At 56.6% G+C, this 57,329-nt stretch carries 56 protein-coding genes and 1 riboswitch (2 of these 57 running past the window's edge); of the genes, 15 read left to right on the top strand and 41 right to left on the bottom strand.

All coding sequences use genetic code 11. The features are described from left to right. The 6 genes from efeO to nagA all read left to right on the top strand — a co-directional run. On the top strand, positions 1–20 hold the final stretch of the coding sequence (gene efeO, locus FHS19_RS31695) for an iron uptake system protein EfeO (RefSeq protein ID WP_183586987.1). It extends 883 nt beyond the left edge of the window; only the last 20 of its 903 coding nucleotides appear in the window; its start codon lies off the left edge, out of view; it ends in the stop codon at positions 18–20. A 3-nt stretch (positions 21–23) separates the two neighbouring features. Then, positions 24–1,319: an iron uptake transporter deferrochelatase/peroxidase subunit gene (gene efeB / locus FHS19_RS31690; protein ID WP_183586985.1), complete on the top strand. Its 1,296-nt coding sequence runs from the start codon at positions 24–26 to the stop codon at positions 1,317–1,319. Between the two features lie 48 nt (positions 1,320–1,367). Further along, a complete protein-coding gene (locus FHS19_RS31685; protein ID WP_183586983.1) occupies positions 1,368–3,188 on the top strand; it encodes an FTR1 family iron permease in 1,821 nt (606 codons plus the stop codon). A 209-nt stretch (positions 3,189–3,397) separates the two neighbouring features. Further along, on the top strand, positions 3,398–4,282 hold the full coding sequence (locus tag FHS19_RS31680) for a MurR/RpiR family transcriptional regulator (protein ID WP_183586981.1): 885 nt from the start codon (positions 3,398–3,400) through the stop codon (positions 4,280–4,282). Then, positions 4,279–5,007 carry a glucosamine-6-phosphate deaminase gene (gene nagB / locus FHS19_RS31675; RefSeq protein WP_183586979.1) on the top strand — a complete coding sequence of 243 codons (729 nt, stop codon included), beginning with the start codon at positions 4,279–4,281 and terminating at the stop codon, positions 5,005–5,007. The genes FHS19_RS31680 and nagB overlap by 4 nt, the downstream gene beginning before the upstream one ends. Continuing rightward, a complete protein-coding gene (nagA, locus tag FHS19_RS31670) occupies positions 5,004–6,179 on the top strand; it encodes an N-acetylglucosamine-6-phosphate deacetylase (RefSeq protein WP_183586977.1) in 1,176 nt (391 codons plus the stop codon). The genes nagB and nagA overlap by 4 nt, the downstream gene beginning before the upstream one ends. A gap of 67 nt (positions 6,180–6,246) precedes the next feature. Here nagA and FHS19_RS31665 read toward each other — a convergent pair whose 3' ends face one another. After that, entirely contained in the window at positions 6,247–7,269 is a 1,023-nt protein-coding gene (locus FHS19_RS31665) for a YhcN/YlaJ family sporulation lipoprotein (protein WP_183586969.1), read from the bottom strand. Positions 7,270–7,368: 99 nt separating this feature from the next. Further along, positions 7,369–7,932, bottom strand: coding sequence for a hypothetical protein (locus FHS19_RS31660; RefSeq protein ID WP_183586967.1), 564 nt, complete (start codon positions 7,930–7,932; stop codon positions 7,369–7,371). Positions 7,933–8,129: 197 nt separating this feature from the next. Between FHS19_RS31660 and FHS19_RS31655 the strand changes: the two genes are divergently transcribed. Next, positions 8,130–9,047: an NAD-dependent epimerase/dehydratase family protein gene (locus tag FHS19_RS31655; RefSeq protein WP_183586965.1), complete on the top strand. Its 918-nt coding sequence runs from the start codon at positions 8,130–8,132 to the stop codon at positions 9,045–9,047. Between the two features lie 102 nt (positions 9,048–9,149). On the opposite strand, the gene FHS19_RS31650 is transcribed toward FHS19_RS31655, so the two are convergent. From FHS19_RS31650 to FHS19_RS31640, 3 genes are read right to left on the bottom strand one after another with little or no spacing between them, the layout of a single operon-like run. After that, positions 9,150–9,536, bottom strand: a complete 387-nt coding sequence (locus tag FHS19_RS31650) for a hypothetical protein (RefSeq protein WP_183586963.1) — start codon at positions 9,534–9,536, stop codon at positions 9,150–9,152. Positions 9,537–9,555: 19 nt separating this feature from the next. After that, on the bottom strand, positions 9,556–10,617 hold the full coding sequence (locus FHS19_RS31645; protein WP_183586961.1) for a glycosyltransferase family 4 protein: 1,062 nt from the start codon (positions 10,615–10,617) through the stop codon (positions 9,556–9,558). A 25-nt stretch (positions 10,618–10,642) separates the two neighbouring features. Then, a complete protein-coding gene (locus FHS19_RS31640; protein ID WP_183586959.1) occupies positions 10,643–10,978 on the bottom strand; it encodes a hypothetical protein in 336 nt (111 codons plus the stop codon). A gap of 197 nt (positions 10,979–11,175) precedes the next feature. Here FHS19_RS31640 and FHS19_RS31635 point away from each other — a divergent pair, with 197 nt between their 5' ends. Then, complete coding sequence (locus tag FHS19_RS31635) at positions 11,176–11,808, top strand: DUF1796 family putative cysteine peptidase (RefSeq protein WP_183586957.1); 633 nt, start codon at positions 11,176–11,178, stop codon at positions 11,806–11,808. 143 nt (positions 11,809–11,951) lie between these two features. Here the strand turns inward: FHS19_RS31635 and FHS19_RS31630 are convergent, their stop codons facing one another. The 21 genes from FHS19_RS31630 to FHS19_RS31530 form a co-directional block, all read right to left on the bottom strand. Further along, complete coding sequence (locus FHS19_RS31630) at positions 11,952–12,128, bottom strand: hypothetical protein (RefSeq protein WP_246426925.1); 177 nt, start codon at positions 12,126–12,128, stop codon at positions 11,952–11,954. A gap of 29 nt (positions 12,129–12,157) precedes the next feature. After that, positions 12,158–13,375: a glycosyltransferase family 4 protein gene (locus tag FHS19_RS31625; protein ID WP_183586953.1), complete on the bottom strand. Its 1,218-nt coding sequence runs from the start codon at positions 13,373–13,375 to the stop codon at positions 12,158–12,160. A 261-nt stretch (positions 13,376–13,636) separates the two neighbouring features. After that, positions 13,637–14,350: a glycosyltransferase family 2 protein gene (locus FHS19_RS31620; RefSeq protein ID WP_183586951.1), complete on the bottom strand. Its 714-nt coding sequence runs from the start codon at positions 14,348–14,350 to the stop codon at positions 13,637–13,639. After that, entirely contained in the window at positions 14,347–15,276 is a 930-nt protein-coding gene (locus tag FHS19_RS31615; RefSeq protein ID WP_183586949.1) for an NAD-dependent epimerase/dehydratase family protein, read from the bottom strand. Before FHS19_RS31615 ends, FHS19_RS31620 begins: the two co-directional genes overlap by 4 nt. Then, positions 15,237–16,085: a dTDP-4-dehydrorhamnose reductase family protein gene (locus FHS19_RS31610; RefSeq protein WP_183586947.1), complete on the bottom strand. Its 849-nt coding sequence runs from the start codon at positions 16,083–16,085 to the stop codon at positions 15,237–15,239. Before FHS19_RS31610 ends, FHS19_RS31615 begins: the two co-directional genes overlap by 40 nt. Continuing rightward, positions 16,085–17,068 carry a polysaccharide biosynthesis protein gene (locus FHS19_RS31605; RefSeq protein ID WP_183586945.1) on the bottom strand — a complete coding sequence of 328 codons (984 nt, stop codon included), beginning with the start codon at positions 17,066–17,068 and terminating at the stop codon, positions 16,085–16,087. The genes FHS19_RS31610 and FHS19_RS31605 overlap by 1 nt, the downstream gene beginning before the upstream one ends. After that, entirely contained in the window at positions 17,061–18,152 is a 1,092-nt protein-coding gene (gene wecB / locus FHS19_RS31600) for a non-hydrolyzing UDP-N-acetylglucosamine 2-epimerase (protein WP_183586943.1), read from the bottom strand. The genes FHS19_RS31605 and wecB overlap by 8 nt, the downstream gene beginning before the upstream one ends. Before the next feature lie 16 nt (positions 18,153–18,168). After that, positions 18,169–19,620 (bottom strand): glycosyltransferase family 4 protein, encoded by a 1,452-nt coding sequence (locus FHS19_RS31595; protein ID WP_183586941.1) that lies wholly within the window; start codon positions 19,618–19,620, stop codon positions 18,169–18,171. Between the two features lie 145 nt (positions 19,621–19,765). Next, positions 19,766–20,905, bottom strand: coding sequence for a glycosyltransferase family protein (locus FHS19_RS31590; RefSeq protein WP_183586939.1), 1,140 nt, complete (start codon positions 20,903–20,905; stop codon positions 19,766–19,768). A gap of 32 nt (positions 20,906–20,937) precedes the next feature. Further along, on the bottom strand, positions 20,938–22,023 hold the full coding sequence (locus FHS19_RS31585; protein WP_376772011.1) for a CgeB family protein: 1,086 nt from the start codon (positions 22,021–22,023) through the stop codon (positions 20,938–20,940). A 183-nt stretch (positions 22,024–22,206) separates the two neighbouring features. Then, the gene (locus FHS19_RS31580; protein ID WP_183586935.1) at positions 22,207–22,533 is read right to left on the bottom strand and encodes a hypothetical protein; all 327 of its coding nucleotides are present in this window, start codon (positions 22,531–22,533) and stop codon (positions 22,207–22,209) included. 3 nt (positions 22,534–22,536) lie between these two features. After that, positions 22,537–22,836 (bottom strand): hypothetical protein, encoded by a 300-nt coding sequence (locus tag FHS19_RS31575; protein ID WP_183586933.1) that lies wholly within the window; start codon positions 22,834–22,836, stop codon positions 22,537–22,539. Continuing rightward, the gene (locus tag FHS19_RS31570; protein ID WP_183586931.1) at positions 22,833–23,183 is read right to left on the bottom strand and encodes an alpha-helical endospore appendage domain-containing protein; all 351 of its coding nucleotides are present in this window, start codon (positions 23,181–23,183) and stop codon (positions 22,833–22,835) included. The genes FHS19_RS31575 and FHS19_RS31570 overlap by 4 nt, the downstream gene beginning before the upstream one ends. A 30-nt stretch (positions 23,184–23,213) precedes the next feature. Next, positions 23,214–23,501, bottom strand: coding sequence for a nucleoside-diphosphate sugar epimerase (locus FHS19_RS31565; RefSeq protein WP_076174121.1), 288 nt, complete (start codon positions 23,499–23,501; stop codon positions 23,214–23,216). Positions 23,502–23,651: 150 nt separating this feature from the next. After that, positions 23,652–25,031 carry a glycosyltransferase family 2 protein gene (locus FHS19_RS31560; RefSeq protein ID WP_183586928.1) on the bottom strand — a complete coding sequence of 460 codons (1,380 nt, stop codon included), beginning with the start codon at positions 25,029–25,031 and terminating at the stop codon, positions 23,652–23,654. 49 nt (positions 25,032–25,080) lie between these two features. Continuing rightward, positions 25,081–26,169 carry a GT-D fold domain-containing protein gene (locus FHS19_RS31555; RefSeq protein WP_246426924.1) on the bottom strand — a complete coding sequence of 363 codons (1,089 nt, stop codon included), beginning with the start codon at positions 26,167–26,169 and terminating at the stop codon, positions 25,081–25,083. Further along, positions 26,166–26,897: a sugar phosphate nucleotidyltransferase gene (locus FHS19_RS31550; protein WP_183586926.1), complete on the bottom strand. Its 732-nt coding sequence runs from the start codon at positions 26,895–26,897 to the stop codon at positions 26,166–26,168. The genes FHS19_RS31555 and FHS19_RS31550 overlap by 4 nt, the downstream gene beginning before the upstream one ends. Further along, positions 26,894–27,682: a glycosyltransferase family 2 protein gene (locus FHS19_RS31545; RefSeq protein ID WP_246426923.1), complete on the bottom strand. Its 789-nt coding sequence runs from the start codon at positions 27,680–27,682 to the stop codon at positions 26,894–26,896. The genes FHS19_RS31550 and FHS19_RS31545 overlap by 4 nt, the downstream gene beginning before the upstream one ends. Beyond that, entirely contained in the window at positions 27,679–28,794 is a 1,116-nt protein-coding gene (locus FHS19_RS31540; RefSeq protein ID WP_246426922.1) for a glycosyltransferase family A protein, read from the bottom strand. Before FHS19_RS31540 ends, FHS19_RS31545 begins: the two co-directional genes overlap by 4 nt. 5 nt (positions 28,795–28,799) lie before the next feature. Further along, positions 28,800–29,549, bottom strand: a complete 750-nt coding sequence (locus FHS19_RS31535) for a glycosyltransferase family 2 protein (RefSeq protein ID WP_312887391.1) — start codon at positions 29,547–29,549, stop codon at positions 28,800–28,802. A 325-nt stretch (positions 29,550–29,874) separates the two neighbouring features. Then, positions 29,875–35,316, bottom strand: coding sequence for a WIAG-tail domain (locus tag FHS19_RS31530; protein WP_183586922.1), 5,442 nt, complete (start codon positions 35,314–35,316; stop codon positions 29,875–29,877). Positions 35,317–35,685: 369 nt separating this feature from the next. Here FHS19_RS31530 and FHS19_RS31525 point away from each other — a divergent pair, with 369 nt between their 5' ends. Further along, entirely contained in the window at positions 35,686–36,789 is a 1,104-nt protein-coding gene (locus tag FHS19_RS31525; protein WP_312887390.1) for a YheC/YheD family endospore coat-associated protein, read from the top strand. A 123-nt stretch (positions 36,790–36,912) separates the two neighbouring features. On the opposite strand, the gene FHS19_RS31520 is transcribed toward FHS19_RS31525, so the two are convergent. Genes FHS19_RS31520 through FHS19_RS31510 form a run of 3 tightly spaced genes read right to left on the bottom strand, consistent with a single transcriptional unit; the run spans position 36,913 to position 39,933 of the window. Beyond that, positions 36,913–37,725 (bottom strand): energy-coupling factor transporter transmembrane component T family protein, encoded by an 813-nt coding sequence (locus FHS19_RS31520; RefSeq protein WP_183586917.1) that lies wholly within the window; start codon positions 37,723–37,725, stop codon positions 36,913–36,915. Further along, complete coding sequence (locus tag FHS19_RS31515; protein WP_246426921.1) at positions 37,722–39,329, bottom strand: ABC transporter ATP-binding protein; 1,608 nt, start codon at positions 39,327–39,329, stop codon at positions 37,722–37,724. Before FHS19_RS31515 ends, FHS19_RS31520 begins: the two co-directional genes overlap by 4 nt. After that, entirely contained in the window at positions 39,322–39,933 is a 612-nt protein-coding gene (locus tag FHS19_RS31510; protein WP_246426920.1) for an ECF transporter S component, read from the bottom strand. The genes FHS19_RS31515 and FHS19_RS31510 overlap by 8 nt, the downstream gene beginning before the upstream one ends. A 79-nt stretch (positions 39,934–40,012) precedes the next feature. Continuing rightward, a riboswitch (TPP riboswitch) is annotated at positions 40,013–40,126 on the bottom strand. A gap of 280 nt (positions 40,127–40,406) precedes the next feature. On the opposite strand from FHS19_RS31510, the gene asd reads away from it, so the two are divergent. Next, positions 40,407–41,201, top strand: coding sequence for an archaetidylserine decarboxylase (gene asd / locus FHS19_RS31505; protein ID WP_183586915.1), 795 nt, complete (start codon positions 40,407–40,409; stop codon positions 41,199–41,201). A gap of 17 nt (positions 41,202–41,218) precedes the next feature. On the opposite strand, the gene FHS19_RS31500 is transcribed toward asd, so the two are convergent. The 5 genes from FHS19_RS31500 to pdxR all read right to left on the bottom strand — a co-directional run bounded on the left by FHS19_RS31500 (position 41,219) and on the right by pdxR (position 45,987). Further along, a complete protein-coding gene (locus FHS19_RS31500) occupies positions 41,219–42,076 on the bottom strand; it encodes an SDR family oxidoreductase (RefSeq protein ID WP_183586913.1) in 858 nt (285 codons plus the stop codon). Between the two features lie 25 nt (positions 42,077–42,101). Then, positions 42,102–43,097 carry a phosphotransferase enzyme family protein gene (locus FHS19_RS31495; protein WP_183586911.1) on the bottom strand — a complete coding sequence of 332 codons (996 nt, stop codon included), beginning with the start codon at positions 43,095–43,097 and terminating at the stop codon, positions 42,102–42,104. A gap of 238 nt (positions 43,098–43,335) precedes the next feature. Continuing rightward, positions 43,336–43,458: a hypothetical protein gene (locus tag FHS19_RS35420; RefSeq protein WP_281382615.1), complete on the bottom strand. Its 123-nt coding sequence runs from the start codon at positions 43,456–43,458 to the stop codon at positions 43,336–43,338. Between the two features lie 91 nt (positions 43,459–43,549). Next, the gene (locus tag FHS19_RS31490) at positions 43,550–44,335 is read right to left on the bottom strand and encodes an AraC family transcriptional regulator (RefSeq protein ID WP_145029282.1); all 786 of its coding nucleotides are present in this window, start codon (positions 44,333–44,335) and stop codon (positions 43,550–43,552) included. 191 nt (positions 44,336–44,526) lie between these two features. Then, positions 44,527–45,987, bottom strand: coding sequence for a MocR-like pyridoxine biosynthesis transcription factor PdxR (pdxR, locus tag FHS19_RS31485; RefSeq protein WP_183586903.1), 1,461 nt, complete (start codon positions 45,985–45,987; stop codon positions 44,527–44,529). A gap of 206 nt (positions 45,988–46,193) precedes the next feature. Between pdxR and FHS19_RS31480 the strand changes: the two genes are divergently transcribed. The 3 genes from FHS19_RS31480 to FHS19_RS35140 all read left to right on the top strand — a co-directional run bounded on the left by FHS19_RS31480 (position 46,194) and on the right by FHS19_RS35140 (position 48,571). Beyond that, positions 46,194–46,847 carry a pyridoxamine 5'-phosphate oxidase family protein gene (locus FHS19_RS31480; protein ID WP_183586901.1) on the top strand — a complete coding sequence of 218 codons (654 nt, stop codon included), beginning with the start codon at positions 46,194–46,196 and terminating at the stop codon, positions 46,845–46,847. Between the two features lie 165 nt (positions 46,848–47,012). Continuing rightward, entirely contained in the window at positions 47,013–48,314 is a 1,302-nt protein-coding gene (locus FHS19_RS31475) for an aminotransferase class I/II-fold pyridoxal phosphate-dependent enzyme (protein ID WP_183586899.1), read from the top strand. Between the two features lie 131 nt (positions 48,315–48,445). Continuing rightward, complete coding sequence (locus FHS19_RS35140) at positions 48,446–48,571, top strand: YjcZ family sporulation protein (protein WP_246426919.1); 126 nt, start codon at positions 48,446–48,448, stop codon at positions 48,569–48,571. Between the two features lie 100 nt (positions 48,572–48,671). On the opposite strand, the gene FHS19_RS31470 is transcribed toward FHS19_RS35140, so the two are convergent. The 5 genes from FHS19_RS31470 to FHS19_RS31450 form a co-directional block, all read right to left on the bottom strand. Then, complete coding sequence (locus FHS19_RS31470; RefSeq protein WP_183587049.1) at positions 48,672–49,892, bottom strand: ABC transporter permease; 1,221 nt, start codon at positions 49,890–49,892, stop codon at positions 48,672–48,674. Between the two features lie 4 nt (positions 49,893–49,896). Next, positions 49,897–50,643, bottom strand: coding sequence for an ABC transporter ATP-binding protein (locus FHS19_RS31465; RefSeq protein WP_076174092.1), 747 nt, complete (start codon positions 50,641–50,643; stop codon positions 49,897–49,899). A gap of 90 nt (positions 50,644–50,733) precedes the next feature. Continuing rightward, positions 50,734–52,203, bottom strand: a complete 1,470-nt coding sequence (locus FHS19_RS31460) for a DEAD/DEAH box helicase (protein WP_183586897.1) — start codon at positions 52,201–52,203, stop codon at positions 50,734–50,736. A gap of 248 nt (positions 52,204–52,451) precedes the next feature. Continuing rightward, positions 52,452–53,225, bottom strand: coding sequence for an SDR family NAD(P)-dependent oxidoreductase (locus tag FHS19_RS31455; protein ID WP_183586895.1), 774 nt, complete (start codon positions 53,223–53,225; stop codon positions 52,452–52,454). A gap of 194 nt (positions 53,226–53,419) precedes the next feature. After that, positions 53,420–53,878 carry a chemotaxis protein CheX gene (locus tag FHS19_RS31450; RefSeq protein ID WP_183586893.1) on the bottom strand — a complete coding sequence of 153 codons (459 nt, stop codon included), beginning with the start codon at positions 53,876–53,878 and terminating at the stop codon, positions 53,420–53,422. A 385-nt stretch (positions 53,879–54,263) separates the two neighbouring features. Here FHS19_RS31450 and FHS19_RS31445 point away from each other — a divergent pair, with 385 nt between their 5' ends. Continuing rightward, entirely contained in the window at positions 54,264–55,166 is a 903-nt protein-coding gene (locus FHS19_RS31445; protein ID WP_076174084.1) for a LysR family transcriptional regulator, read from the top strand. A gap of 53 nt (positions 55,167–55,219) precedes the next feature. Next, entirely contained in the window at positions 55,220–56,029 is an 810-nt protein-coding gene (locus tag FHS19_RS31440) for a histidinol-phosphatase (protein WP_183586891.1), read from the top strand. A 151-nt stretch (positions 56,030–56,180) separates the two neighbouring features. On the opposite strand, the gene FHS19_RS31435 is transcribed toward FHS19_RS31440, so the two are convergent. Together FHS19_RS31435 and FHS19_RS31430 are read right to left on the bottom strand one after the other, a co-directional pair. Then, entirely contained in the window at positions 56,181–56,810 is a 630-nt protein-coding gene (locus tag FHS19_RS31435; protein WP_183586889.1) for a GNAT family N-acetyltransferase, read from the bottom strand. A gap of 60 nt (positions 56,811–56,870) precedes the next feature. Continuing rightward, positions 56,871–57,329, bottom strand: the 3' portion of a protein-coding gene (locus tag FHS19_RS31430) for a metallophosphoesterase (RefSeq protein WP_183586887.1). The gene runs 456 nt beyond the window's last position; 459 of the gene's 915 nt are visible here — the last part of the coding sequence; its start codon lies off the right edge, out of view — the gene reads right to left on this strand; it ends in the stop codon at positions 56,871–56,873.

Here is a 57,329-nt window from a genome sequence, read left to right as displayed (position 1 = left end):
GCACCCTGCTTGGAGTGTAAAGCATGTCAAACCGGGAGCACGAGGAAACCAAAGATTCATCGATTTTGAAAAAGCCGCTTTCCCGCCGCGACTTATTGCGGCTGGCGGGCACCGGCGGCCTGGGACTGATGATCGGGGGCGCCGGCATCGGCAGCCTCTTCGCCGCGAAAGAGCGGAAGACAGCGGCGGCCGTTGCCGGCCAGCCTGACACCGGGGACCGCATCCCGTTCTACGGGAAACATCAGGCCGGCATTATCACCCCCTCGCAAAACTTCATATATTTCGCCGCTTTCGACGTGACCACGACCGAAGCGAAGGAGCTGAAGAAGCTGTTCCAAGCCTGGACCGCGGCGGCCGCGGCCATGACCGAAGGCTCCATGCTCGGGGAAGAGAGCGCCAATCACAACCTGCCGCCGGTGGATACCGGAGAATCGGCAGGTCTTTCGCCTTCCCGGCTGACCCTGACGTTTGGCGCGGGGCCGTCCCTGTTCGATTCGCGCTTCGGGCTCGCCTCAAAGCGGCCGGCCAATTTCAGCGACCTTCCGGCCTTTAACGGGGATCAGCTGGACGCCCGCTGGTGCGGCGGCGACCTGGCCGTTCAGGCCTGCGCTGACGACCTGCAGGTGGCGTTTCACGCCATCCGCAATCTGGCGCGCATTGCCCGCGGCACGGCCGTGCTCCGCTGGACCCAGGAGGGCTTCCAGCGCACCGGCAGCGCCGACTCCGCAGGGGGAACCCCGCGGAATCTGCTCGGCTTCAAGGACGGCACGGCCAATCCGGATACGGCGAGCAGCGAGCAGATGAACCGGGTCGTCTGGGCTCCGGCCGAAGGCGGAGCAGCCTGGATGGCGGGCGGCAGCTACATGGCGGTGCGCCGGATCCGGATGCGGATCGAGGTGTGGGACCGATCCTCCCTGAAGGATCAGGAGGAGACGTTCGGAAGGTACCGGGCCAGCGGCGCACCGCTTGGCGGACAGCACGAGTTCGACAAGGTCGACCTGACCGCCAAGGGGCCTGACGGATCGCCGGCTATTCCGGCCAATTCGCATATGGCGCTTGCCCGCGGAGACGGCTCGGTGCAGATCCTCCGACGGTCCTATTCTTACTCGGGAGGAATGGACGCCAAGACCGGCCAGCTGGATGCCGGACTGCTCTTTATCTGCTTCCAGCGCGACCTGCAGAAGCAGTTCATCCCCCTGCAGCAAAAGCTTGCGAAGAGCGACCGGCTGAACGAATACATTCAGCATGTCGGGAGCGCGGTGTTCGCCTGTTTCCCCGGCGCCTCTTCGGGAGGCTATATCGGAGAGACGCTGCTGTAGCCTGTAGGCATTAAACTCTAGCAGAATTGACATAAAGGAGACTTCATCATGCTGCGAAGCAACCTTACGCCTCGTACCGGGCGATGGAATCATCGCCTGATCGGCGCCCTGCTGATCATTGCCGTGCTTCTGCTGAGCACCTTGATCCCGCGTGCCGAAGCGGAAGGGAATTCCGCCCTGGACTCCCTTCTGCCTTCCGTAGGCAGCGCCCTCGTTGAAGCGGGCCAGCAGGAATGGTCCAAAGCGGGCGAGGATCTGAACCAATTCAAACAGCTCTGGGAGCCGGTCAAAGCCGGGGACACGGATCATGCCGACTTGACCACGGCCGTCGACAATGCGCTTCAAGACGCGCAGAGCAAGCTAGCAAGCGGCGGGCCGGAGGCAAAAACGGCGCTGTCCGCGCTGGCCAAGGCGGTTAACGCTTACGTCACCGCCGCCGAGAGCCCAGGCGGATCATCCGGCGCGGCCGAAAGCGGCGTGGAGTCGGCCAAGAAGCTGCTGCCGCTGGCGCAGGACAGCCTGAAGGCCATGCAGGCTGGGGACTGGGACGCGGCCAAGCGAAGCTATCAGACGATCGTGGATGCATGGCCGACGGCGGAAACGCCGATCCGCAGCGATAACTTCACGGTCTACGGTCGGCTTGAAACCGAGATCAGCCTCGTGCGGATCGCGCTCCAGGCCGATCCGGTACGCGAAGAGCAGGCCGTGCAGGAAATGCAGAAGCTGATCACGCTGATGACCGGTTATACCGAAGGGAAAATGGATGCGGCCGATGCCGGAAGCGACGGAAATTACCGGCTGTCCGACCTGCTGGGCATCCTCGAAACCGCACGCCAGGATGCGCGGGCCGGCCGGAGCAGCGAAGCGGCGGACCAGATGACGAAGTTCATTTCCGTCTGGCCGGCGGTCGAGGGCGAGGTGCGGGTATCCGCGCCGGACCTTTATACGGATATTGAAAATAAAATGTCTGCCGTTTCCGGCGACCTGCTCTCCAGCCCGCCAAAACTGGATGAAGCCGTAAAGTTCATGGACGCGATGAAGTCATCCCTCACCCCGCTGGCGGTCGATCACAAATATACCGCGTGGGATGCCGCGTTGATTCTGCTTCGTGAAGGCCTGGAGGCCATTCTCGTGCTGTCCGCCCTGCTGTCTTATTTGAAGCGAAGCGGGAATACCCGCGGCCGGAAATGGATTTGGAGCGGAGCCGGATCAGGCCTCGTCCTCAGCCTCCTGCTCGCGGTCGTGCTCACCTTCTCCATCTCCAAAGCGGCTTCAGGCGGCGCCCGCGAGCTGATCGAGGGCATTACCGGTCTGGTGGCCGTGGTGATGATGCTCACCGTCGGGCAATGGCTGCACAGCAAGTCAAATACGGCCGCCTGGAACAAGTACGTAGGCAGTCAGATGGATCAGGCGATGGCCCGAGGAAGCCTGTGGTCTCTATTTGTGCTGGCCGGTCTGGCCGTCCTGCGCGAAGGCGCGGAAACGACCATTTTCTATGCGGGGATGGCCTCTTCCATTGACATCGGGCAGCTGATCCTCGGGATCGCCGGCGCCTTGGCCGTTCTGGCCGTGCTCGCTTACGCGATTATCGTTCTCAGCGCCCGCCTGCCTCTGCGCGGCTTCTTCCTGGCGGCGACGGTGCTGATCTACTACCTCGTATTCCGTTTCCTTGGCGACAGCATCCATTCGCTCCAGGTCTCGGGTCGCATTCCCGCCCATTCGGAAGCCGGACTGCCGTCCGTTTCCTGGCTTGGCATGTACCCGACCTGGGAAACGTTCATTCCACAGATCGTCGTGCTTGCTTTCGTTCTTTGGCAGCTGATTCGCGTGGAGCTGCGGAATATGCAGGGTTCCAAGGCAAGCGCATAAATCTCTTAATATTAACCGGACTCTAAAGAGTCCGGTTTTTTTGCGCTTCACTTTTACAGAAATTTAACAATCCTGCCCTTGTAAACGTAAGACAAATGGCCTATGATGGGGATGAAACAAAAATTATTTTCTCTAAATATGCATCATTCGTTAAAATTATTTTCAATCTCAACAGTATCCATAGTTTTCTCATCCAAGGAGGCTTGCGATTGGCACCGATATTACACGCCTTGGCGCAGGAGCAGGAACGGCTGTCCCAGCAGGAGCGCCGGATCGCCGATTTTATCCTCTCCTCCCCTTCCGAAGTTGTCCATATGGGCATCAAGGAGCTGGCCGAGCAGTGCGGGACCAGTCCCGCCACCGTGACCCGGTTCTGCAAAGCGTTCCATCTCAAGGGCTACCCGGACCTCAAAGTGAAGCTGTCCGCCGAAATCGCCCATACGGAAATGCAGGAGCGGAGCGGCATGTCGTCCTATCAGGATATTGTGGCCAACAACCCGTTATCCCAAATCGTAGAGGCCATGGAAGCGAATCATCTGGCCTCGATCCGCGACACAACGTCCCTGCTCGACATGGACCGTCTGGCCCAGGCGATACGCCTGCTCTGCGCCGCCGATCGGATTGACTTGTACGGGGTAGCCACCTCGTCTATCGTCGCCCAGGATTTCTACCAGAAGCTGATCCGGATCGGTAAGAACTGCACGGCCTTCGCCGATTCACATATGCAGATCACTTCCGCCTCGACGTTGTCGGGCCGGGATGTGGCGGTCGCCATCTCCTATTCCGGGGAAACGCTCGAAACGATCGATGCGCTGGCCTGCGCCAAAGACAGCGGGGCAGCGACCATTTCACTGACGTCGTACAGCAGCAATACGCTGGCTGGCATGGCCGATATTCCTTTGTTCGCCTCATCCCTTGAAAAAGGAATGCGCCGGGGAGACATGGCTTCGCGAATCGCCCAGCTCCATCTCGTCGACATCCTGTTTATGGGGATGAACAGCGAGCAGTTCGGACAGTATGTTCCCAAGCTGGAGCAGTCCTACCATAACGTACAGAATTACCGAAAATCCAGAGGAGGTCATTTTCAAGCATGAACATTTATACATTTAAAAACGAGGCTGACTTTAACGCCACCGGGGCAAGCCTGATCGCCAGCCTGCTGCATACCAAACCGAGAGCGGTACTCGGCCTGGCGACCGGCAGCACTCCGGTAGGAATTTACGGGCGGCTTATCGAAATGTACCAGCAGGGCCTGGTCAGCTTCGCAAAAGCATCCAGCTACAATCTGGACGAGTACGTCGGCCTGCCTGAGGGCCATTCGGAGAGCTACCGTACCTTTATGAACGAGAAGCTGTTCAACCATATCGATATTCAGCTCGAGAATACGCATGTTCCGAACGGCAATGCTGCCGATCTGGAGGAAGAATGCGTCAAGTACGACGCCATGCTGGAGCAAAACGGCCCGGTGGACCTGCAAATTCTCGGTATCGGCCACAACGGGCATATCGGGTTCAACGAACCTGATGACAGCCTGGACGGCGGAACGCACGTGGCTGAGCTTCAGGAAAAAACCCGCACGGCAAACGCGCGCTTCTTCCCATCGCTGGACGATGTGCCGAAGCAGGCGGTTACGATGGGGGTCGGCAGCATTCTAAAGGCCAAGCAAATTTTGCTGCTCGTTCGTGGCAAAGACAAGGCTGAGATCGTGAAGCGCGCGCTGAAAGGACCGATTACGACGCAGTGCCCGGCATCGCTGCTGCAATGCCATCCGAACGTCGTGGTACTGCTGGATCAAGGTGCAGGGAGGTTGTTAGGATGAGTGAAGAAAACGTACAGCTCTTGTACGGCAAGGTTGTCACGCCGTCAGGGGTATTGGAAGAAGGAGCCGTCGCCATCCAGGACGGCAAGATCGTCTATGCGGGGCTCGCCCGCGATCTGCCGCAGCGCTGGACAGACTCGGCCGCAAGCCATCACAAATCGGACGGATACATCGTTCCCGGCTTCATTGATGTCCACGTGCATGGAGGCAACGGCCAGGACTTTATGGATTCAAACAAGGAAGTGCTGGATACCATTACCGCCTTCCACTGCTCGCAGGGTACCACCTCGATTCTTCCGACGACCATGACCGCTCCAAAGGCGGCAATCGACCGCGTCCTCAAAGAGGTTAACGAGTATACGCAGCATGACATGCCTTACGCAACCGTGGAAGGCGTTCATTTGGAAGGGCCTTTTATCAGCCCGAAATGGCCGGGAGCGCAAAATCCGGAGCATATCGTCCTGCCGAATGTAGAATGGCTGGAAGAATGGGAATCTGCCTATCCGGGTCTCGTCCGCCAGGTGACGCTGGCGCCGGAACGCGAAGGCGCACTGACCGCGATCGCCTGGATGACCGAACACGGCATCAACGCCGCGCTCGGCCACACGGATGCGACCTATGACGAGGTGGAAGCAGCCGTGGACGCCGGTCTGCGCCAAGGCGTACATACCTTTAATGCGATGACGCCGCTGCACCACCGCAAGCCCGGAACCGCAGGGGCCGTGCTAAGCGATCCGCGCATCCACGCGGAAATCATCGCCGACGGCATCCATGTGCACCCGGCCTGCATCTCTATCCTGGCCCGGTTGAAGCAGGATAACAATCTGCTCCTGATTACGGATGCCATGTCCGCAGCCGGACTTGGAGACGGGGAATACATGCTTGGCGATCTTCCGGTAGAGGTTCACGACGGAATCGCTACCTTGAAGGGCCAGCGGGACAGTCTTGCGGGAAGCACCTTGACGATGATTAAAGGCTTCCGCTACCTTATCAACAACGTGGGCCTGTCGATCGAAGAGGCGTCCCTCGCCGCCAGCTTCAACCCGGCCAAACGGCTGCGGATCGAAGACCGCACCGGCACGATTGAAATCGGCAAGCAGGCAGATGTCCTGCTGCTGGATAATCATCTGGATGTTCAAGGCGTTTGGGTCAAAGGCCGTAAGGTATTTTAAACCCATGGCTATATGTATAAGGGGCTGTCCATAACAAGATTATGGCAGCCCCTTTTTATCGGCAATTTTACCGATTGGTCGTATCAAAATGGTGAACAGGGGCATTGTAATTGGTAGTGCGGTTGCCATTCCCGGCATTCATTGGGAAGATGCGTTCCACCATCGTCGACAGGTCGGACATGAGTCCTTTGATCGGATGTCCTCCTTGCGTTTGTGCCGATAAGTTAGCCAAGCCTTGGATAAAGCCCGGATTTGCAGATACATACACGTTCTTAATCGTGTTATCGGTGCTCTTGATCGTATTGGCAATCCGGTCTTTGATATCGGACGTGATCGTGTCATTGCGGTAATCGCTGTATCCGCCGGCACCCATCAGACCGGTCTGGTTACCGGTGGAACCCATGGCATTGCCGGTACCCATCCCGTTGTTGGTGCCGACCCCGTTATCCGTCGTGCCTGCCGTACCGTACGTCGTCATATTATAGCCGTTGTTCCCCGTAATGCTGGCCCCTTTAGACGAATAGTTGCGGATGTTATGATGCGCTGCAGCGGCATTCGGAGCGGTTCCGCGTACGCCGTTACGCACCGTTCCCGATTTCGAACGGTTGTTGAAGCTGCTTCCATTGGCCGTGCCGGCATTGTTAAAGCTGCTTCCGTTCATCATGTTGTGGGTGCCGCCGAAGCCTTTTGCTCCCATATTTCCGCCCGTGTTGCTTGCGGTATCACGAAGGGAAACGGCAACGTAGGCGGTATCGCCGGCCACGAGAACGTTGGCGGATTTAACTTCCTTCATGGCTGCCACTTTATCGGACAGCTTTTGCGACAATTGGGCATTCGTCAAGTTATGGGTGGTCGCTGCGCTGCCGTTATTCGTGCTGTTTGTATTGTATGTGTAGCCTTTCGGACTGATCAAGCCGTTTTCCCTTAGGGAATTCACGCCGATACGGCCCGTTCTGCCGTTGCCGTCAATGACGTTTTTGGTGCGGATGTTCGTATTTGCGGGCTCCTTCGTAGTACAACCGGCAACGCCGGCTATGCTCACGAGCAGGGCTGCCGATACCGACAGACTAATCGCTTTGGATCGTAGCATGAGTTCATCCTCCATCTCTAATAAGTGTATTAATAACACCATTAGGATGACCACCCGCATGAACCGGTATGCTGAAAGGTTTTGGCATGACGGGACCTGCTACTGCAGCTGCTCAAGCTCCAAATAATCGGACCTGCGGACAGCATAGGCGTCAGGATCTTGCTGAATTAGTATCCACAGGACCTCTGGCTCATCCGGCTCTGAGGCGATTTGCATCACCTGCGTTTCCCCTGATTTCAGCGTGACGGTAATCGTCCCTACAATGACTTCATTTTGCAAATCGGACGCCTTGCGTACTTCCCCTTCCTCTTGCCGCAGTCCGTGCAGCCCAGTTAGTCTATCCTCCGCCTCCGCAGCTGTTATTTCGGCGCCGTTTAGCAGCCAACGACCGGATGGGTGGCCCTCGTCGGCAGGCTCTCTTTGGAGAATCCAGGACTTGGTTCGCCCCTCCCATTCCACCGAACTTATGTTCCCGTACTCCCAGGCAAAAGGGCTATTATTTCCCGCTCCTGACCCGCTGTTCGATGTAGAGTTGTGCTGCGGGGATGGGCCTGCCTGCTGCGAATGATGATTGCTATCTCCCAGCCTCCATGCTAACAGTGCTGCGCAAACCATCAGCAACCCCGCTGCGACTCCCAAAATCCATTTGCCGCGGCGTTTCATGGCTTATCCCTCCCTGGTTCGTCACTCGACCCTCATTTAATGCGAATACATTACCTTCATAATTTTATGTTACCCGTTTCCGGCCTGCCCCATATCAAAAGCTCCGCAAATGGACGGGTGCCTAATGCCGATACCTCTCGATTCTCATACGATAGAGCATGCATGACACTCACACATTTTAAGGGAGGTAGATATGCATGAGCACAGTAGTCGTGACTGGAGGCGCCGGTTTTATCGGTTCGCATCTCGTCCGCAAACTGATCGGTCTCGGCCATAAGGTGCATGTTATTGATAATTTATCGACCGGGAAAGCGGAGCGTGTCCCTTCCGGCGCCGTCCTCCATATTCACGATATCCGCAGTCCAGGTGCCCATGATCTGATCGGCTTGCTGAGTCCTTCCGCCGTCATCCATTTGGCTGCCCAGGCCGATGTGCAGCAGTCGATACGCGAGCCGTTTGACGATATGGACGTCAATATCGGAGGAACGCTCAATATGTTGAATGCCTGCCGCAAAGGATCGGTTGAAAAGATCATTTTTGCATCCACTTCCGGCGTATACGGCAATCTGCAGAAGGAAATCCTGACGGAAGACGACCCGGCCATGCCGATTTCTTTTTATGGCCTGTCGAAGCTGGCCGCAGAAATGTACATTCGATTATACTCGCAATTGTTTGGCTTATCCTATGGCATTCTCCGCTTTGCCAATGTCTATGGGCCAGGACAAACGGCCAAGGGCGAAGGCGGGGTCGTCGCCATTTTTATGGACCGGTTGTTCACAGGACGTCCGCTGGGCATTAACGGTGACGGGAACCAGACCCGCGATTTCATTTATGTCCTGGATGTAGCCGATGCGATCATTGCCGCCATGAAGTCCAACGAGAACGGGACCTATCATGTCAGCACGGGAACCGCAAGCACCGTCAATCAGCTGGCCGGTCACCTCCGCGCCCTTCATCCGAAAGAAATCCCCATCGAATACAGGCCGGAGAAAGCCGGAGATATTCGCCACAGCTGTCTTTCCAATGCAAAAATCGGCCGTACGATGGGATGGGCGCCGGTTTTGAGCTTTGAGCAGGGGCTTCAGGAAACGTACCGAAGCTTTACGCCCGATTGATAAGGGCTGAAAACCAATAAAACCCCACGAAGTGGGGTTTTGCGGTGGTACTTATTCTGATTGTCGCTCAAAAAAAACCGTCCGGACCCTTCCAGACGGCTCCTATGAGGGGGCGTATACCGTACCTTCCAGCCAATAATCGCCTGACAGAATCGCCCTGCTGTCAACGGATTTGACCGTTAAGTAAAACCTGGCTTCGCCATTCTCTGCCGTCCATGTGAAGCTTTCGCGGGTACGGCTTTTTTCGAAGCAGCTTTCAAGAGTCCAGTAAACGACCTGACCATCCGGCTGACCAAGCCGAAGGCATAATTCCATTTCTCCCATATCCCAGTGAATCGGCTTTACCCAATTCACGTCGATGCTCAGGACGATCTGATCTCCCGGGGTAACATGCTGAAGCGTCAAACCCGTTAGCACGATTTCCTGTTCACCGACGACAAAGGGCTCATAGCTGCCGGATGCGGCACCCGATTTGGCCTTAAATTTCATGCCTTACTCCTCTTTTCCTTTAAATATGATTCAGCATGTCAATAAAGCTCATGCAGTACGCATGCGGATTGAATTCATTTTTGAGCATCTGAAGCGCGTTTTCGCGAATCTTCTCCCGAAGCTCATGGTCGTAAATAAGACTCAGGCCTTCGGCAACGGCTTCCGGGATATTGCCCAGCGTGTAATTTTTACCGGTAATATTGTGTTTTATCGTGATGGCAACTCCATCGGAATGGGTGGCCAGCACCGGGCATTTGCAGCTCATTGCTTCCAGGACCGACAACGGGCCGCCTTCTACCTTGGAGGTATTGCACATGAACCCGCCGGAGTCCCCTATCACTGAAAAATAGTACTGCATTTCAACATTAGGAACGTTGGAAAAGAGCAGCAGCCGGTTGTGCAGCTGGAGGTCCGCCACCATTTTGTCGTACTGTTCTCTTTCGGAAGGTATGGACAAATTGGCATCTTCGAACATCCACATCACCAGATTGGGAACATAAAAGGACATTTGGTAACCGATATTCAAAAATTCCCGCCAGTTTTTGTTGTCTTCCATCCGCCCGAGCCAGGCAATGACGGGATGCGGCAGCTTATTGGTGGGACGATAGGTAAATACTTCAGAATTAAAGCAATTTGGAATATTGTACTTGGGTGTATTCGGAAACAGTTCTTGAAACAGGGCCGCAATATGCGGCGTGCAGGGATTAAGCAGCGCCGAAGCATAGGCATTCACGTAAGGAATGGCCTGCGTCAGCTGCTGACGGGCGACTTCTTTCGGACCGTACCCTTGAATTTCCAAAACAAACTTGCCTGTATACCCGAGCTGACGAAACCTCGCGAAGCTTTTATGGTCCGTGGTCACGACGATGACATCGTATTGGCCCGCTTCCAAAATCCGTTTGATCTCCGCGTCCTGATTTGTAATGTAGATCGGAAAATCCGCTTGGTTCTGCATCCCCGCTCCCCAGGCAAAATACAAACAGGAAGCCTCAATTCCGTATTTTCGCAATTCCTGGCAGCGCAGGCGGTTGATCGTGTCCATGCCTCCGCTCGGCACATAAAACACAAATAATACCTTCATGATCGTTCCTCCCGGCCTCCCCCTCTCAGCTGAAACGGTCCGCATCATTTTGTGTGTATACTGCGATCAGGTTACCGCGATCCTTCATCATGAATACGGCCGCCGTATAATCCGCCACGTTGATGTTGGTCACAAGCACAAGCTCAAACGGGGTATAATTCGTCATGATGCCGTGCACCGGGACGATCTGACCCGGATCGGCATGGATCAGGCTTACATAAAACAGACCGTCGCTCCGGTATCCTTGAACGAGCATATCAAATGGTTCCCATCCATGATTCGTAATTTCCAGATCAACGGTTTGAATATACCTGCAGTCGATTGGCCCAGATTCGGTCGACCCCAAACGCAGTATGGACATGACCATTCCTCCAGAGTAGATGTCTTTATATCAGACTATGGCTATCCACGGACAAATGTACGGGCGGATGGAAGGGGCGGCGAACTTATTTGTTCTTTCAGCTTACACAGACATCCAAGCAAGCTGGCTTGAATTGCATCTAATAATATGTAGTCGCATTCATATGTTTGAAGAAAACATAGAAAGGAGTGTCCCGCATGAAATTGGCCGACATTCAAGGAACTTACGAAGCCATCTTCAGCCTTGGCGATCTGTGTCTCGTTTCGATCCAATTGGAAAAATACAACCTGCGCCCTTATGCCGGGCCGCTGGATTGGATGTCTTCCTACAATTTGTCCGATGTAAACCGACTGCTTGCCAATCGGTTTGCCCGGTTTATGGACCGGAATAATCTGGTCGTGGAGAAACAGCTCAGCGATGCCCTTTACCTCGTCATGGAGACGGAATACAATCTCGGGTCCAACCACGATTTTTTTACGCATGCCAACACCCCCGATAACCTGGCGGCTTACCCGTCCGTCAAGGCTAAATACGATCGGCGGGTCGAACGTTTTCTGAACAAATGCGCGACCAGCCGTAAAACGCTGTTTATCCGGACCGAGGGGACTTTCGAGCAGGCGGAGGAACTGCGTAATATTTTGTCGGGATTGGTCGCTCATGAGTTCAGCATTCTGCTGATCAACCATACCGATACGGTCGAAGGCATCGTAGAAACCGAATGCCCGGTCGACCGGGTATGTTCCCTGCTGATGCCCAAAGCGGGTTACTGGAAAGGAAACGATCCGCTGTGGACCGATCTGCTCAGCAACATCCATCTCGACGAATCTTGAAGCAGATAACCCCAGGGAGCTGCACCTATATTTCTCAAAAAAGAAACCCTCTCTGCATAAATGGGGCTCTAAGCCGCCATTTATATCAGAGGGGGTTCTTTATACATAAGCAAAAGACCGAACAGACACCCTGCCCGCTGCATTCAGAAAGGTTTATCGAGAAGCAGCACTGCGGCATCGGGCAGTTTATAGTCCTTGGGCAGATTGGCAAAGATTTGGTTCCAGACCGCATAATCCACCTTCACATCGATATGCGTCGCCTGAACCGTAAAAATCCGGTTGTACAAATCGCCGATGACTTGATACGGTTCTCCGGACAAGCTCATCCTCTCCTTTCACCAATAACGCATCAATGATTCATGACATGGGTGTACAGATTCAGCAGACGGTCGATCATCAGATCCAAGGACCAATGTCCCGCCGCCCAAGCGGCTGCGTTCCTGCCTAACTGCAGCCGAAACTCATCATTGCGAAGGAGCAGCTCCAGATGCTGAGCCAGCGTCACGGGATCCCTGACCGGAGAGACCAGTCCCGTTACACCGTGTTCCACCATCTCGGGCAGCCCGCCCGCATTCGATACGCATGCCGGAAGTCCGGCGTGCTGCGCTTCCATGACCGAAAACGGCTGGTTATCCTGAATGCAGGAGTGCACGAATATATCCGACTGCATCAGGAGGGCCGGAATATCGTGACGAACGCCGAGAAAATGCACCAGGCCCTGCAAGGCGAGTCCATTGGCCTGCCGCTCCAGCTCTTCTCGCTTCTCCCCGTCGCCGACGATCCAGCATTCCCAGTCATTGCGCATGTATTTGAGCATGCCCAGAGCCGAAATCAACACATCGACGCCTTTGACGAAGGACAACCGTGCCGGAAAAATGATCATCTTCTTGCCCGGCGGCCGATGCATGGTTGTTCCCGCCTGGGCTTTGTACCAAAAATCCGCCGTATCCAGGCCATACTGGAAAACGGTAATCCGATGTTCCGGTATCCCGAAATCGTGCATCAGCTCGTTCTTCTGCCACTGCGTTGACGTGATGGTGACGTCTCCTGCCGTTGCACCGTAATACTCGATGGTTTTGCAGTAGCGCCATGCCGGTGAATTCTCCCCGATGCCCAGGTGCGGATGCAGGCGGAAATGACTATGCAGTTCTCCCGATACGGAGCCATGCACTTGGGCAACCAAAGGCACGTGAGCCGGTTTGACCCGGCTGAGTGCCCGGCCGGTAAATATATCCTGGGTATGAATGATGTCGTACTGGTTCAAACCCATGTACGCGGCTGACAGTTCCATCATATAGCGGTTTTCTTCGTAATAGCGGATCAGCGGGTGACTATGCATTTGCGGAGCATAAGGAGCGGCCAGCTTCGCGTCCAGAAAGGGGCGAAGCTTCTCTTTCGATATGACCCGGCCCCGGTTATGGATGCAAAAACCCGCCTCGTCGATGGTTGTGCCCATCAAATCCACCTGATGCCCTATCGCCTCCAAGCGCTGCTGGATTTGAGTCATATACTTCCATACGCCGCCGACATGGGGGATCCCCCAGAAGGTAGCAAGCAGTATCTTCATATATCGCTCCTTTCATGGAATTCGGTCTTTGGCCGGATTCCTGCAGACGGTAACGTTCAGACAATATACTATATTGAGAATAACACGGCACGGACCCGACTCTTGGCCCACTCATGCCAGGTAAATTCCGAGGAAAATGCACATGGTAAACCCGTATGGATGGATCACAATGAAAAAGGCCCCGAAACGTGATTTTCGGGGCTGAGGGGAAAGCTGTCGTAGGCGGATAAATCGGGATCTGCAGCCGCCTACGTATAAATCTCAATCCATCGCCGCTACGATCGGAGCGAGCGCCGTTCTTACGCTGGCCTGGGTTGCGGCATATTCATGCTGGATCGCCTCCCGGTGCCGGATGGTGCCCATCCCTTCATGCATCCGGTAGGCGACCAGCGGCTCATCCAAGTAGGGCATCGGGAACCCGGCTTGGATCGCTCTGGCCCAAAATTCCAGGTCATGGGTATAAGGCAGCCTTTCGTCGAACAGCCCAATGTAAGCAAACAACTGTTTTCTCATCATCACCGTGCATCCGTTCACCGGGTTCGCATTCAGAAAGCACCGGTAGAAATCGACCATCCGTTCAAAGGATACTCCCGCCCGATACTGGGTGACCATGCTGTATTGGTTAATATAGTTAAAGTTCGTATGGGAAATCCATGCGTTGTGCTGCTGCATAAACAACACCTGGTTATTGATTTTGTCGGGATAAAAGATGTCGTCTGAGCTCAGCCAAGCGATGTACTCCCCGGAAGCGCTCCGAATGCCGTGATTCAAGGCGCTAGCGGTCCCGCCGTTCGCTTTGCCGAGGTAATGGATATAAGGCATAAAGGGTGTCAGACGCTCGACAAACTGCGTAGACCCGTCGTCTACGACAATGATTTCGATCGGGCTGTAGGACTGCGATAGTGCACTCTGCACGGCTTGATTGACGTAAGTGTCGTTGTAGAACGGAATAATGATCGTCACCAAAGGTCTCACGACGAACCTCCTTCCTGACTCCGATAATATAGAAGAATATCCTGCAGGGACGTTCGCAGCGATATAGCGGGCTGCCAATCGGCAAGCTGCAGACCGGGAGGCTCCTGTGATCCTGCCTTCGACCAGTCGTCGCTGTCTCCCCAATCGATAGGCGGTTTGCTGCCCGAAATCTCTATGAATAGATCGGCGATCTCGCCCAGGCTAACGTACCGCCCTGACCGGATGGGATAAATCTCCCCGGGATTTCCATGCTCGAGCAGATACCCGTAAGCTTTAACCGCATCCCTTACGTCCAGAAAGTCCCTTTGCGCCGAACGGGACGAGACTTGAAACGCCTGGGCCGCCTTCCCCTGCTCCCAGGCCGCGATATAGCGGCCGAGCAAAGCGCAAAAACCGGTGGACGGTCCGGGACCGATCAAATTGGCCGGTTCGGCGATCATGACCGACTGTTTATACAGGAGACCCCAGGATACGGCCGCCGTCTGCTGCAGACTTTTGCTCAGTCCGTAAGGATGCGTCGGACGAAACGGAGGTGCCAGCGGAAATACCGTCATTGATCCGGCAACCAATATCCGGCAGGAAGGAAATGGCCGAAGGGCGTTCAGCAGGTACAGTGTGAAAAGCAGATTGGTCTCCATATAGGTCAGCGGATCTTGCCAGGATTCGGGGACGGAGTTTTTCCCGCCCAGATGGAGGACGTAGTCCGGAGAAACGGCGTGGACAAGTTCCTCCACGCGCGCTCTGTCCCGGAGGTCGCAGCGGTAATATTTAACCCCGTCGACGTGATCGGCTGGTTTGACCTGACGTACGATGGCAGCCACCTGCATTCCCAGCCCGGCGAAATACCGGCAGGCGTGGCTGCCGGTAAATCCCGTGGCTCCGGTAATCAGGATGACTCGCTTTCGGACGTCGCTGAGCGCATCCATAGCTCCAACTCCTTCAGCATGTCACTGTAATGAGGAACTGGATAGCTCCAATCATCACGGGTGGAGACCAGCGTCCGGTCCTGAACGGGTACGTCTGATCCAACGACGTCGATGTGCTGAAGGTTCCAGATCTCCTTGAACAGCAGCAGCAGATCATGCTTGCTGATGGGCACCGGATGCGCCAAGTGAATGAGTCCGGATACAGAAGAGGCCAAAAGCGAATCGACCGCTTTGGCCAGCTCCAGCGTGGTGACGCCGTTCCACAGTACGTTGCGGTATCCGGATACAGTTCCGCGTTGGCTCATGAACCAGTGCATCAGTCCGATCCCGTTAGGACGGATTTCCGGACCGATAATGGACGTGCGGATGGTCAAATGACCCGGCGCGCGAACCTCACCGAGCGCCTTCGTCACGGCGTAGACGCTCGTTCCGTCCGTCTCGTCGTTTTCCCGGTACCGGCCGCGGGTCCCCTCAAATACGCAGTCGGTGCTGATGTGGATCAGTCTGGCGCCGGCGGCATCGGCGGACCGGCGCAGACGGTGCGGCAGAAAGCCGTTGATGTGATAGGCATTGATTTTGTCCGCATCGGCAAATTGGTTGAGGACGCCGATCGCGTTGATGATCACATCGGGTCTGACGATGTCGACCAGCTTCTCCATTGTGCTGATATCCGCCGCATCCAGAACCAGCCCCCCCGGATCCCGGGGGTCCCTTGTCGTATAAAACACTTGATGCGCTGCCTGTTCTTTGAAATACTTGACCAGCACATGCCCGGCCATTCCGTTAGCTCCCAGTATTAAAAGTTTCATTACAGGAACCCTCCGCGCTGCAGGATTTCACGGATCTCCTCTTTGCTCATCAGATGGTAATTCGAGCTGAAGCTGCTGAACGAAACGGGCCGGCAGTGGTTATATCTCTCCTTCAGCTCGGGCATATTCAGAGTCGGCAGAATCACCAGATACTCCTCGTCATAGACGACCGTCGTCAGGCTCTCATAATCGCTCATCAGGATTTCGTGAATTTTCTCTCCGGGTCGGATGCCTGTCTCAACGATTTTGACATCTTCCCGTCCCGATGCTTCAATGAGCACTTCCGCCAAATCGACGATGCTGCAGGCCGGCATCGTCATGACAAAGATCTCCCCGCCGATGCTTTCCTCGGATGCTTTGAACAGCAGGGTGATTGCGTCGCGGAGCGTCAGGAAGAAGCGCGTCATGGCCATATCGGTGATGGAGACCTGGCCTTTGTTCCGGATTTGGTCCTTGAACACGTGCACCACGCTGCCGTTGGTTCCCAGCACGTTGCCGCCGCGGACCGTTACGAAACGGGTGTCCGTGTGCAGGAGATTGGCATAGACGATCAGCTTTTCGCCGATCGCTTTGGTCATTCCGTAAAAGTTCGAAGGATTGGCGGCTTTATCGGTTGAAATATAAATGACCTTTTTCACCTTGTTTTCAATCGCCGCTTCAATGACATTCTGGGTGCCGATGACATTCGTCTTCAGCGCCTCATACGGCTGGTCTTCACATACAGGTACATGCTTAAGGGCCGCCAGATGAAACACGTAATCGATGTTTTGGCATGCGGCGGTCAACGCTTCCTTATCCCGGATGTCTCCGATCCGGAAATGCAGCCGGTCGTTCTCGAACTCCCGGCTCATCGCCACTTGGGAAGACTCATTCCGGGAGTATACCACCACTTCCTTCGGACCCAGCGGCAGCAGCTGGGCAATCAACTCATACCCCCATGAACCGGTGCCGCCGGTCACCAAAATACGCTGATTTTCAAACATGCACTTTCCCTCCAAGCAGAAATTTGACAACCTTATCCGATACATCTTCCGCCAAATATCCTTGCGGACACTGCCACTTCGTGTTCAGCTCCAGCATCAGGGCCGCTGAATCGGCAATCCGCTTCGCATTGACGCCGGATACGATATTGCTCCCGCAATCCACCGTTTCCGGCCGCTCCGTCGTTTGCCTCATCGTGACAGTCGGTACCTGCATCATGCAGCACTCCTCCTGCACGGTTCCGCTGTCCGTTAATGCACAGCAAGCAGATCGTTCCAATTGGACAAAGTCGAAAAATCCAAAGGGTTCATGAAATTCCACCAGAGGGTTCATGGAAAATCCGGAGTGCTCGGCAATCCGCGATGCGGTCCGGGGATGAATGCTGCAGATAATACGACGGCCGTGATTTTCAGCGATCAGGTTCAACCCCTGCATAATCTGCTCCAGATGCTCTGGCCGGTCCACATTCTCCGCACGGTGCGCGGTGACAAGAAAATACTCCTTCGGCGCAAGACCCAGGGTTTCCAGGATGCTGCTGCCCCGAGTCTGGGCTTCGTAATGCTTCATGACTTCATAAATGGGATTGCCCGTAAGAACGATGCGGTTGCTCGGAAAACCCTCGGCAATTAAGTGCTTTTTACTCTGCTCGGTATACGGCATATTAATAGAAGAAATGGCATCAATGATACGCCGGTTCTTCTCCTCCGGAACATTCAGGTCGAAGCAGCGGTTTCCTGCCTCCATGTGCACCACGGGATACCCGAGCCGTTCGGCCAGAATCGCGCAGAGGGCGCTGTTGGTGTCCCCGAGAAGCAAAATGGTATCGGGCTTCTCCCGCTCCAGGATATCTTCCATTTGGGAGAACATCGCCGACAGCTGCGTTCCGAGGGAAGCCGCCGAGTCCTGCAGCACGTAATCAGGCTTTCGCAATCCCAGTTGGCTAAAAAAGATCCCGCTCAGCCTTTCTGCAAAATTCTGCCCGGTATGCACCAGCACATGGCGCTCCGCATACCGGTCCAGCTTCGGAAGAATGAGACTGAGACGGATGATTTCGGGCCTTGTACCCAAAATGGTCATAATTCTCATAACTTCCGTCTCCTATCTATCGCTTCGCCTTCTTCCGCCGTTTGGCGGACTTCATTAGTTTCAGCTTGCGAACTGCTTTTACAAGCTTCCGTTTCCGGGGCCTTCTTGCAGCTTTCTTCACCCTTCTCTTTCGGATGATCCTGATGCGGTAGGATGTTCTGCCTCTGGACCGCCGCACCTTACGCCGGGAAGGTGCCGGCTCCTCCGGAGGCTCGATCGGAGGCTGAGCCGGTATCTCGGGTTCCGCAAAGGTCAGCGGGGCGCGGTTTCCGGGCATCAGCCAATGCGGAAAAAATGTGCGCCACTGATTAATGATTTCATCCAGCCTCCGCTGATAGGTCTCAATCCCGTACATCGCCCTTGCCGTCGCTTCATTGTGGAATCCGGTGTTCGCCAGGGCGGCCGGATCGTCGAGCAGACCGGCAACCTTGTCGGCCAGCCCCTGCGAATCTCCGGCGGGTACGGCCAGATGCCCATTGCCTGTACTAACCATCAGCTCACCAAGTCCACCGGATGCAAAAGCAACCACCGGTTTCCCGCACAGCATGCCTTCCAGCGCGGTCATTCCGAAGCCCTCCGACACCATGCTCGGGACAACAAGAATGTCCATCGCGCTGTAAACAGACTGTACCGATTCCACGAAAGGGATAAACTGGAACCTTGATTTATATCCGGAAAATCTGACATCCGTCAAACAGGCATCGTAATAGCGATGATCCGCAGCCCTGCCGACGATCACAAAACGGCATTCGGGTCGTCTGGGGCATAGAGATATCGCCATACGAATAAACTCTTTTAAGCCTTTTTCCGGATGAATGAAAGCGGAAATGTAGCCGATGCATTTATGCTCCTCTTTCAGCCGCAGCCCTTTCCGCTCGCTCTGCCTTACCATCTCGCTGAAGGAATGCAGCCGTTCGCTGTCCGTGGACGGAGGCAGCAGGCTGATCGGACTGCTGATCTTCCCCAGAAACACCCTGGCGGCTGACTCCGAAATCGAGATGATCCAATCGCTGTAAAAGTCAGCAATGTTCAGCACGTCCGTCGTAAACTCGTTCTCCTGAATGACCTCCGTCACTTTCCAGACGACAGGGATTCCGAGTGATTTGGCGGCGATTGCGGGCAGCGCGTTGACGATCGTGTTCGTCAGCACCAAATCCGGTGCGGTCTCTCCGATGAGCCGGACGACGGAGGCGTAATCGGGATGGCTGCGCAGCTCCTCGGCATTCTGCGGCAGCCGGGAGTCCGGGTTATACATGCCATACAACAGGGGGAAGGTCTGAATCATGACCTGAATTCCCTGCTTACGGGCATGATCGGTCAGTTTGCCTTCGCCCGGAGCCACTAAAATGCAGTTGAAATAGGGTGACATAAATCGGCAGAACAGGAGCAGCAGCTTCTCGGCTCCTGTTATGCTTTTGGTATTGCTGACATGTGAGAACAGCATTAATTTGGGTTTTGTCATATCCATGCTTTAGGACCTCTGCAAATTCGTACAGGGGTACGAATCACACCTCCTTTCACCCAGGTAATACAAGATATGAGAGGCGCATATACGCCGGAACCGACACATGGTGCCCGCCATCCGTCCAAAAATGCGTTCAAACGTATAGGGGCTACGGGTAAATGACCGACAGCATCTCGTTCAGGCGCTTGCTGTACGTATGGTCCCTGAACGTTCTTTCCAGCGCGTTCAAAGCGATCTGTCTGCGCTCTTCCTCATGCGCAAGGTAATATTCGATTTTGTCCAGCAGTTCCTCCGGGGAGCTGTACGTTTCGATCTCCACGCCCGGCGTGTAATATTTAGCCAGGTCGCTCCGGCTGTCGCTGATCTGAAGCGTGGCGCAGGCGGAGATTTCAAAGGTACGGGGATTGGGGGAAGCTGCAGGAATTTTGACTGTGTTATTGTTCACGGAATCGTCTTCATGGGAGCGGTGCAGGTTGATGACGATCTTGGAACCGTTATAAGCCTCCGCGGTCTCGGCGGGCCCCATCCATTTATTGAGCTCGATCCGATCCTGATAAGCCGTATACTTTGGCAAACGGTCCCACCAGATCCCGTTGATCACCGTTTTATGCTGCATGAGCCGGTCAATGATCGGGTCAAAAAAAGCGATGCGGTTCCAGTATGCCGAGCCGATAAAGCTGACATCCCGGCGAAGCGGGGATATATTCCGGGACGGACGGTAGTTTTCGGTGTGGGCGGCAAACGGCAAATGATAGACATGCGTGCAGCCCAGCTGCTGGTAATAAGGAATGCAGTTCGATTCCAGCGTAAAAATGTAGTCGTAATGCTTGACGTTCTCCATCGTCATATCGGTATAGTAAGGATCGTCCGTAAGCCAGACGGCGTTCAGGATTCCGAGCTGTCGGACGGTATCCATAATTTCGTTGTTCACGAACATACCGTCCAGAACAAGCACCAGATCGGGAGCGGCCTGCAGCACCGCTTCAACGGTAAGCTGCCCCGGCTCGATAATGATCACTTCGGCGACCATCGTCCGGAGAGTGGATGAGATGGCCTCATCCAGCGGAGAATAGGGGTACCCTTTGCCGGAAGCGATATACAGCACCCGGATTTGACGGAACGGGACAGGTTCCGCCGGCCGGCTGGCAATCACATTCGCACGTCCCCGCAAATAACCTTCATGATATCCGCTCCGGTAGCCGTCCTCACGTCCCCTGGCTCTCGCCTGGGCCGAATCGTAGCTCAGAGTCAGATCGGGAACCCTCTCGGGCCATTTAACCTTCGACATATCGACACTCCCTCGTATGATTTTGTCCGGTGTCAGAACTGTTCCAGAAACGTCCTCATCCGGGAAATAAACGTATGCTCCTGCCGGGTCGTGTATAGCCCGCGGGCCGCCATGATTCTCCGCTCTTCTTCATGCTCCAGATAATAGATGATCTTGTTTTTAAGCTCCTCCGCGGTTGTAAAGGTCTCGATGTCATAGCCCGGTCTGTAATAATTGGTGAGATCTTCACGGATGTCTGTGATCTGCATCGCTCCGCAAGCGCAGATTTCATAGGTTCTCGGGTTGATCGATTTGCCGCTGATCTGGTGGCTGTTGCGGTTGTCCTGTCCCCATTCGTCGGGACGATGGATATTAATGACCACTTTCGATCCGTTGTAATAACGGACCGTCTCCTCCGGCGGAATAAATCCAAGCCTTACCGAACGCTCAAGCAGGTCGTGCCGGGACAAGCGCTCCCAGAACCCGCCGGCAATCAGCACGTTCTTATCCCTCAGAAACGGCGCCAGTTCATCGAAGATGGCGACACGGTTCCAAAAGGCATTGCCTATAAAGCAAATGTCGTACAGATGCTCCGGTCCGCAGCGCGAGGGCTTGAACATGTCAACGTTCACGGCTAGCGGTAAATAGTGGACCCTTCTGACCCCGAGAGCGCTGTAAAACGGCACGCATCCCAGCTCGTGGGTAAACACGACGTCGTACGCGGTGCATGCGGCTGCGGTATCCTCACTAAAATAGGGATCATCGACAAACCAGACGGCCGTCTTGATCCCCATCGCGCGAACCCGCCGGATATCCTCCAAATGATTCTCGGGAAATACATGCAGTCCGTTCAATACGAGGATAAGATCTGGACGTTCCTTTTGAGCAAGCTCCAGCATCTTCGGAGCCTCTACGACGATACATTCTCTGACCAGGCTGCTAAGCGCGGCGGATATTCCCTGATCAATGGCATGAAAGCCCTGCGGAATATAAAACACTTTCATGTCCCGGTAATAAGGCTCCGTAGCGGGTATCCGTTCCATGACAGCCTGACAGACACCAAGGCGCAAGCCGTCCTCGTAGCCCTGCCGGTAACTGGCGCTTGCCGCCGTTTCAGCCACATTATCCACAGTCTTCACCCTGTCTGTCATGAATTGTGAAAGAACAATATAAATATATGCGGAAGAGGCAATTGCATCATGGACGACTGCCTTCGCACGGCTAAATTGGCGGATGCCCTGCCGGAAACGGCAAAAAAGCCTTTCGCCCCATGGCTGTCTCCATGGAGCGAAAGGCCTGACTGTGTCCCATTCCCTCAGGTATTACTTGGATTGATAGGCTAATAAATGACCGTCTTCATAGCCTTTGGCAAAACCCGCATTGAACCCTTCATTGTATGCTTCGTCGAATCCTTGGCTGTACGCCGTGTCCGGACTGGTATGAGGCTCTACGCCTTGAGCCACAGGAACCGGCAGCACCGGCTTCACGACCCGTTTCCGTTTTCTGCGAATGCTTTTGATCCGGTGTTTTCTTTTCTTCTGAAGCAGGCTTTTCCGCCGTTTTTTGGACTTGGTGCCCCGTACTTTACGGGCAAGCAGCAGGCGCTTCCCGGATTTTGACCTCCGAGGACGTTTTTTCTTCGTTATCATCCGTTAATCCTCCTGTAATTCTCGGGTGGCTGCGAAATGGGCGGATATAGATGCGTTTAACCAGGGCGGCGCGGAATTCCCGCTTCGGGGTTGGCACAGGCTGATGCCCGTGAGCATCCGGCACAATGCGTCCTGATGCTGCGTCAGGAGCCGGATATTTTCAAGAAGTGCCCGGGCAGAGAGGTCCGACTCGGAAGAAATGTCGGCGATGCTCCCGAGAATCCGGGCCAACGCCTTTTGGCTGAGCGCGATGGATTGAATCAGCTCCAGCTTCGTTTCCTGCTCACGAAGGAGCAAACTCATTTGCCCATGTCTCCGAGGCCGTAATCACCGCCGCCAAACATGCCTTCCCCGCCACCGCCGCCATACTCTTCTCCTTCTTCCTGTACGAGCAATGCTTTCAGGTTGCTGCACAATCCATTCTCCATCTTCGTTAGCCCCTCCAGCAGTTCCACGATCTGACCGTGAATCTGCAGAGGCTCGCTCAGTTGATTTTCATGGCTTGCAAACGCATCCGAGTTCAAATGATTCAGCGTCCAGTTCCGCATTTTCTCGGCTTCGACCGCTTTGGCTTCCAGAATCATGGCAATGTTCCACTGGATTTTGGAGGCGGCGTCCAGCATATGCAAAAAGGCCTGTTCTCTGCTCATATCCAGCACTCCCTTACGGTTCTCCCGAAGTTATTCCTCTTCATTGCTGCCCATCTCTTTCACCACATGATTTAAAGTTTCCGCCAGCGCTTCCTGCAGGTCAGCAATGCTGCTGAGGTAAGAAATGATGCTCTTGTTGATCTGGCTGGAATTTTCAATCAACCCGCTCACACCGTCAAATTCCGGATGCTCATCGGGCAAATCATGAATAATCTGGGCCATCCGGACCGCCACTTGGCGCTCGGCATCCAGAACCCTGGCCATCTGTTGCTTGGAATGTGACATATGGGTGAGCATTTCATCAATTTTGCTCTGCATTCCGGTCCCTCCCTGGTGTTAGGTCACGCCGTCTGCGAATAGGCGGTCCGCCTGATCCGCATCTGCCTGCTATATCCTATGCCGCCACCCTGAAGACAGTTACGCGAATGGAGGCGTCATCCGTTTTTTTCTTATCATTTTTTGTAATCATCAGAGCACAGGATTGTCAAGATGCGGAGGCGCGATGATCAGATCTCCTTCCGGCACGGAACTCACCAGATCCGTCGCCCATGCCGATTGTTTTCTGTGCTCCATATGCCAGCGGTTCAGGGCGTGGCTCGACGCAAAGGGCCTTAGCGTTCCACGGGACCACTGGTACACGCGTCCGCCGGCGCCTGCCACCAGCAGACCGTCAGCCGCTTCGCCAGGTCCCGCGGACTCGGACTGGGATGCCGCCTCCATCATCGTCCGGATCTGGTCGCTGGGCAGCGGCTGCACGCCGTCCGGAATTTGCCGGATATCCATCATGGACAGCAGCGTGGCTTCAGCCACATCCTGGTCCGTCCCGCCGCTGACAGGATATTTCTGTCCATGTAGCAGAAAATACAGGCGGCCGGCTTGGTCCCGGACAAATACGTGCGACGGGTACAGATCATGCCCGCTTCGTAGACCGGGGAAACGCGCTAGTGCGCCTTCCTTCATGTTCGTCACCCAGGCGTAGGGGTTATCCCACTTGTTGATGTAGTAAGTCTCATTGCGCTGGTTAACCGGTTCAAACTGCTGCCCCAGCTGCTTCATGCTTACGCTTCCGAAATGGTGGATAAAGGAGTCCCCCGCAATGATCAGCTTCCGCCCGGTGAGCCGAAGCCGGATGATCCAGTCCTCGTCCTCATAGTTGCCGATCCGGTACCCTTCATCCAAATAACCGATGCGGTGCAGGACATCCCGGCGAAGCAGCAGGCAGAAGCCGACCAGGCGGTCGGTTTCGCGCCATAATCCTTCGTTCGGGACGTTATGGCGGGCGGCGAATGCCCACATCTCCTCCACGTTCTCATAAGGAACCGGAATTTGCTGCTCTCCGCCGATATAGTTCGTCACGGGCCCCACGGCGCCGATTCGGGGGTCGCTGTTCAGGCAGCGGAGCATATGGCTCAGCCAGCCCGGGGTGACGAGCGTATCATTATTCAGAATGACGACGGTCTCTCCCTTCGCCATCATCATGCCGTAATTGACGCCGCCGGCAAATCCGCGGTTTACTTCCAGTCTGGCATACCGGATGGGCCCGCTCTGCCGCTGCAGGCAGGAGGCCGTATCATCCGTCGATGCATTGTCGATGACGATAATTTCATGCGGCTCCGGCGTATGAGCTTCGATGCTCGCAATGCATTGGATCAGAAATTCGGCTTGATTAAAGGTTGGAATGATGATGCTGGTGCCCTGGAACGGAATAGAAAACGTATCTTTTCCTTTCTGCAGCCCCTCCGTATACCCGCGCTCATAACCCTGGTTGTATCGGCTGCTTCGATGTGATGCCGAACTGGACAGCCAAGCCCGCTGCTGCTCTTCATCGATTCTGATCCGCCTCTTCATTTCGATCCCTCCCGTTTGCATGAATGATGTTCCTGTCGATGGCGCATTCCTACTTCCTCACGTATGGCGTCTCGCCGGACGCCAGCTTGTCGGCCAGATGCCCGAAGTCCAGAGCGACCTTGCCCAATTGGCTGGCGATGCGCTCGCAGATCACGACAGCCGGAATGCCGCTCGCCACCACAGCCAGGTCAAACTCGCATCCGGCCGCCTCGGCCATGACTTTCGGGATGTCGTGGAACCCCCGTACCGGGCTGATCACGCCGGCAATATTCAGAGCAGCCGAGGCCCTGAACACGTCCGCAAGCTCGGAAGCGCGGTCTCCGATCAAGAGCAGCCGTTTTCCAGGGAGCAGCTGCTGCAGCAGTCCATGCTCATGCAGCGCGTAGTTGATTGTAGACGTCGTTAATGTCAGGCTGCGGTAAGATATCCCGTAATGCCGGAGCACGGGAAACAGCAGGCCCTGAAACGTCGGAAGACGGGAATGCGGAATGCCGATGATCCCGGCCGTGCGGAGCGATTCGGCCAGCATGTCGCGGGCCTGCGGATCAGGGAGCGTCATTCCGGCGTTCGTGAGAAAGCGGCCCTTTTGCCGCACTTCCTCCAGCGGGAGCACGGTATCATGGGCCAGGGCCAGCAGTTCTCCGTCTCCCAGGCGGACGACCGATAACGGCTGGCCGTAGGCCAAGGCATGCTCCATCCGCCCGTAGACCTCCTCGGGACGCAGCAAAAGCAGCCACTGCTCCCGGTATACCTGCAGCCCGGCAGCGATGACCTCCTTGGCGCCGATCTCGGGCAGCACCGTATACGGCGGAAGATGGGAGGCGACCGTCTCTTCTACTCCCTCTGCGTATCCGGCACGGTAGGCCTCCTCCAGGCCTGCTTGGATATTGACCTCAGGCTCCGGACGGGCTGCTTCCCTTATGTCTTCCGCTGGAAGATGAAGCAAATCCGCAGCGGGGACGACAACAGCCGGCCGTTTCGGGTGCGCGCTGCCGTAACGCTGCTTGGTATTCCTGCCCCTTCTTCCGGGTGGAGCCTGGCGCCTGCGGGGAGCAAGGCGACGCTTGGTCCCCTTGAAACGAAGAGCCCTCTTCCAAGAAGGAATGAAGGCTCTCTTGCGGATTGGAGGGCGGCTCATGGGAGAATTCCCTTCATTTTCTTGCCGGCCTCCTGCAGGGATTCAAACGTGCCCGCGTCGCTCCACCATTGCTGAAGGATATCGTATTCCAGCCGCCCGTCGGCGGCATAGACGTTGTTGACGTCGGTAATTTCAAGTTCCCCCCGGTCCGATGGACGAATCCCGGAAATAATATCGAACACGGCGGTATCATACATATACAAGCCTGTGACACAGTATGAAGACTTAGGTCTTGCCGGCTTTTCCTCAATCAGGCTGATAAGTTCGGGATGCGCCCGGTCAAACACCGGAACGCCGTATCTCCGGGCATCCTGTACCTGCTTCAGGAGCACCCGGGCCGTGCCGGCGGGCTGCTGCATGAATTTGTCTACATACGGGCCCAAGTCGTCCAAAAACAGATTGTCTCCAAGCAGAACGACAAATTTTTCATCCCTGACAATAAAGCCTCTTGCCTGGTCCAGCGCTTCGGCGATTCCTCCCGCAGACTCCTGAATCCGATAGGTCAGCTGCACCCCAAAATCCTGTCCGCTTCCCAAAAAATCCGTATACAGGCCTGCGGACTGTTTACCCATGACAATGAGAATTTCCGTGATGCCTGCCTGGCGCAGCCTGTCGATGCCATAGACGATCATCGGATACTTTCCGACAGGAAGCAAATGCTTGTTGATCAGCCGGGTCAGCGGATACAATCGGGTACCTGTCCCGCCGGCCAAGATTATACCTCTCACTGCACCTCTCCTCCTTCAGATATGCTGCCTGCTTTTTCAATAAACTGGCGGGGATCGATATGCCACTTCTCCATAAACAAGCGATGGTTCCGGTCAATCAGCTGTTGAATCTGGTCGGATGCTGACCGCTTAAAGCTGGCGCTGCCCTGATGGTACACAAGCGCGTCCCCGCATACCAGCAAACGGTACCCGGCCAGCCGGGCTCTGTAGCAGTAATCGTCATCCTCGTAGTGCCCTGGCGAGAACGCTTCGTCCAGAAATCCGATCCTGCTCAGCACATCCCGCTTCATGAGCAGGCACATGCCGATAATCCGGCTGACCTCCACCCAACGGGAAGGGTCTGACTGATTGTTCCGGGCAGCTTCCTGCTGGAATTCCTCCATATTTCGAAAAGCGACCTCCACCTTCTGCCTGCCCGAGGCCGCATTCGTTACAGGACCGACCAGACCGACATCCTCCCTGCTGTGAAGAGCCGCAAGCATATTGGTCAGCCAGTTGGCCGTCACCATGACATCGTTGTTGAGCAAGAGCAGATCGTCCCCTCCGGCTGCGGCCAGCCCCAAGTTGCACGCGATGGGAAATCCCCGGTTCTCCGGGAGGGAGATAAACGGGATCCCTTCCTTGATGCAGTACCGGTCGGTACCGTCCGTCGAGGCGTTGTCGACGACGATGATTTCGTAGGGGGTATGGGTGTATTGGCGGATCGCCCCGACACAGGATGCCAGCAGCGGCAGGCCGTTATAAGTGGGAATGATGATGCTCGTCATACGCGTGTCCATGCTCATCGTGCATTCCTCCGCAAGGCGACTTCCACGCGGGAGCCGGCCGATGATGGAGGCGTCCAGCCGGTACCGAGCAGCGCATGGAGCGCTTCCGCATGGTCCCCGATAATCAGGTCGGCCACCGCATTGCCGGCACCCGTGTTGCCCGGGCGCTTCCGGTTTGCGGTGATCACGTCTACCGGCTTCACCAGAGCGAAGCGGTAGCCCTTTGCCAGCGCTAATGCCTGGGCCTTGGGGGGAACCATCAGCTGTCCGATGCCGATATCCGCGATCAGATGCCCAGCCAGCGCATGGGGCACGGCCGTGAGCGAATTCGCCCCGAGCTCCGGATGGCCAAGCACCGTATTCAAAAAGCTCTTGCACCGGGTTACTTCGTCCTGCTGCGCAAACAGCGGCAGGTACGGATTCAGATCATTCAACGCGGCATCCACGCCTTCATCCACCTTATATATAAAAGGGGCCAGCTCCTCGGCAGAGATGGCAACGTCCCCGTCCGTAAACAGCACGGTGTCCGCCGAAGTCATGGCGGCCCCCACGCTGCGCCCCACGTCATGTCCGAGCCGATCCGGAAAATGGAGCAGGCTCGCGATCCGGTGCTTGCGTGCAACCGGATAGCTCTGGTCCCGGCAGCCGTTCAATACGACGATAACTTCGCGAAGCGGCAGCCGTTCCAACTGCTGAAGCACCTTGCCCAGCGTGTCCTCCTCATTGCTGGCACATACGACCGCTGCGGCCGATCCAGCCAGAGGCAGCGGAATGCGGTTATCCTTCCGGCCGCTGCCTTGGGCATAACCGCTGGTGTAGCTCCTGGACAGCCGGAGCATCGCCTGGATATCCGGGCGCTTCTTCACATGAGCCGCGCACCAGTCGGCAAACGTCCGCTGTAGCTGCGATTCATGGAGGAGCACCTCGGCTTCCTCCGGCATGGCACAAGCCCCGGCGAGCAGCCCTGCCTGACGGGCGGCTTCCAGCAAGGGACCTTCCTCCGCCCGGTTCACAGGCATCATGGCCGCGCTGCCCCGTACCGAGATGGCGTAGCCTCGCTGCCGGGCCCTCCGTCCGCCCCGTTTCCTGCGTGCCGGAGCCAACATGCTTTTTCTTGATCTTTTTCTCATCAAGCTCACCTTCTCACCCGCTTTCGGTCCCGTCCCAGGTCGCTTCGGCCGCCTCTTGGATCGGTTTCGGACAAATACCAATTCACCGCCTGGATATGATCCATGAGTACGACCTGCTGCAGGGGATCTATCCCGTCCACTTTGGCCCTCCGCCGGTTCAACCGCCCAACCGGGACCTCATGAACCGCTTCGACCCTGAGCCCGGCGGCGACCGCTTTCGCCAGGGCCAGGGGAGGGACCGACAGGCATTCCGTTCCGAGCAGATCGACGGAGCGGCGGCTTAACGCATGCGGCACGGCGGTCAGAGAAGCTCCCTGCAGATCGGCGCGGCGCAGCAGCGTGTTCAAGGCATGCTTGGCTTGAACGACCGGATGCGCCTGCCGCAGCCGGACCGGGCCGTTATAACGGTTCAAGGCGACATCTACTCCGCCGAGGACCGCCAAGGCGAAGGGGCGAAGCTGAAGGGCCTCGATCGGCATATCTCCGTCCAGGTACAGCATGACCTGGCCCCGGGCTGCTTGCGTCCCCAAGCTTCTTCCCACATCATGTCCCAGCGGCTGCTCATACCTCAGCACACGGGCCCCCGCAGACTCGGCCGCCTCTGCCGTCCGGTCGCGGCAGCCGTTGGCCACGACGATCACCTCGCAAGAAGGATGCACCCGCAGAGCCTTCCGGACTACGGAGGCAATCGTCTTCTGCTCATTCATCGCAGGGATAATCACCGATACGGCAGGGACAGCGTCGGAACGTGGCACCCGCCTTGCCTGCAATTTGGTGTTGATTCGCGTCTTAGACCCCGCTGCCGTCTTTGCTGCGTGCCGGTACCTTCGGGGCATGGTTCGATAGGACCGCCTGTAGGTTATCCGCCTTTTCCTCCGCCGCTGCATTCGGCACATCCCTCCCTGTCATATCGGCTCGTATCTCATCACATCCTATGCCGGCTATGATGCAGGTGAAGCGGCTTTTGTGCATGTATTTGGGTCAGATTCACGGCATTTCCTTCCCTTCTCTAGCCAGGCGGCACAACAAAATAAGCGCGGGGAACGCCCCCGCGCCTGTTAGCTTCAATCATCGTTAGCTTCAATCATGATCTGTAATTTCACCTGGTTCAGCTTCAACCCGATACGCGCTTCGTTGTCTCATGCTCCGCTGCGTGTACCCCGCGGCTCCTTTCCCCGCCGGGGAGGCTGCGCCGATCGCGATCCAGGACAGAAATCCGAAGGTTTCGGGACCGCCCCGTCTCCGCACCACTTCGATAAAGGCGATATCCTCCCGCTGCGTGTTCAGTACCGCATAGAAATCCGGATGATTGCACATCGCCACGATCACATAATGGGTGTTCGGATAAGGTTCCTGCAGTGTAACCGGCACTTCCACCTGCACCTGGCCTTCGCCGATCCGGAAGGAAGTAATCCCGTACTGCTGCACAGCCGGCTGTCCCGAGGCGCTCTGAACAGGTGCAAAAGCAAGCTGCTCACTGGTGACCGATTTGGCGGCAATGTGTTTGTTCTGAACCAATCCGTTCTGGAGATGCTCCGAATGAACCGCCCCCGGTTGAAGATGCCAATCCTGTATGCTCTTCGCCTGCAGATGCAGCGGAAGAATCGATTCCGGCTGAATATGGCTGCCGTCAACCGTGTTCGGGGCGATTTTGTCGCCCGTTACGGCCTCATCCTGCAGCGAGTCGGTGGTGACGGATTCCGGCGCCAAGTGATGCAGCTGAACGCTGCCCGCCTGCAAGTGGCCCGAGGTGATGGATTCGGGAGCTACGTGCTCCGAACCGACAACCGCTTCGCTAAGATGATGTTCCTGAATGAGACCCGGCTGAAGGTGCCATTCCTGCACAATGCCGGACTGCAGATGATGCGGCTGGATCGCTTTCGGCTGAATATGGCCGCTGCCGACCGCGTGAGAAGCAATTTTATCGCCCGTTACAGCTTCGCTCTCGATCGCCTCGTTGGTGACGGAATCCAGCGCCAGGTGATGCGGCTGGATGCTGCCCGCCTGCAGATGATCCGAGGTCACCGATTCGGGAGCCAAATGACCCGGACCGACTGCTCCTTCGGCAAGGTATTCTCCCTGAATCAGCCCGGGCTGCAGATGGTGCCGCTCGATCGACTCCGGCTGGATGTGGCTGCCGTCAATCGCGTGGGAGGCAATTTTATCCCCGGTGACGGCTTCGTTCTCAAGCGTATCGTTAGTCACCGCGTCCGGAGCCAGGTGGTGCGGCTGAATACTGCCCGCCTGCAGATGATCCGAGGTGATGGAGTCTGGAGCCAGCTGACCCGAACCGACAACCCCTTCGCCAAAATGATGTTCTTGGATAAGACCCGGTTGAAGGTGCCATTCCTGCACAATACCGGGCTGCAGATGATGCGGTTGGATCGCTTTCGGCTGAATATGGCTGCTGCCGACCGCGTTGGGGGCAATTTTATCTCCCGTCACGGCTTTGCCCTCGAGCGCATCGTTAGTCACCGCGTCCGGAGCCAGGTGATGCGGCTGAATACTGCCCGCCTGCAGATGATCCGAGGTGACGGATTCGGGAGCCAGATGATCCGGACCAACGACCCTTTCGGCCAGATGCTGACCCTTAATAAGTCCTGTCTGCAGATGCCAATCCTGAATGCTCTCGGCCTGGAGATGAAGCGGGAGGATGGATTCCGGCTGAATGTGGACACTTCCTATCGCACCAGTGGCCAATTTGGCCGAGCTTACGGATCCATCCTTCAGTGTATGCTCGTGAACAGCTCCTGCGGCCAAGTGCTCCGAGGCAACGGCACTTGCTTGGATATGGCTGCTTCCCACTGACATATCCGCCAGTTTGTCGGCCGTGACCGCACCGGGATGCAGCGCTTCGGTATGCACCGAACTTGTGGCCATATGCTGCATACCGACACTGCCTGCCTGCAGCTGCTCCTCTCCAACCGATTCGGGGGCTAAATGTCTGAAGTCTACGGCACCCGGGGCAATATGCTGCTTTTGGACGCTCTTTTCCTGGAGCTGCGCCGTTCCGATCGATTTCGCCTGGATGTGGCGGGTTCCGATGGAATCCGGGGCGACTTTGTCACCAGTTACCGATTTGTCCTTCAAGGAATCTTCAGATACCGTTTCCGGGGCCAGATGGCCGAACTGGATGCTGCCGGCCGCCAGATGAGCAGCGGTGACGGACGCCGGCGCCAGCTGCTTGGATCCCACGGCTTCTTTACCCAAGTGGGCGTTACGGATGATGCCCTCCTGCAGATGCTCGAAGCTGATGGACGCCGGTTTCAGATGGTCGCTGCCGACGGATTCAGGAGCCAGCTTGGAGGCACCCACTGCGCCGTCCTGCAGTGCCTCCGGATATACGGCACCCTCAGCCAAATGCTGGGCCTTGATGCTGCCCGACTGAAGCTGCTCCTCTCCAACGGAATCTGGAGAAAGATGCCGGAAGGCAACCGATCCCGGAGCAAGATGACGCTGCTGTACGCTTTTCTCATGCAGATGGATGGAACGGACTGCGTCCTGTTTGATGTTGACGCTGCCGACCGATTCCGGTCCGAGCTTCGATGAGGTTACAGCGCCATCCTTAATGGCTTCCGTGTTCACCGATACCTGGCTCAGATGGCGTTCCTGGATCAATCCGGACTGCAAATGTCCTTCGCCTACCGAACCGGGTGTAAGGTGACGCTCGCCGATGATGTGGTCGGCCAGATGCCTCTCCTCAACGGCACCGTCTTGCAGATGCTCGCCGGAGACAGCGCCGGCCTGAAGCTGACCGCCTCCGACCGAATCGGCCGCAAGGTGGCGCTCACCGATAATATGGTCGGCCAAATGCTTCTCTTCTACCACCCGGTTTTGCAGATGCACACCGGAGACGGAGCCGTCCTGAAGCTGGTTCCCGCCGACCGAGCCGAACGCGAGGTGGCGCTCACTGACGATATGGTCGGAGAGGTGCTTCTCTTCCACCGCTTGGTTTTGCAGGTGGGAACTGGACACAGATTCCGCCTGAAGTTGGTTTCCTCCGACGGAGCCGGCCATGAGATGGCGTTCGCTGACGATGCCTTCGGCCAGATGCTTCTCTTCCACCGCTTGATTCTGCAGGTGGACACTGGACACAGACTCCGCCTGAAGCTGGTTTCCTCCGACCGAGCCGGCCGTGAGATGGCGCTCGCTGACGATGCCTTCAGCCAGATGCTTCTCTTCCACCGCTTGATTCTGCAGATGGACACTGGACACAGATTCCGCCTGAAGCTGCGTTCCGCCGACCGAGCCGGCTGTGAGGTGGCGCTCACTGACGATGCCTTCGGTCAGATGCTTCTCTTCCACCGCCTGTTTCTGCAGGTGCACACCCGAAACGGAACCGACCTGAAGCTGTATTCCGCCGACCGATTCTTCGGACAGATGCCGCTGGGTTACCGCACCCAGGTTGATCGAGCGGGACGTGACGGCATTATCGGCCAGATGCTCACTGCTTACGGATGCCGCAGCAAGCTTGGGACCGCTCACGCTTCCGTCCGCCAGTTTGCCTGACGTCACTGCCAGATCCTGGATTTTGTCGGTCGCAACGCTCTCGGGGGAGAGCTTCGGAGATGTTACCGCATGATCCGATAAGTGGGCCGGATAAATAATGCCTTGATTGAGATGCGCGGTTTGAACGCTTCCGGAAGCAAGCTTCTCAGAGGTTACGGCTTCATTCTTTATAATGGAGTTATGCACGATGCCGGGTGTCAAATGTTCGGCATTTACCGATCCTTGAGCAATATGCTGGGATGTGACGGCCTGATCCTGGATGGCGGATGACCGCACGCTTTTGTCGGCCAAATGCCGGTCCTGGATGGAAGCCTGGCGGATATGTTCCCCGCCGACGCCGCCTTCGCTGATATTGCGGCCGCCTACCGCGCCATCAGCCAAAATTCCGCTCGTCACGCTGCCCCCGGCGAGCTTATCAAAGGTGACGGATTTGTTCTGAAGGTGACGGGAACCTACCGCACTGTCGGAGATATGCTGCTCGACAATGGCGCCTCGGGTAATGTGCCCCGAGCTGATGGACCCGTGTCTGACATGAGAACCCTCCACGACATTTGCTGCGATATGGCTGCCATTAACTGCCCCCTGCTGAATGTGCGAGGTCTGGATCGAGTTCGGCGCGATTTGCCCCTTCTGGACGGATCCTTGTGCCAAATGACGGGTCTGAACCGCCTCATCGGCAATCTTCTGGGGCAGGATGCTCTGATCGGCGATTTTGGAGGAGGTGACGGTCTGCTCGACGATATGAACCGTCCCGACCGACTGCTCTGCCAATTTGGTCGCTCCGACGCTGTGGTCAGCCAAGTGCGCCGTAGTGATTTCACCCGGAGCGATATGCTTGCCGCGGATAGTAGCATCCGCCAAGTGTGCGGACGTAACCGCAAATGGGGCCAATATCGGTGTGGTCACGGCTCCGTCCTGCAGATGACGGGTCCCGACCGCGTTTTCGGCAATATGCTCGCCCGACACGCCTCCACCCGCGATTTGCTTACCGCCGACGGAACCGTCCTGCAGCAGTTCCCCTCCCAGCGAGCCTTCCCGTAAATGAACGCTTTCGATGGAGCGCTCCTTCAGCTTGTCGCCCGTAATTTCGCCAGCCCGGATCTTCGATCCGGTAACCGCGCCTTCGGCCAATTTCGACGTGTCGATCACTTCATTCGTCAGATGCATGGTCTGAATGCTGGACGCCGCGATTTTGCTTGACGTCACGGCTTGGTCCTGCAGCAAATCGGTGGTCACCAGCAGGTTGCTCAAATGACGCGTCGAAATGGAGCCGTCGGCGATTTTCGCAGAGTCGATCACCTGGTCGCCTAGTTTGGCGGATGTAATGCTGCCGTCGCGGATTTTTTCGCCGCTGATGGAGCGGTCCCGAATTTTGCTGCCGCTGACCGCGCCGTCAATCAGATGCTCCTCCATAATGGATTCGGCGGCAATTTTGGAAGCGACCACGGAACCGTCGGCGAGATGAATATGGGTTACGGCGTAATCGGCAATGGCCTCGCTGCCAACCGAGCCGGGCTGAAGTCTGTCGGAGTCAATGGCGCGCAGCGCAATCTTGGAAGTCGTCACCGAGCTGTCGCTCAGATCGTCCGTATAAATGATCGGCTCCGGCGATTGCGGCATCCTTTTCTCTTCAATAATCTCCTCCAGCACCTCACGGTCCAGTCCCGGTGACGCTTCCTCAGGTATCTCTTCCTCGACAACCGCTTCTTCCTCAGGCACTTCTGCTGCCTCTGGCAGGATTTCGACCGTTTCCAGCGATTCCACCGTTTCAGGCTCTTGTTCCTGCTCCTGTTCGGATCCTTCCAACGCCGGTTCAGGCGTAACCTCTTCTTTCACGATGACATCTTCAAGAACTACGGATCGGATTTGCGCATGCGAATCCTGTTGGGTTATCTTAGGCGTCGCCACTTTGTTTTTAGGGATCAGTTCCAGCTCCTGTATATCAGGATTATCCACAAAATAGAGGTTCTTGTTCGGTTGTTTAACCGTCCGGCTTTTATTCTTCTTCTTCAAAAGACCTCGCTCCTTCCTGACCGGATGCATCTTGGGCATCATATGCGAACAAATAGGCCGATGTCACTGACTTGGCGGTTTTTGCGCGATTTTGGCCTAGAGAAACGGACCGTCTTGCCTGGAGAAACCGTTCCTGTGGACAGTTTGGCGGGATTTGCCGACGTGAAAACGGTGAAGTTTAGGAGACGCTTGAGGGGACATATTCCCAACTACGCAGAGGTATCGGACCACGATAGACCGCTCCGTACGGCTCGTCCGGCGGGTGATGTGAAAATAGGCTGTACCTCACGGACAAAGACCCTTGCTTATAGCAATCTATGGCATAAGATATATAAACGTGGAACGACTGAATGCCAGGGAGGGATGAACGTGTGGATTTCTGATGTAGGAATTCTGCTGAATGCGGCGGTGCACCGGGGAATTCCCGGCGGAAAGACGGGAGCGGAATCCCTCGCAAATTTTGATGAGGCGGCCCGGATGTTCGGCTTGAACGCGTGCTATATGAAACTGCAGGATATCGACATCGATCACCGCGAATGTACGGCATTTGTGTTGAGAGGCGGGAAATACGTTCAAACCAGGCTTCCGCTGCCGAAAGTCATTCATAACCGGGCGATCTACTTTGACGCACGATCAAAAAATAGAATAGAGCGGCTTTTGAACGAAGGCTACATTATTTTTAACGGCAATAACCGGTACGGGAAGGACCAAATTCATCACCTGCTTGCCGCCGACCCGCTGCTGGCACAGCATCTCCCATATACGACTGCCGCTTCTCCTTCCTCTATCCAGGATATGATGCGGCGGTATCGCGATTTAATATTAAAACCCTGCACCGGCAGCGTTGGCAGGGGAATTATGCGGCTTCATGCCAGCGGTCCGCACTGGTATTTAACGTACGCCAGAACCGGCAGATCCAGGGGATGGACGACGGTCCGGATCCACAGCCACCGGCTTCCGGGCATCCTGCTCCGCCGGATATCCCAGGTGCCCTTTCTCGTTCAGGAGCGGATCGCGTTGGCCGAATATAAGCAGCGCCCTTACGACCTCCGCGTATCCATACAACGGGGGATCAGCGGCAGCTGGAACCTTACGGGGATGTATGCCAAAGTCGCTGCTTCCCGGATGTTTGTCTCCAATGTGGCCCAAGGCGGCAAGGCCTTTCCGGCTGAACCGATCCTGGCCAAAAGCCTGCCCGGAATACCGGTGGACAGAGTTGTGGAACGCGTGCACCATCTCGCCTTCCAGGTCGTCCGGCAGCTGGAGCAGCACCTGCCCTTTACGGCGGATCTGGGGCTGGATATCGGCGTCACCGCCAGCGGCATGCCGTATTTTATCGAATGCAACGGACGGGACCAACGCTATGGATTTCAAAAGGCCGGAATGAATCAGCAATGGAAAAATACGTATCGCGAGCCGATGGCCTATGCCCGGTATCTGGTGAATCGGCAGCATGCCGGCGCGGTATTGTAACCGTATTGCCGGCCGCTGCCATCTGAAAACCAAATACCTGACATAAGCAAGAGACCGGAAAGTCCACCCATGCGGCTTTCCGGCTCTGTGTTTTTACACATCGGCTAATAGCTATCATACGGCTCAACCTTGTCCATGGTACCTGACATCTTCGATGCCGAACCAGGGAACGGCAGCGGCCGCATAGTATGCAGCTGCAAGGGCGATGACGAACATGAGAACCGCCAGGCCGTCGTATCTGCTGAAAGCCGACGGATAATAGTACGTTCTGCGCCCCGACCCGCTGAACTGCTTCGCTTCCATCGCCACGGCCACGCGGTGCGCCCGGCGGATGCTCTGCGACAGCAGCGGCACCGCATACAGCCGGACATGCTCAAGGAGGCCACTCAGCCCCCGCCCTGTCCGCACGCCGCGGATCCGCAGCGCCTGCCTGCGGATCAGAAACTCCTCCCAAACGATGGACAGCAGCCGGATCGATGCCATGAAGCTGTATGCGAATTTGGGGGGAAGGCGAAAATTTTGCATCAGCGAATAGAACAGTTTGACGGACGGGGTAGTCATGACGAAGAGCAATCCTTCTGCCGCAAAGGCAATCGCCCGGAATCCCAGGTGCAGCCCGCGGTAGAAGCTTTCCTCGGATACGCGGAACAGCCCCCACTGCCACCAGACATGGTCCCCTTTCCCGAATAGGATCATCGTCAGGGACGAAGAAACGAATACGAGGCTGAAGGAGAGAACGAGCAGCGATACCTTCCATGCCGGATAACCGCTAAACAGAAACAGGACGGCGATGTAGACCGCGGCCTGGTAGACGGCAAAATCAATGCTCCGCGTCTGAACCGTAACGATAAACAATATGATCAGCACGGCGAGCTTCAACGAGGGATTCGCCCGGTGAAGCCAGGTAAGACGGCTTGGGGTCAAAAATCGGTTCATCCGCTCACCTCCCCCTGTGCATCCGAAGCTGCGCCGTCTCCCTTAAGCATCCGCCCCCCGGGCCTGATCGCCGTCAGAGTTCCGCCGCGGATTTCCCATACCTGGGTAGCGGCCAGTTCAGCGATTTCTCGCTCATGCGTCACCATGACGATCGCCGTGCCGCTGCGGCGCAGCGCTTCGCAGTATTCCAGGATGGCAAAAGCATTGCGGGCATCCTGTCCGAATGTCGGTTCATCCAATAGCAGCACCGCCTGGCGGCGCACCGCGGCGGTGGCGACGCTCAGCCTGCGTTTCTGTCCGGTCGAGAGCTGATACGGATGCCGGCTCTCCAAGCCGTGCAAATGAAACGTCTTAAGGCAGTCTTCGGCCTTACGCTCCACTTCGGCCCGCGACATGCCGCCCTGCATATGAAGGGAAAAGGCCGTCTCCTCCAGTACCGTCTGGGCCACAAACTGAAACTCCGGGTTCTGAAACACGAATCCGATCCGGTCTGAAGGGCAGGTCCTCTTCCTGCCCCTTCCCTGCAGCAGTCTGCCTTCCAGCACGTAGCTGCCGGCTGTCGGAAGAAGCTGCATCAGGCTCAGAAGCAGGGAGCTTTTTCCCGCCCCGTTAGGCCCGACAATGGCGATAAAATCGCCGGCATGTACTTCCGCTTCTTCCACCATGATTGCCGGCGCATTTCCGCGGAGACCGACAAAGCCCCGTAAGGAGAGGACCGGCTCCGCCAAGTCCGCGCCTTGCTGAGGGGATTGCACCCGACCGGTGTTCCATGTATCCCGGTGACGGATATAATCCTCCCAAACTCCGGGATACCAAATGCCGTTCTCCTGCAGGGTCCTGCGGTACGCCGTGAAGATTTCGGCCGGCTTGCCGTCGGCCAGAATGCTTCCGTCCGGCGCGAATAAAACGATCCGGTCGACCCAATCCACGATTTCTTCGATCCGGTGCTCGACGATCAGCACGGTCCGCCCGGCCGATACGCCGCGAACGGCCTCCCAAATTTGCTGTCTCCCCTCGGGGTCCAGCAGCGCCGAGGGCTCATCCAGCAGGAGCACCTCTGGTTCCAACAGGAGGACTGAAGCGAGCGCGAGGCGCTGCTTCATCCCCAGGGACAGCCGTTCAATCGGAATGTGCAGCTCTTCAAGGTCCAGGCCGACCCGGCCGAGCACCTCCCGCATCCGGGGAACCATATCCTCCCTGGCTACTTGGCGGTTCTCCAGCACAAACGCCAGCTCCTCATCGACATACGGCATGCAGAACTGGGTATCCGGGTCCTGAAATACATACCCGCTCGATCGGGGCTTCCGGATGTCCGCGTATTTGAGCGGGACGTCGATGACCGCCGGAATCAACCCGCCGAGCACCTGCAGCAGCGTAGATTTCCCGCATCCGCTCGGGCCGAGCAGAAGCACTTTTTCCCCGGCCGGCACCGACAGGGAAACATCCTTGAACACGAAGGCCTTCTCGCCCGGAAATTTAAGGCGCAGGTCCGTTACCGAAACGGCGATTTGCCCTCTCCCTTGGTCCGCTCTTTGATCCGCTCCTTGATCCGTCTCATGCACCGCCGACTGCATCGTCGCGACTCCCCGGTTAGCCTCAATCATGATCGAGCGCTTCATAATCCTTAGCCGTCACCGGCCGGAGCAGTTGGGTTACTCCGGTTGCTTCCAGCGCTTTGGTCAGGGCGTACGCCAAGTAACCTGCAAGTACCGCCGAGCTGATTAACCGCATCACATACTTAAACACAATCATCCATGTCGTATAGTCCGTGACGTAGCCGTAGTACACATCCACCAGGAATGATCCCAATCCCGAAGCCATCCCGGCCAGCGCCGCTACCCCCATGGAAAATTTGCGGTAACGGAACAGGGCGAAGATCAGCTCCGCGGCAAGACCTTGCGCCACGCCGTAAATCGCCAGCTGAAGGCCCCACTCGCTGCCGAACAGAATTTCTACGTGAGCCGCGGCAACCTCGGCCAGTAGGGCTACGCCGGGCTTGCGGATCAGCAGCGCGGCAAGCGTCGAAGCGAGGAACCACATGCCGTACATCAACTCATCCGCCTGGAAAAACAGCGGCTTGAACAAGTCGTTCACCGACCCCCAGAAATGGTACACCACCCCGATCACGAGGGATAGCAGAATCGTCACGAGCAGGTCGCTGAGCTTCAACCCCTTCGGTCGATCCAACTGCATCGTACTGCTGTTCATTTGACAACATCCTTTCCTTCTCCAAAATTGGGCAATAAAAAAACCCCCTGGATAAGCGAGGGAGATCGTCAAATAAGCCCAAAAAAGGACTTGAATTCTCTACGCTGGCATTATCCAGATCAGATTCCCGGTCAGCAGCGGTTCATTAGCTGCACTCTCAGCCCGATTCGCTCGAGCTCCCGTATTCCCATATGTACACGGATAAACGCAAGGCGCGGCATTCCGCCTCCGGATCCCCGAACCATCGCTGTGGACAGCGATAAGATGCTTGGGCTTGCTTCCGTGTAACAGGCACTCGCCGTGATGAGTTGGCATCGGGCCCGTATTGATTCCAAAATACATGATCCTCGAAGGATTGGCAATACCATTTTTCTCCGGGGCGGTTTCCAGCCTTTGTTGCATATTGATTTGATAGCCGTTCTATGTCAATATATTTCAGAGTGCTACAGGCACGTATGGAAGGGAGATTAGGCATGATAAGGAAATTACTGCGGCTCATGACAGAGCTCTCCTCGCGAAAGTGGCTCTCTTCCATGATGGGACGCTTCTCGCACAGCCGGCTCAGCAGAGGGGTCATCCCTACGTTTATCAAAAGCTATCAGATCCCGGCGCATGAAGCGGAGAAAGAAATCTATGAATACCGCACGCTCAACGATTTTTTTTCGCGGCGGCTGAAGCCCGGCATGCGTCCCGTGCACGAAGGCGAGCACGTGCTCACGAGCCCGGTCGACGCCAAGATCACCGCAATGGGTGAAATCACCTCAGGCACAATTCTGAACGTGAAAGGGCAGGACTATTCGGTGGCGGAGCTGCTCAATTTCTCTCCCCACCTGGAGTTATATAAACATGGCTATGTCTTCGTGCTGTACCTCAGCCCTACCGATTATCACCGTATCCACTCTCCAATCACAGGCGTGAAGGTGGAGAGCGAGCATATCAAGGGACGATGCTACCCGGTCAATGAATTTGGCATGACCCAGATGAAATCCGTGCTGTGCCGCAATGAGAGGCTGATTACGTATATCAAGGGAGCCCTGGGAGAAGTCGCAGTCGTCAAGGTCGGCGCCATGAATGTCAGCAGCATCCGCTACGACGACGAAACCGCCAATTCCTGGCGTAACGGCGATCCGCTCGCCTATTTTGAGTTCGGTTCGACCGTCGTGCTGCTGATCCAGGACGGCGCGTTCACCCCACGGACAGACCTCCAGACCGGAGACCACGTCCGCATGGGCCAGCTGCTCGGTCAGCTGCAACCGCATAAAAGCTGAACCGGAACGAATCCGGCTCAGCCTTTTTTGCTTAAGAGTGCGAGCATGATCCGCTGAAACCACCGGCCCGGAAGCAGCTGCTTGGCCTTCATCGTCCAGCGCGTCCCGGCAGGCAGGGCGTAGCGGAATGCCGGCTTGTTCATACGCGCGATTCTCGCGATCACCCGGGCCACATCGCCCGGATCGCCGCGCTGGCCGGCGCCGTCACGGGTAAAGGCCATCACCTGGCTCAGCATCCGCTCGTAGGGCGACTGATGGGCGGCGCTCATCTGCGCAAAGCCTTTGTCCCAAATGGCCGTTCCGTACGCCCCCGGCTCCACCACAACGACATCGACGCCGAATGGCCGCATTTCCAGGGCAAGGCATTCGCTGAAGCCCTCGACAGCAAACTTTGACGAGACGTAGGGGCTAAAGCCGGGAAATCCGACAGCTCCGCTGACGCTGCTGATCTGAATGATTTTTCCCTTCCGCGCCTCCCTCATCGCGGGAAGGACGGCCTGGGTGACTGCAACCATCCCGAAGAAATTCGTTTCCAGCTGCGCCTTCCACACGTCCATCGGGATCTCCTCGATCATTCCTCCGTATGCGGTGCCCGCATTGTTCACAAGCGCGTCAATGCGTCCGTGGGACTTCAGGATGCCCGTTACCGCCTCAAGCACCTGTCCCCCGTCCGTCACATCCAGTCTAACCACATGAATATGCGCTCTGACCCCCGCCGTCTGCGCAGCGTTCATCAGCTCCCCGCTCGCTTCCGGCCTTCGCATGCCGGCAAAAACCGTGTATCCGCAGGCAGCCAGCTCCACGCTGGCCAGCAGCCCGAAGCCGCTGGAACTGCCCGTGACCAACACCACCGGCCGCTCATTATGTACTCCCAATTGCGCTCCACTCCCCGTTCAGATGTTATTTCCCTGGAAACAGAAACGGCTCACCCGCCAGGTAGCTGCGGATCGCGGACAGAATATACCCCTTCTGTTCCTTCAGCGACGGAATTTCCTGCGGATTGCCGGCGTGAAACGCCTGATTCTCCAGAACCGCCTGCAGGAAAAAGGTTTCCAGCAGGGACACGCTCTCCTTCGGAAGAAGGCGAATGCTTTCATACCCATCCAGCAGCATGCTCCGCTGTGACGGGTATAAACCGATGAGCGCCTGCGCCAAGTCGTATGCATAATAACCGAACCCGCAGCGGCCAAAATCGATAGGACAAGGTTCCCCATCCTTGAATACAACGTTCCCTTCGTGGAGATCCGCATGGATCATGCCGTACCGGGAAGGACCCGGAGGCCATGCGGCGATTCGCCCTCTGATTTGATCCGCCGCCTGCACATAAAGCGCCCATTCATCGGAACTCAGAAAGGCGCGGTGCCGCCGTTCCAGCCGCTGCATATCTTCTGTCAGGCTCGCAGCCCCCCATTCGGGTCTGACGAACCCTTCCGGGGGAACAAAGCTCTGTGCAGCCTGGTGAAGCTTGGCCATAAGCGCGCCCATCCGGTACACCTGCCTGTCATCGAGGCCCCCCTCCGCATGCTCTCCCTCGATCCAGCGCAGCAGCGTCACCGGCCAGCCCTGGTTCCGGTCCGCCTCGCAGATCGCCACGGTATTCCCTTCCCGGTCCGCGACGCCCTCCGGAACCGGCAGGCCTTGGGAAGAAAGCCAATTCAGCCACATCATTTCCGAACGGATGGCCGATACGTCGGCCGACACCGGATGGATCCGCAGCAAAAATTTGCGGCTGGGCCGCGCGCTCACCCGGTAGGTCATATGGTCTGAAATTTGAATAAATTCCGCCTGCTCCTCTTTAATGCCAAACTTCTCCAGTGCGGAAATCAGCACCTGCTCCGCCTGAACCAGCAGGAGGCGCAGGCTGTCCTCCGAATCTACTCCGAATGCTTCATTCATTTCGCTATCCTCCATCCTCTGCTTAACACCTTGCTCCCAACAGCATACCATAAGCCGGCAGGCCGGGGGAGAGCGTACAACAAGAGCAGCGTTCTCTCCGGTTCCCGTACTAAAGACGATTTCAATCTAATGATGCGCACGCAAAAAAACAGCGGCGGGCTGGCATCCCGGCGCTGCTCTTAAGACATCATTTATATCATGTGTGATGAAGTTCATAAAAAAAGGTTAACGAGTGGGGTTAAAACCATACGTCGCTCATGATGCTGACCGGTCTGAACCGGCGCATCCGGTTACGGCATTTCCCCCGCGCCGCCGCAGCTGCGGCATACCCGTCACGCCTGCGAATCCGCCGTCTGTTCATCCGATTCTTTCCTCCCTTCGTTTTTTCGGTGCATTTGCAAGCTTGAAGCTTATTACCCGAAAGGGGAAGACCGCGAAACAGCAGGTAACATTTACCGGATTTCGGACGGATTCTTGCCTGTATACTGCTTGAATTGCCGGCTGAAGAAAAAAATGTCGCGGTATCCGAGTGCATCCGCCACCTCCGTGACGTTCATGCCGGCATGCAGGAGCAGATGCTGCGCCCGGTCGATCCGCGTCCGGATAATGTAGGACTGGACGGGTGAACCGATCAGCTCCTTGAATTTGATCGAGAAATACCGCGGCGACAACCCGGCGCGTGCCGCCAGATCTTCGACCCGATGCGGTAAGCCGGGATGCTGCTGAATGTAATTGGCGATCTCGTGGATCACCTCGGTCAGCTGGTTGCTTACCTTCTTCTCCTCCGGTTGCTGCCGGTCGTGCCGGAGCAGATGGATCATCAGCTGCTTCAGGATGAGCTGCCCCTCTTCCTGGGCGGCGTAGGTGTTAACAAGAAACAGCCTGACGTAACGGGCCAGCATGTATTCAAAGTCAACGGTTTCCGTCAGCTTGCGGTATGGCAGCGGAATATCCGTCACGGGTTCGGACACACGAAAGTGGCTGTAAGTCAGAACCAGCGGCTTCTGCGGGTTGTGCGTGGCGCTCGTGTGATCGCCGGGCCTGAACAGGAAGCAGCTCCCCTTGCCGACCTCATACGGCTCGTCGTTCCGGATCACGGTCCCTTCCCCGCTCCATACATAAAATAAATCGTAATTTTCCAGCGCCTTCTCGCGCTTCTGCCATTTCCAGCCAGGCTCGCACACAATTTTGGCGAGGGACGGCAATATTTCAAAAGATGACGGCGATGCGTGCAGCATGTCGTCATTCCCCCCCATATCATAGACTCATATCTTTCCTCCCTATGATACTATTTCGTCGCGGTTTTTGCACATCCGGCCCATCTCCCCTGGGATTCCGCCGGGTTGACCGTCCCATTAAGCCTGTCCAACATCGCGCCTTCTCCTAACGCTGTAAATAACCGCACGCGGTCGACAGGATCTGCCTCCAACTATCCGTTCATACGATGCCGGATATCCTCCCATGCCGCGGCCAGCCGGTCAACCCCCTCCTCCAACTGCGGTTCACCCAATTGGGCATAGCTGAAAAAGGCTGCTGGCGGCCCCGGCTGGATCCTGTAGCCGGACGCGTCCCTGAACGTTACGCTGCGCGCCGCCGCCGCGGCTGTAAAGGCTGCAAAAGCTTCCTGCGGTTGCAGCCAATAAGCATACACATGCAGGCCGGAATCCCCCGGCATCAGCGAGAACAGATGCCCCGCCTTCTCCCGCATCCGGGCGCAGAAATGGCGGTGGCGGGCACCATAGATCCGCGTCAGCCGGCGGAGATGCCGGCCATAATCGCCACGGGCCATAAACCGGGCAAGCGCCCGCTGCTCGAGCAGCCCTGTCGTCAGGGGCTCGTACAGCGTTTTGGCCCGCAGCACCGCATCCACCAGCGACGGGGGGACGATGGCATAACCCAGGCGCAGCCCGGCAAACATCGTCTTCGAAAAGGAGCCGATATAAATGACCCGCTCCCGCGTATCCAGCGTCTTCAGCGGCTCGATCGGCCTGCCGCCGAAGCGGAACTCGCTGTCATAATCGTCTTCCAGGATGACCGCCTGATGCCGCTCCGCCCAGTCCAGCAGCTGCCGGCGCCGCTCGAGCGTCAGGACCGCGCCGGTCGGGTACTGGCGGCTCGGCGTCACCAATACGAGGCGGGCGTCCCAATCGGACGGGCGGATGCCGTGGACATCGACTTCAGCTGCAATCACCTTCGCCCCGCAGGCAGCCGCCGCCCGGATGATTCCCGAATAGCACGGATCTTCAAGCACGGCCGCCTCGCCTTCATTCAGCAGCAGCTGGAAGAGAAGGGTGATGCCCTGCATCGATCCGCTGAAGAGCACGATTTGCGCCGGATCGGTATGAATTCCCCGCGTGACGCGCAGGTGGGCGGCGAGTGCCTGCCGCAGACCGAGGTCACCGGCGGGATCAGCGCCGCGCTGCATATCCTCGCCGCCCCGGCCCCCGGCATAGGTCATGGCGCTGCGCCACTCCGCATAGGGAAACAGCTCCATGCTCATCCCCCCTCCTCCCAAATCGATGCCGGCCGTTGCCTTGCCGCCGGATCTCGGGATGGGCGGGAGCTCAAGCAGCCGCTCTCCCCAGCGGGATAGAGCAAGCGGAGCGGCTTTCGCATCCCCCTCTGCTGTCGGCGTGGGTCCCGCATGGGCCACGAAGGTCCCCCGGCCCACTTCGCTGTGGACATAGCCTTCTGACACCAGCATATCGTAACCTAAGGCGGCCGATCCTCTCGACAAGCCGTATTGATCCGCCAGCTCGCGGGTCGACGGGAGCTTCGTTCCTCCGGGCAGCCTCCCTTCCATGATGGCGTCCCTCAGAGCGTGATACAGCGCCAGGTACTTGTAGCGGTGTTTTTCAATATAAGTTTCCAGATGCAGGGATATCTCCATGCCGTCCTCCCTTTCATTGCTGTGGAACCAGATCCAACGATCGTATTTTTTCTCCCGTGACCGCTTATCTTCTCAGCCGCCATCAAAATGGACTATAAAAAATACTCTAAATTGGACCTTTTTCCTTGTCAATATTCCCGTTATGCTGTTGTCATTGCAGCGCTAACCGCCAATCCGCAAGGTATGCATCAAGGAGGAGAAAACCAATGAGAAGAAATGAATTTGAAGTGACCCGCGAGGATGAAATCGAAGCGTTTTTGTCGGAGATGAGCTTCGGCTTTCTGGGGACCCACGGAGAAGACGGACATCCCCGGGTGACTCCGATCAACTACGTATATCATGAAGGCATGTTCTACATGCATGGCAGCCGTTTCGGCGAAAAAATGGACCACCTCGCCGCCCATCCCGCGGTAAGCTTCAGCGTCGCGGAAGAATATGCGATCATTCCTTCCTACTTTACCGACCCTCTGATGGCCTGCCCCGCCACTTCGTATTTCAAGAGCGTCACCGCATCAGGACGGGTCGAAATTGTACAGGACCTGGTAGAGAAAGCAGCCGCTTTTACCCTGTTTATGAACAAGCTTCAGCCCGAGGGCGGATATGCCCCCATTGACGCCGCCAACCCCAAATACGCTTCCAGGCTGCGTGGAGTCGCCGTTCTGCGGATCGTTCCCGATCGAATCACCGCGAAGTTCAAATTTGGGCAAAATTTGACGGAGGACAAAAGGGAACAGGTGCTGCAGGGTCTGGACGCCAGAGGCCGCGGTAAAGATCGGGCGACAATGGAGCTGATCCGCAGCAGCGCTTGCCCTCATATGCAGCAAGCCCCAACACCGGATCCCTATTCCGAAGAAGAGTAAAGGGGCATCGCCCAGGAAGCGCCTTAGAGAGCCTTTTTCACAGCATAACCATCCTTTTCCTTTTTCCGTGACGGCTCTCATCGCAGGTGATATAATGTTAGGCAGTTAAAATGGCATATACCTTGCAAAAGCCTATCATTACACAGATTTGGAAGGATGGAAACCATGTTAAACCCACTCGCTGCACAGTTGAACGAAAGTTTGAAATCCGGCAACGCGCATGTGTACGAAATGTTGTCCAAGCTCGGCCAGGAAATCTATTTTCCGAAGGAAGGCATCCTGAGCCAATCCGCGGAAGCTACCAGCCATGCCAAAAAATATAACGCAACGATCGGCATTGCGACCGAGCAGGGCATCCCGATGCATCTGGCTGCTATTCAGGAGAAGCTTTCCGCGTTCGCGCCGAAGGACCTGTACCCATATGCGCCGCCCGCAGGCAAACCCGATTTGCGCGCTGCCTGGCTGGCGAAAATGATCGAAGAGAACCCGTCGCTCGCGGGCAAAACGGTCAGCAGCCCGATTGTTACGAACGCCCTGACGCATGGGCTCAGCATCGTGGCCGATCTGTTCGTGAACGAAGGGGACGCCGTCATTTATCCGGACAAAAACTGGGAGAACTACGAGCTGACCTTTGGCATCCGCCGTCACGGCGAATTGGTCAACTATCCGCTGTTTACCGGGGACATGACCTTCAACAGTGACGGACTTCGCGAGGCCCTGCTGGCCCAGAAGGACAAAGGCAAAGCCGTCGTGCTGCTCAACTTCCCGAACAATCCGACAGGCTACACTCCGGGTCCGGCGGAAGGCGAAGCCATCGTCGCTGCCATCAAGGAAGCCGCCGAAGCCGGCATCAATGTCGTGGCGGTTACGGACGATGCCTATTTCGGGCTTTTCTTTGAGGATTCCCTCAAAGAGTCGCTGTTCGGCAAATTGGCGGATATCCATCCGCGCGTGCTGGCCGTTAAAGTCGACGGCGCCACCAAGGAGGAGTTCGTCTGGGGATTCCGGGTCGGCTTCATCACCTACGCTTCCCAAGATACCAACGTGCTCGCCGCCCTCGAGCAAAAGACGCTGGGCATCATTCGCGCGACGATTTCCAGCGGCCCTCATCCTTCCCAGACTTTCGTGCTGGATGCGCTGAAATCGCCTGATTTTGCGGCTCAGAAGGAAGAGAAGTTCCACATTATGAAAGGCCGTGCCAACAAAGTGAAATCACTGCTGGACAGCGGTAAATACGGCGACGTGTGGGAATATTATCCGTTTAATTCCGGATATTTCATGTGCCTGAAGCTGAAAGACGTGTCGGCCGAAGCGCTGCGCAGCCATTTGATCCACCAATACGGAGTCGGCACCATCGCCCTCGGCGAGCATGATCTGCGCATCGCGTTCTCCTGCATCGACGAGGAATATCTCGAAGACCTGTTCGATTTGGTCTATCAGGGCGTCCAGGATTTGCAGCGGAAATAGGCCCGGAGTTACGCATCATCGGGCAACCTATTTTTTTGGATAAGAACGGGTGATATGCCCAAGCACAGCCGCCCCCCCAGACATAGGATACGGTGTAACGAAAAACAAACCACTGTAAAGGGGAATGCACAATGAGCGAAGAAGTAAGAGGCGGATATGGATACGGACACTGTGGACCTGGGCTGTTTAGCAACACAGGTGCTATCCTGGTTCTCTTTATCCTCTTGGTCATCATCACTCGTTCTTTCTGGTTATAATCGAAAAATCAACCCATTCAAGCAGACCGCTGATCAATCACGCGTTTCTGTTGGATGCATAAAAAGACCGGGAACCTATTCCCGGTCTTTTTGTGTTTGGCTATTCATCGTCATCGTCGTCGCTCTTGCCCTTGCGGGACTGAAAATAGCGGAACAGCAAGCTGATCACGGCCCCGCCAAGCAGCGTCAGCAGCGCCGGTCCGATTCGGCCGCTCCCCGCACCCAGCATGGGCAGCCAGATCAATACGGCCACGACCAGCTGGATTTGAAACGCCAGGTTAACGGCGTTCTGCTTGCGCGATGCAGGCGGCACCGGATATATGTGCAGCCAGAAGGATTCCTGGTGGTAGCGCAGCAGCGAGGACAGCTGAACGCCGATCACGAATACGAAAAACAGGTAAATCCCGCTGCCGAGCAGCCCTTGCCGGGTCCACCAAACGAGGAGCGCCGCGAGAATGCCCGCGCGGATCACGATGCTGAATACATCACTGCGGACAAAGCTCTTCGTAATTAAATAGCGGTACGCTGCCTCCGGCTTCCATGGCACCCGGTTCCCGGCCCAGGACATCCACTTGCGCGGATATACGCGCTGCTGCCGGCCTGGAACGTTCACAAACCAGCCGAGGACCAGCATGACGCGGGCGCTGTGCGTTTTTTCCACGGCAATCAGCCGCTCCCAGGCCACCAAGTGCTTTGCCGGAATGCGCAGGGCGGCGGTATAGGTCAGAGCCAGCAGCACGATAAACAGAAGGCTCCGCCATTCCGGCTGCCACAGCCAGGCGGCAACCGCGAGAATCAGCACAACGTAACGCAGCAGACGGTAACCTGCCGATGCCCGCCGTGAAACCATCCGCAGCTCCTTCCAGCAGCCGTAGGCCGCCAGAATCTTCAAGGCAAACAGGAGGAGCAGAAACGGCCAGAAGGACTTGGGATCCGTATCGCTGCGAACATACAGCGGCCAGGACAGGATGAATACCAGGGCAAGGCCGATAAGTTTATAAACGACGCCGCTGGTCCAGCCCGCCTTGAAATAGTCGTTCATCCTGGACTCCTGCGGCAGCAGAAACACCGTATCCGCCGGCTGCAAGTAAGTCCGGAAGCTGCTGTTTACCGTCAGCGGCACGAACAGGATCAGCATGATCCAGCGAATCGGCAGCCCGGCTGGAATATGCTGAACGAGCGACGTATACCACGCCGCAAAAGCAATCAGCATAAACAGCAGCAGCACGGCCACGCCGCTCTGGATCACGTAGCCGAGATAAGGGGTGACCTCCCCCCAGAAGCGTCCGCGCCGCTCCACCCGAAGTTTTTTTAGGTCCATCATTTCAATCCCTGCCCTGCACGAGAGTATAGAACAGCTCCTCCAGCGGCAGTCCCGGTCTGCCTGCCTGCGCGGCGATGTCCTCCAGCGTCCCCTGCGCGATCACGCGTCCCTGGTGAAGAACGATAAAGCGGTCACAGTAATTTTCGATCGTCGATAAAATATGGGAACTCAGCAGGATCGACGAACCACCTTCTTTGAGCTCGACCATAAAATCAAGAAGGGAGCGGATGCCGAGCGGGTCCAGGCCAAGGAACGGTTCGTCGATAATGTACAGGGAGGGCCGGGCCACGAACGCGCACATGATCATGACCTTCTGCCGCATCCCCTTGGATAAGTGCGTGGACAAGCTGTCCATCTTGTCCTGCATCCGGAAGATGCGTGACAACCGGTCTGCCCGCTCTTCGTAGTCTTGACGGTCCACGCCGTACGCTCTCGCGGTAAACTCCAAATGCTCCCTGACGGTCATCTCGTCATAGAGCAGCGGAGATTCCGGAACGAAAGCCAGCGCCCCGTGATAGGTCCCGGCGTCTTCCTCCCGCTTCTTGCCCTTTACACGGATATCACCCTTTTGCGGATGCATTAATCCGAGAATATGCTTCATTGTCGTGCTTTTGCCGGCCCCGTTCAATCCGATCAGGCCAACCATTTCGCCGGACCCGACCTGAAACGAAATATCGTGCAGCACCGGGCGGTTCAGGCTGTAACCCCCGATAAGGCCTTGAATATCCAGCACAGCCGTATCACTCATCAACTCTTCACCTCATTCAATACCCGGGCGGAACAGCCATGGGCCGCCCGTCCGGGTGAATCCATCCGTACTTGCCTCCCCACTCGCCGATTAAGGGCGGGGAGGTTTATTTTTCAACCATTTCGGGGCGCCCTTGTTCTTGCGGATGCGCTCCCGTTCGCTCTGGCTTTGGCGGGCCGCCGGTTTACCGCCCTTGAAAGGCTCACCGCCCTGCCGGGACGTCTCCCGGCCGTCGCGGCGTCCGCCGCTTTCCTGCGGTTCGCCCGTGCTGGATGGGCCGCGCACGCTCCCCTTGGCCGGCTTCGGATCTCCTTGCCGGCTGCCGCGCACTTCCGCCACACCTGCCTGGCTTCCGGATGGCCGAACCTGGCGCTGATGGGGCTGGCCTGACGGCTCTCCCTTCCCCTTCCGGGCCGCTAACTGCTCCGGCGTCAGTACCTTGCCGGCGTACAGCACGCGCGGCTCGAGAGAGATGCCGAGCTCTCCCGCGAACTTCCGCATAATAAAGGTTTGGCGGTCCGTCACGATCGATACGACGCGCCCGCTGCGCCCCATCCGGCCCGTCCGTCCGGCACGGTGCACATAGTGCTCGGCGTCAGGCGCCGGGTCGAAGTTGATAACAAGCTCGAGCCCTTCGATATCGAGCCCGCGCGCCGCCACGTCGCTTGCCACGAGCACGGTGAACCTGCCGTGGCGGAAGCCGCCCAGCACCCGGCTGCGCGCCAGTTTGTCCGCGTCTCCGTACAAACCCTCCGCCGCGATGCCCAAGTGGGTCAGCTTCGCCTCCACTTCGGCGATCGATTCGGTCTGATTGACGAAGACGATCGCCCGCTGCGGGTTGTACTGACGGATGAGGCGCCGCAGCATGTCGACCCGGTCGCGTTCCTCCGCCACCACATATAAATGCTCCAGCCCCGGCGCGGTCGTCTGGTCCGGGTCGATGCCGATTTCGACCGGGCTGCGCATCTCCCGTTTAACCAGCGCCGCTGTGCTCTCGCTGACCGTGGCCGACAGGAACACCAGCTGCCGGTCACGCAGTGCACTGCTCAAAATCCGGTCGACGTCGCCGGCGCCGCCGAGCTGAAATACCTGGTCAACCTCGTCCACCACGATGGTCGAGACGGTATGCATCTTCAGCTTGCGCATCTCGATCAGCTCGCGGACCCTGCCGGGAGTTCCGACCACAAGCTGGGGATGCAGCCGCAGCTTCTCCACCTGGCGCTTGACTGCGGCCCCGCCGATCAGTCCAAGCACACCGATGCCGCGGGCTTCCCCGTATTTTTCGCCTTCGCGTACAATTTGCATCGCCAATTCCTGAGTCGGCGCGAGGACAAGCTTCTGGGTCGCCTTCAGTTCCGGATCGATGGACTGCAGTACGGGCAGAAGGTAGGCCAGCGTTTTACCAGTACCCGTCTGCGAGCGGGCAAGCACATCCGCACCGCGCAGCACCGCAGGAATGGCCTGCGCCTGAACCGGTGAAGGCTCCGTAATGCCGTACTCGGCCAGCTTGTCTATCCATACTCGGTCAATACCTGTTGCTTCAAAAGAAGTCGGGTTCATGAAATCGTTCATCCTTTATGTTTTAAGTCATTCTTTATCATTATATGCCAAAAGCGCCATCCCACCAAATGCAAGTATAGGACTTCCCGCAAAATCCTGCGGACGTAAAAAATAAGCCGGCCCCGCATGGGAGCCGGCTTATTCATAGAGATCAGGAAGCGTATCTTCGGCTTCGCTGCATCCTGTCCCGATATTTTCCGCTGAAGTGCATTTTCGCTCTTGCGAATTCCACCCGAATACCGTTTCTGTTACTTCCGGTTCATGATCCGGTAGGTCAGCCGGTCCGCCAGCCTCGGAAACATCTGGTACAGGCGCATGGCGACCGCCGCTTTCCCCGGCAGGTTCATTTCTTCCTTCCCGGTATGCATCACCTTGACGATTTTGCGGGCTACATGTTCGGGTTTCATCATCAGCCATTTCACGTTGCTGACATATCCTCCCGACGGGTCCGCAATGTCGAAGAACGGTGTATCGATCGGACCCGGATTGATCGTCGACACCCGAATGCCCGATTCCCGAAGCTCCTGCCGGAGAGCGTTGCTGAAGCCGAGAACCGCATGCTTCGTGGCCGTATACGCCGTGGATTTGGCGGTTCCGATTTTGCCTGCCATCGACGCCACATTGATGATATGTCCCGCTTTGCGCTGAAGCATAGACGGCAGCACCGCCTTGGTGCACCGGACCGTGCCCATGTAGTTGACGTCCATCATCTGTTCAAACTCCCGGGCAGGCATGTCCGTTATCGTCTCAAACTTGCCGAAGCCCGCATTGTTCAGCAAAATGTCAATATGGCCGTACTTATGTATAATGTCTTCCATCGTGATGCTCACCTGGTCCTCCCGGGTCACATCCATGGCCCGCAGTTCGAAGGAACCCGTCATGCCCTCAGCCGCTTCCTGCAGACGCTGCTCCGACCTGGCGGTCAGCACCGTAACCGCGCCCTCCGCCGCGGCCAGCTTCGCCGTCAAGGCTCCGATCCCGCTTGACGCCCCGGTGATCACGACGACTTTGTCCTTTAACATGGCTTCTCGTCCTCCTAAGGGAAAGCAAGCCGGACCGCCAGAAGCCAGCGCAGCAACGCTGTCCACCGTTCGTTCCCGCCATTTCCCGCTGCTGTAGGATAACGTCGCCCGCGTGCTTACAGCGGACCAGCATCACGCCCAGGGATCAGCAAACGTAACGCTTGTGCTTCCTGCCGTTATTCCTTGCTGATATTTTAAGATATCATGACCTGAATATCCAGTTCGCCGATTCCGTCCATGAGCAGCGGAATGCTGAGCGCCTTCTGCGGGAGGAACGACCCGATGTGCTCGCTCTTCATCACTTTCGGAGGGGTAATGTCGACCGTGACCCCTTGGTTGGACAAAATCGTGCTGGCATTGCCGCTGATCATATTGCCAAGTTCGGATATGGCGCTCTGGCCCATTTCGTCCATTTCCGTCAAAATGTAACCGCCCATCATCACGGACACCATCCGCAGCGCCACATGTTCTTGAATCCCGAACACGATGTTGCCGGTTAGCTGTCCCGTCATCCCGATTTGAATCCAGATGTGATCCTCGATGATCTCCATATTCTTCACCCCGAGGCTGCCTGTAGAAGGGGTAACCTGAATCACTTGTTCAATGACGGTCCGGGCGGACTCCAGAAAAGGATTAATGACTTCAGCCTTCATATGTAATTACTGCCCCTTTCACAACAGGTTGGGACATGTCCCAAAAGTCCCATTACCATTGGAATAATTATACTTTAAACCCTGGAATAAATCACGAAAAATTCATGAAACGTCTTCAATCCAGGGTATAAATACCCTTATATATACGCCATCTTTCCTATTCAAGAAAGAAAACCGGGATGATTCCCTTTATCTATATCGGTACTTCCGGAGCAATTTTGAAGACCGTGGCGAATTTTGTAGATTGCTTTTTCCAAAAATAAAACGAACCATCGGCTGCATCCGCCCGCGTTGCCCTGACTTCCGGAATCCCATATAATGAAAGGATACACTTGTTCGAACTGATCTGCTTGCCGGCAGCCATCAACGCCGAAGGAGGAAATGCATGAACATTAGCCAATTGGAGACCCTGATTACCATCTCGAAAACCATGAGCTTCCGCAAGGCCGGAGAGCTGCTCAACCTGACCCAGCCGGCTGTGTCTGCCCAGATCAAAAGTCTGGAGGACGAGTTCAAGACGGTGCTCGTGGACCGGAATCAGCCCGTCACGCTGACCGACCGCGGAGAAGTGTTTCTCAGCCATGCCGAACGGATTCTGGCCATTGTGGAGGAGCTGAAGGAGCGCCTGTACGACCTGGATCAAACGCCGCAGGGACACATCGTGCTCGGAACCACCACTTCGATAGCCATACAAATTTTACCAAGGGTACTTTCTTATTTCCAGAACCAGTTTCCACTCATCAAAACCTCTATCATGTCCATGGCTTCTTCCCAGATTTACACCAGCGTGGAGAACGGACAGATCGATGTGGGCCTGGGTTATCTGATCGAGCGCAACCCCAATTTGATGACGTCGGTTCTGTATTATGACACGTTCGAGCTGATCGTCTCCCCGCGCCATCCGCTTGCCCGGAAGACGGCCGTCACGATCGATGTCCTCCGCGAAACGCCCCTCATCCTGCTGTCTCCCGATACGGTGGGCAGACGGTTTGCCGATGATATTTTAAAAAAGCACGGAATCGAACCCAATGTTGTCATGGAACTGTCCAGCAGTGAAGAAATCAAGCGAATGGTCGAAATCGACCTCGGCGCGGCGATCATGTCCAAGCAGTCGGTCGCGAGCGAGCTCCGCCTCGGCACACTGAAGATTATTCCGCTGACCGAACTGGAAGTGAGCCATCCCGTCGGCGTCATTTACAAGTCCGGCAAATACCTGAACTCGGCGATGCAGCAATTTCTGAGCGACCTGAAAGGCATGCCGGAAACGAACTTCATCAGCTCGGAGTAAACCCGCCCGCAGACCTTTTATTCCAACGATTATTGAACAAGGAGGAGTACGATATGAAATTCGATCTGCATACCCATCACTTCCGCTGCGGACATGCCGACGGCAATATCCGGGATTACGTGGAAGCGGCGCTGGACGCCGGACTCCAAGTCATCGGCATTTCGGACCACACCCCCTATTTTGGAGAGAAAGAGGACCGGGCGTTTCCGCGCATCGCCATGGGCAAATCAGAGCTTCAGCATTATGTGCAGGAAGTGCTTGACTTGAAAAAGGAATACGAGGGGCGCATCGACGTGCTGCTCGGCATCGAATCCGACTTTTTTCCGGAGCATGCCGAAACATACAGGAAGGTTCTTGCGGATGTTCCGTTTGACTATATCATCGGCTCGGTACATAGCGTGGGCGGCGTCAGCATCTTTAACAAAAACCGCTGGAAGGGTTTGTCCGATCAGGAGCGCATTCGAGTGAAGGAGGAGTACTACCGGCTGATCCAGGACTCCGCCCGAAGCGGCATGTTTCAAATCCTTGGACATATTGACGCGATGAAAGGCAACTTCCCGGCCTTCTCCGATATTCCCGCTGACAAGGTCATCGACGAAACGCTGCAGACCATTGCCGAGTGCGGAATCGCGATCGAAATCAATACATCGGGCAAAACGAAGCTCAGCGGCGGCTGGTACCCGGCGGACGCCATCCTCGAGCGGGCGCTCCATTACGGCGTGGACGTCACTTTCGGCTCGGACGCTCATGTTCCTGGAAGGGTCGGAGACGAGCGGGACGAAGTGGCCCGGCGCCTCAAGGACATCGGATTCCAGGAATGGGTGTATTACAAGGGCAAAGACAAAAAGGTGGTTCCCCTCTGAGGGAGCCTCTTTTTTTGGGCAAAAAAAATGAACCCGCACGATCCGGGTCCCAGAACATCATTTATATTTTCAAAAAGGGGGTCATGTGAATAAGTTTACCCTGTCTCTGTTAGAGTCCCATAACAGCAATATTTCATTTATGTTACAAATCTTACCTGATTTCATATGATTGCAGACTCGGCGCGTTCTCCTGGCTTGCTTGAAGCTGCAATCCCTTCCGGTATTCATCATATGTACGGTCGCTATGAGCGTACACCATCATCTCGATCGGTGCGGCAAAAAACATGCGTCTATGCTGAAAGGTACGGCTGAGCTGCATTCCGTTTTTTTGCATGACCCTGGCCGACGCTGTGTTGACCGCATGGCATCTGCCTTCGATGTGCAGCAATTTCAGCTCGGTGAAGGCATAATCCAGCATCAAACCAAGCGCTTCGGTGGCAATTCCCCTGCCCCAATACGCTTTCGCGAGCATATAGCCGATCATGGCATCGCGCTTCTCCTCACGCCAATGCTGCATCGACACCACGCCGGCCAGCTCGCGCTCGCCATGAAGCCAAATGCCCATGTGCAGCGAATCCCTGCGGCCGGTGCTCAGCAGCTCCGAGGCGATGCGCCGCGAGCGGGCAAAGCTGAAGAAGGAGCCCTGGGTCACGTATTTGATCACCTGGGGGTCTGCCAGGATATCCAGCAGTCTCGGCGAGTCCTGCGGCTCGATCGGTTTCATCATCAGACGGCTGCCCTTCAGCAAGGGCATTGGCGATTGTGTGTCCTCATTCAGCACGCTCTTCTCCCCCTCCTTCGCTTGATTCCCTTATTTTGATTCGAATCGTTGCCGGCTTGTCTAACGGGCGCCAGACTGCAGGGTGAAGACGGTAAGCTCCGGCCTGCACAACAAGCGGACGGGAAGATGGGTCTCGCCGATCCCCCGGTTGACATACAGCGGCATTCGGCGTTCTCCCACTTCGTACATACCCATAACGTAGCGTTTGGATCCCGGAGGCGTCATCAGCGCACCAAGCAGAGGCAGGCGGACCTGTCCGCCATGACTGTGCCCGGACAACTGCAGATCGAAAGGAAACAGGGCCGCGTTACCGGCGTAGTCCGGCTCATGCATCAGGAGTAAGGTGAACATGTCGTCCGGAATGCCTGATCTTCCCTTCTGCGGATCGGGAAATCCGTGCAGCCAGTCATCTAAACCGACCACCGCGATGGATTGTCCGCCCCGATTCAGGAGCTGGTTGCCGTTCTGCAAGACCCGAAAGCCGGCCACCTGCAGCTTTTGGCTCACATCCTTGCCGCT

It is taken from the genome of Paenibacillus rhizosphaerae (assembly GCF_014192015.1).
In the GTDB taxonomy this organism is placed as follows: Bacteria; Bacillota; Bacilli; order Paenibacillales; family Paenibacillaceae; genus Paenibacillus_AQ; species Paenibacillus_AQ rhizosphaerae.
The sequence above is the reverse complement of the archived record's forward strand: the minus strand, read 5'-3'. Positions and strand labels throughout refer to the sequence as shown.

Bases quoted from the DNA above. Each gene is read 5' to 3' on its own strand.
- FHS19_RS31480 (WP_183586901.1), top strand. From the start codon at position 46,194: ATGAGAAGAAATGAATTTGAAGTGACCCGCGAGGATGAAATCGAAGCG.
- FHS19_RS31665 (WP_183586969.1), bottom strand. From the start codon at position 7,269: ATGCTACGATCCAAAGCGATTAGTCTGTCGGTATCGGCAGCCCTGCTC.
- efeB (WP_183586985.1), top strand. From the start codon at position 24: ATGTCAAACCGGGAGCACGAGGAAACCAAAGATTCATCGATTTTGAAA.
- FHS19_RS31615 (WP_183586949.1), bottom strand. From the start codon at position 15,276: ATGGATGCGCTCAGCGACGTCCGAAAGCGAGTCATCCTGATTACCGGA.
- FHS19_RS31590 (WP_183586939.1), bottom strand. From the start codon at position 20,905: ATGTCGAAGGTTAAATGGCCCGAGAGGGTTCCCGATCTGACTCTGAGC.
- FHS19_RS31640 (WP_183586959.1), bottom strand. From the start codon at position 10,978: ATGTCCATACTGCGTTTGGGGTCGACCGAATCTGGGCCAATCGACTGC.
- FHS19_RS31490 (WP_145029282.1), bottom strand. From the start codon at position 44,335: ATGCTGCACGCATCGCCGTCATCTTTTGAAATATTGCCGTCCCTCGCC.
- FHS19_RS31660 (WP_183586967.1), bottom strand. From the start codon at position 7,932: ATGAAACGCCGCGGCAAATGGATTTTGGGAGTCGCAGCGGGGTTGCTG.
- FHS19_RS31445 (WP_076174084.1), top strand. From the start codon at position 54,264: ATGAACATTAGCCAATTGGAGACCCTGATTACCATCTCGAAAACCATG.
- FHS19_RS31545 (WP_246426923.1), bottom strand. From the start codon at position 27,682: ATGAGCATGGACACGCGTATGACGAGCATCATCATTCCCACTTATAAC.
- FHS19_RS31570 (WP_183586931.1), bottom strand. From the start codon at position 23,183: ATGAGCAGAGAACAGGCCTTTTTGCATATGCTGGACGCCGCCTCCAAA.
- FHS19_RS31575 (WP_183586933.1), bottom strand. From the start codon at position 22,836: ATGAGTTTGCTCCTTCGTGAGCAGGAAACGAAGCTGGAGCTGATTCAA.
- FHS19_RS31470 (WP_183587049.1), bottom strand. From the start codon at position 49,892: ATGGACCTAAAAAAACTTCGGGTGGAGCGGCGCGGACGCTTCTGGGGG.
- FHS19_RS31520 (WP_183586917.1), bottom strand. From the start codon at position 37,725: ATGAACCGATTTTTGACCCCAAGCCGTCTTACCTGGCTTCACCGGGCG.
- FHS19_RS31515 (WP_246426921.1), bottom strand. From the start codon at position 39,329: ATGATTGAGGCTAACCGGGGAGTCGCGACGATGCAGTCGGCGGTGCAT.
- FHS19_RS31440 (WP_183586891.1), top strand. From the start codon at position 55,220: ATGAAATTCGATCTGCATACCCATCACTTCCGCTGCGGACATGCCGAC.
- FHS19_RS31460 (WP_183586897.1), bottom strand. From the start codon at position 52,203: ATGAACCCGACTTCTTTTGAAGCAACAGGTATTGACCGAGTATGGATA.
- FHS19_RS31495 (WP_183586911.1), bottom strand. From the start codon at position 43,097: ATGAATGAAGCATTCGGAGTAGATTCGGAGGACAGCCTGCGCCTCCTG.
- FHS19_RS31635 (WP_183586957.1), top strand. From the start codon at position 11,176: ATGAAATTGGCCGACATTCAAGGAACTTACGAAGCCATCTTCAGCCTT.
- FHS19_RS31645 (WP_183586961.1), bottom strand. From the start codon at position 10,617: ATGAAGGTATTATTTGTGTTTTATGTGCCGAGCGGAGGCATGGACACG.
- FHS19_RS31610 (WP_183586947.1), bottom strand. From the start codon at position 16,085: ATGAAACTTTTAATACTGGGAGCTAACGGAATGGCCGGGCATGTGCTG.
- FHS19_RS31685 (WP_183586983.1), top strand. From the start codon at position 1,368: ATGCTGCGAAGCAACCTTACGCCTCGTACCGGGCGATGGAATCATCGC.
- FHS19_RS31465 (WP_076174092.1), bottom strand. From the start codon at position 50,643: ATGAGTGATACGGCTGTGCTGGATATTCAAGGCCTTATCGGGGGTTAC.
- FHS19_RS31555 (WP_246426924.1), bottom strand. From the start codon at position 26,169: ATGAGCCGCCCTCCAATCCGCAAGAGAGCCTTCATTCCTTCTTGGAAG.
- FHS19_RS31560 (WP_183586928.1), bottom strand. From the start codon at position 25,031: ATGAAGAGGCGGATCAGAATCGATGAAGAGCAGCAGCGGGCTTGGCTG.
- FHS19_RS31595 (WP_183586941.1), bottom strand. From the start codon at position 19,620: ATGGATATGACAAAACCCAAATTAATGCTGTTCTCACATGTCAGCAAT.
- FHS19_RS35140 (WP_246426919.1), top strand. From the start codon at position 48,446: ATGAGCGAAGAAGTAAGAGGCGGATATGGATACGGACACTGTGGACCT.
- FHS19_RS31540 (WP_246426922.1), bottom strand. From the start codon at position 28,794: ATGAGAAAAAGATCAAGAAAAAGCATGTTGGCTCCGGCACGCAGGAAA.
- FHS19_RS31565 (WP_076174121.1), bottom strand. From the start codon at position 23,501: ATGCAGAGCAAAATTGATGAAATGCTCACCCATATGTCACATTCCAAG.
- FHS19_RS31625 (WP_183586953.1), bottom strand. From the start codon at position 13,375: ATGAAGATACTGCTTGCTACCTTCTGGGGGATCCCCCATGTCGGCGGC.
- FHS19_RS31475 (WP_183586899.1), top strand. From the start codon at position 47,013: ATGTTAAACCCACTCGCTGCACAGTTGAACGAAAGTTTGAAATCCGGC.
- nagB (WP_183586979.1), top strand. From the start codon at position 4,279: ATGAACATTTATACATTTAAAAACGAGGCTGACTTTAACGCCACCGGG.
- pdxR (WP_183586903.1), bottom strand. From the start codon at position 45,987: ATGGAGATATCCCTGCATCTGGAAACTTATATTGAAAAACACCGCTAC.
- FHS19_RS31655 (WP_183586965.1), top strand. From the start codon at position 8,130: ATGAGCACAGTAGTCGTGACTGGAGGCGCCGGTTTTATCGGTTCGCAT.
- FHS19_RS31455 (WP_183586895.1), bottom strand. From the start codon at position 53,225: ATGTTAAAGGACAAAGTCGTCGTGATCACCGGGGCGTCAAGCGGGATC.
- FHS19_RS31605 (WP_183586945.1), bottom strand. From the start codon at position 17,068: ATGTTTGAAAATCAGCGTATTTTGGTGACCGGCGGCACCGGTTCATGG.
- FHS19_RS35420 (WP_281382615.1), bottom strand. From the start codon at position 43,458: ATGAACAGACGGCGGATTCGCAGGCGTGACGGGTATGCCGCAGCTGCG.
- asd (WP_183586915.1), top strand. From the start codon at position 40,407: ATGATAAGGAAATTACTGCGGCTCATGACAGAGCTCTCCTCGCGAAAG.
- FHS19_RS31650 (WP_183586963.1), bottom strand. From the start codon at position 9,536: ATGAAATTTAAGGCCAAATCGGGTGCCGCATCCGGCAGCTATGAGCCC.
- FHS19_RS31510 (WP_246426920.1), bottom strand. From the start codon at position 39,933: ATGAACAGCAGTACGATGCAGTTGGATCGACCGAAGGGGTTGAAGCTC.
- nagA (WP_183586977.1), top strand. From the start codon at position 5,004: ATGAGTGAAGAAAACGTACAGCTCTTGTACGGCAAGGTTGTCACGCCG.
- FHS19_RS31450 (WP_183586893.1), bottom strand. From the start codon at position 53,878: ATGAAGGCTGAAGTCATTAATCCTTTTCTGGAGTCCGCCCGGACCGTC.
- wecB (WP_183586943.1), bottom strand. From the start codon at position 18,152: ATGAGAATTATGACCATTTTGGGTACAAGGCCCGAAATCATCCGTCTC.
- FHS19_RS31580 (WP_183586935.1), bottom strand. From the start codon at position 22,533: ATGATAACGAAGAAAAAACGTCCTCGGAGGTCAAAATCCGGGAAGCGC.